The sequence below is a fragment of the Algoriphagus sp. PAP.12 genome (assembly GCF_026652115.1).
Lineage (GTDB): Bacteria > Bacteroidota > Bacteroidia > Cytophagales > Cyclobacteriaceae > Algoriphagus.
Genome location: NZ_JAPPSQ010000012.1, coordinates 57,672 through 115,342, shown reverse-complemented (window position 1 = coordinate 115,342; position 57,671 = coordinate 57,672). Strand labels below are relative to the sequence as shown.

Genomic DNA, 57,671 nt, shown 5'->3' with positions numbered 1-57,671 from the left:
AAAACCCTCATTATTTGGCAAATATAGCTGTTTTTAATGCTTTTTTCTTGTTTTAATTCTGTAAATTTTAAGAATGAAGTTTTTTACCATACTCACTTTTTATTCATTGTTTTTAAGTTGGATTCCTTTTTTCTGGGGTTTTTATGCCCATTCCCTGATCAATAGAATGGCTGTCTATTCTTTACCTCCCGAATTAATTAGTTTTTACAAACCTCATATTCAGTTTATTACAGAAAAAGCAGTCAACCCTGACCGGAGGAGGTATGCGATCGAAGGCGAAGCCGAAAAGCATTACATAGATCTGGATCATTATGATGATTCTGTGCGAAATGCCTTACCAATCTATTGGAATGAAGCTGTAGAATTAATTGGAGAAGACAGTTTAAGATTGAATGGTATTGGCCCTTGGTCGGCCTATTTTACTTTTCAGAATTTGACAAAAGCAATGGAAGAGAAAAATGAGGCCGCTATCCTTCGACTTTCGGCGGATTTAGGTCATTAACTGAGAGACCTCAATGTTCCGCTTCATACAACCATGAATTATAATGGTCAATTGACAGGTCAGGAAGGAATTCACGGATTTTGGGAAAGTAGAATTCCTGAAATACAAGCCACTGATTACAGTTTGTGGGTTGGAAAAGCGGAATATGTCAAGAACCCCCAACTCGCTTTTTGGGAAGCTGTTTTTGAAGCACATGCGCTAGTCGACTCGGTATTATTTATCAAAAAGAAATTGACGCAGGAATTTCCAGAGGATCAGAAATACAGCTTCGAGGAAAGGAATAGATTGACGGTCCGGGTTTACTCTCAAGAGTTTTCAGACACTTATTCCAGCAGGCTAAATGGAATGGTGGAAAAACAAATAAAGAAAAGCATCAAAATGATAGCCGACTTTTGGTATACCGCCTGGATAAACGCAGGACAACCCGAGCTTAGCAAGTTAGAAGGAACTGATCCTGAGGAGGAAGACTTCTCCATGAACTAGGAGATCAAGACGAGGAAGCACGATAATCAGTGATCAGTGGCCAAATACCAAAATTAAAAGAACCCATTAGCAGGATATAAATATGGATTACAAGGAATTATTAGCGTTTAAAAAGTGATTCAATCTAGCGATGGAAATATTTCAAGTTTCTAAAAGTTTTCCAAAAGAAGAGAAATTCTCACTCACAGATCAAATCAGGAGGTCAAGTCGCTCTGTTTGTGCCTGTATTGCCGAATCATATAGAAAACGAGCCTATACTGCTCATTTCAAGTCGAAACTTAGTGATGCAGACATGGAAAACAGTGAGACAAGCGTTTGGCTCGATTTCGCATTAGCCTGCGAATATATCTCTAATGAGCAATACCAAACACTTATCAAACAATCTGGGGAGGTAGGGAAATTGATAAATTATATGATACTTAATCCTAAAAAATTTGGATCAAAAAACTGACTCTATCTCCAAAACCCCATGATTTCTATCTCATTTACCTTATCTGATCACTGAGACTGATCACTCAATTTTATTTAAACTTTTACAGCCTATCCTTTATCCTTTTCCAAGATATCTTCTAATCGCTTTGCCTAATCGAGTAAACGTATCCTTAAACACTTCTTCTTTTTCTTCAAGTAAGGTCACACGGAATCCTCTCAAGTCGGAACAGAAAGAGGAAATTGGAACCACACAAATTCTCTCTCCTGCCAATAGATAATAAACAAAACGCTTATCCAAAGGCATATTGGGCTCAGACACCCATCCTTCAACCAAAGTTTGCAATCTAGGATCCTCTACCTCCAATTTTTGATCTGGATTTAAAACCCCCTCATCAAAAACTATGGTGTTATAAAATGCGCCTTGAGTTGGATTGAATTTGATTCCAGGAATGTCACCCAGTATCTCTGCCATCCATTCACTTCTCTTTCCGATGTCGTTATTGGCCTTCTCTCTGTATTGATGGTAAGCCGGATGACTCATAATAATCGGAATAGCCAACTGAGGCAAAATAGTAGAACAAACCTCAATCATTTTGGCATTTTCCAAGGTTTGACAAAGCTTAGAAAACTCCTTGGACGATTCCCGATTATAAAACTCCATCCAACCACATCTCGCTCCTGGCCAAGGGAACTCTTTGGAAATTCCTTTCAATGAAATTGCGGGTCTATCTCCCAAAACCTCGGCTAGAGGAACAGCTTTAATTCCATTGTAGGTGATATTCTGGTAGATTTCATCCACTACCAAAAGGAGATTGAACTCCTCAGCGATTTTCACAAAGCCTTCCAAAACCTCTCGTGGATACACCATCCCCGTCGGATTATCCGGATTGATGATCAAAATCCCCACGATTGATGGATTGTATTTGACTTTCATGTATAAGTCATCCATATCAGGAAGCCACTGATTATCCGGATCAAGCTTGTATGTAATCGGAGCAGTATTCGCATGCGCTGCTTCTGCAGAACTATGTGTTGAATAGGCTGGTGATGGACCGATAATTCTGGCCGTTGGCACCAAGAATTGATACAGCTTGGCGATCGCGTCTCCTAAGCCATTGAAAAACAAAATATCTTCAGCGGATATTTGAGAACCACCCAATTTATTATTCAAATCAGCAAGAAACCTCCTTGTCTCCAACACACCCTTGGAGTCTGCATATCCATAAGTTTTATCTTCTTTCAGCAGATCAGAAATGATTTCTTTCATCCAATCCGGAACATGGTTATTCTTCTGAATAGGGTCGCCAATATTTTCCCAAGTCATGGAATAGCCCAATGACTCGATTTGACGAGCTTTTTTTACGATGCCACGAATTTCGTAGGACAATTCCTCTGCACCGGGTCTAAGAAGCAGCTGTCGCATAGGTTACTAGGTTTGAAAAATTAAGGTACAAAGAAAGGAAAAAGAGAAGTAAAAAAATGGGGAATCGAGCTTTTCTCAAAAGAACTTTTTCAAAATGAATAGTATCTTCAAAGACTCAATTTAATCCCTTCCCTATTTCGCCTCAAAACATGTTTCGTTCGAGTTTTACATTTTCTATAATTCTTCTCCTCCTTTCCTCTCTAAAATCTGCCGGTCAAAATATCTCAAACTCATCACAATACAACCTTGTACTGATAGTTGCCGATGATCTGGGATATGGAGATTTAGGTTTTACAGGAAGTACTCAGATCAAAACTCCGAATATTGATCAATTAGCTGCAACAGGAGTTATTTTCACCCAAGGCTATGTGTCATCAGCTGTTTGCAGTCCATCCCGAGCTGGCTTGATCACCGGGGTGAATCAGGTGGAGTTTGGGCATGATAATAATCTTGCAGTAAATCAACCAGGCTTTGATCCAGAGTATTTGGGAATGCCTCTTTCACAAAAAACTTTGGCTGATCTGCTGAAGCCATACGGCTATGTCAATGGATTGATCGGCAAATGGCATTTGGGAAAGGAACCACAGTTTCATCCATTGAAAAGAGGCTTTGATGAGTTTTGGGGATATACAGGCGGCGGCCATGACTATTTTGAAGCATTACCTGACGGCAAAGGTTACAAAGAACCTATAGAATCCAATTTCAAAATCCCGGCCCCGCTTACTTACATTACTGATGATGTTGGGAATGAATGTGTCGATTTTATCATTAGACATAAAAGTGAACCCTTCTTCCTTTTTGCTTCTTTCAATGCCCCACATACTCCCATGCAAGCACTTGACGAAGACCTGGCTTTGTTTCAAGATATTCCGGATGAGAAAAGAAGAACCTATGCAGCTATGGTTCACAGGCTAGACCTCAATGTCGGAAAAATCATGAAATCGCTTGAAGTAAATGGAATCAAGGAAAATACCTTGGTAGTATTCATTAGCGACAATGGTGGACCAGCAGACAGCAACGCATCAATTAACGCACCTTATCGAGGTCAAAAAGGAATTTTATTAGAAGGAGGAATTCACGTTCCATTTATCTTAAATCTTCCTGCCAAATACCCAGAAGGTCTAATCTCCAATCAAACTGTTAGTTCTTTGGATGTTGCCCCCACATTTTTGGCATTGGCCAGTCAGGGAAAATCTGAGCTAGAGGGATTTTCAGGAGTGGATTTAAGTCCTTCATTAACTGGATCTAATTCAAATGATCTTGAAAGAGAAATCAAATGGAAATTCACCATAAGCCGAGCAATCAGACTAGGAGACTGGAAATTAGTCAGTGTCCCAGACAGATTACCCATGCTTTATAATTTAAAAAAAGATCCCTCTGAGCTCAATAACTTGGCATTTGAAAATTTAGATATCACTCAAAGCTTATTAAAGAAATTAGGTGACTGGGAAGTGAGCTTACCTCACCCAGTTTTCCTGGAAGGAGCCCAATGGCGAAAACGGCAACTGAGCTTGTATGATGAAACTTATCAACTGACTCAACCTGAAAAAGAGTGAAAAACTCTCATACTCAATGCTATAATTGGGAATTAATATTCAAACCTCGAAATTTTCAAACTATACTCTTATTATCACATCAAACAATAAAAATTAATATTCTAGGGGATTTTTAGCTAAAAAAAACACTGTTTATATAAACATTATTATATTTCAAATACAAAAAAACGGCTTATATTTATTAGGATGATAAATTAGCCCGGCATGAAAACAAACTCAACCCTAGAATTAGCCATTCTAAAGCTAATGAGTACCCTAGTTTTTTTGGCCTTACCTCTACTTTCATTTTCCCAAACTAGAGGAGCTACCTCCAACGTGAATACAGAGCTACTATTTCAGGAGGAGTATAAAAACATTACGTTAGATCCCAACCCCAAAGTAGGCTCCGCAACTCGGGTTGAATTTAAACACACCTTCGCAAATGGAACTAGCCCAAGTATCGGTGCTACAATAGCCAAAGACATACTTGCTCAACAGGGCATCTATATTCCCAATTGGCTAACCCAGCTTACCTCTGGCTTTAGCTTCTTTTGTTCATCCCTAGAACCTACATTCACGGCAAATGCATCTTTGGATGCGGGGGGGTATTATCAGGTCCATTCAATTGGAACATCTGATATAGACCTAAATTATCCAGTAAAGGTATATGTGGAATATCCGCAAGCTAATAGCTTCGCTTGTGGAGAGCCAGTCAGAATCAATACATCTTATGAAATTTTAGATCCTACCAAAACAAATAAATTAAAAGTGAGCCCTCCTTTCGTCAACCAAGAGTTGGGACCACTTGTTGACGACCTTTCATTAAATGCTGCAATAGGAATAGATGCAGATGTCGGATTTGGGGTCACAGTTTATTATCCATGTGTTCCTGATGGAATCTGTTCCTATGAAATCTGTTCTGATAAACTAGAATTTGAGGAATATGCTAGATTCAATTTAAGTCAATCTCTACCCTCACTACCTCCATTAATAAACATCTGTGAAAAAGCTTTTGGCCCCAATGCTACCCAAGCAGATATTCTAGCTTGTAGATGGTCTTCATTAAGTCCACTATTCAATTTAGGCCAAGCAGTTCTTAATGCCTACAATCAACAAAACGGCACCAACTATGCCTTTGCCAGTTTTCCAGATCAAAACACTGTTCAAATCACCCCTCCAGACCTACCTCCGAATGGCCCCACTCTCCCTGAGATAGAGGCTACTTTTAAAAATACTTCTAGTACAGAGCTTAATTCCCAAACTTTGAATGGAGGAAGAAAACTTAAAGTATCTGGGACCAAATATTCTGTTTCAAATATGAATTACGACCTGATTTCCCTATTGGATTATGCAGGATATACGACCTCTTTTAGTCTTGGAAACAACCTAGGTAGCATTGATGCTGGCGATATTTCCCCTACATTAAATATCGATCAGGATATGGATTTTGAGTTTGACCCTAAAATCAACTTATCAATCCAACTTGGACAAGAGATGAACTATACAGTATTCAATACTGATGGGTCTGTTTCTTATTCATCTTTCGGCTCCCAGGTAGATTTAATTGCCGGGCAATATATTGAAGCTCAATTTCCTCAGGCATTAAGCACTCCAGTTCCGGTAAGTGGTCAATCTTTTATTAATGGCAATTTTAAAAGTAAATCAAGTCAAAGCGTCTTTGAAAGCACCAAAATAAGTTTTGGAGAACTCAAAGTTGGATCTCTGATTGATGAAACTTTGATCAAAGAGGAAACCAATCGAGTGAAAATTGCGGAAAACACGCTAATCAACCATACTTTCAATCTCGAAGGAACTAGCTTTTTGGACCTTACCGGCTTTCTTTTAGATCCTGAAAACCCAATCATTGAGGTTTCAGACATCATCACCAAAGACATTGTCAATATTGGAGCTGGTCGAAGACAGGTGGTATATGAAATAAGTCTTCAAAATGGCGGAGATGTTCTTCTCAGCGATATTCAATCAACATTTGATTTGTCTCAAAGCTTTCAGGATGCCTCCAATTTCATTGTCAATTGCATCAGTAGTGAGGAATTGATTGTCAATTCCAATTTTGACGGGAAAGGTGATAAAAACCTTTTGGCTGACGGAAACCAGATCGGGGTTGGGGAGTCTGTATCTATTGAAGTTTTAGTCATAGTCACTCCTGAAATTGCCTCTATTTCTAACACAGGATGTTTTGAGCCTGTCGAATATGATGTAGTTGCAAAGGCCTCAGCATATAGTCCTATCGGAACTTATGTCGAAAATAATTTCAACCAATGCACCCAAGAAATAACCGGACTAGACCTAGTTAACACAGTGGACCTGGGTGCTGAGGTAATAAACTCCTTAAGCGACTTTAGTATTTATGGTTTTGACCATGTATACTTTAGCAAATATTTCCAAGAGTCCCAAGGATCTGTGGGTTCCTCAGGCGATATGATCTTTGAAAATGTTTCATTCCAAGGAGGAACTCCTGTCACTATTGTTGGAGATCTTTATGTTGGAAATGAATTGATTCTTCGTGGCGAATCAAGCGTAGTTTTCGATTATTTGCAACTTGCAAAAGAAGTTGACTCTCAGAAAAAATCTAATCTTCTACCCCTTGGTGCCATCAGCAAAGAATCTGAATGCGTGGTTAGTTTTGAAAGGCCTGAATTAAATTTTCCTAAGGTCAACTCGAAAGAAAAATTCCAACTTAAGAAAGGAGACATACTTGACCTTGCCCCAGGAACCTATCTTTCAATAGATATGCTAGAAAACACGACACTTAATCTGGTCAGTGGGTCTTATTTAATTGATTCATGGAAAATTTCAGGAAAAAATACCATCGTGAATTTTGATGTAAGCACAGGGCCAATCCTAATTCGTGTCAACAAATGGCTCCCTCACTCTGACCAACAATATCTGGCTGGAACGGATGGAGCTCAGAATAGCGTAACTGTTCAATATTCAGGGAATGAACCGATTCATTTCAAAAACAGCTTCTTCCAAGGAAATATCCTCGCTCCTTTTGCATCTGTTGAATTTGGAGAAAACTCTATCTTGGAAGGCTCATTATATGCCGATAAAGTTCAGTTTACGGATGGCTCTATATTTACAGGACAAAAATACCTAGTGCCATTAAATGCAAGTCCTGAATGTCAGCCAAATGATGAAGCTGCCAGAAAATTGAATCAAGAAAATTCTAATCCGGAATCTGAACTCGACAAGAAACCGGAACAAATTAGAATATATCCAAACCCGACATCAAATCTAGTTACCATAGATGGCATAGAGCCTGAGTTACTACCAGCCCAGATTTACATTTATGACAGTAATTTAAGGCTGGTGAAATCGATTACAACAACAGGTTCAGATGTTCAAATTGCATTACAAGAATTAAGTAATGGGCTTTACTTTATTCGAATTGGCAACTTTGGAAGATTACATCGAGTTGTGAAAAATTAAGCTGACCCTATAAATTTTAAATAAGCAAAATGGGCTTACCAGATAGTTGGTAGGTCCATTTTGTTTTTTTGATATTGGAAATCACAAAAAGGATAATCCATACTGGAAGAAAGAAAACTAAAATTATTCTGGCAAAATCTTAAATCAAGCAACCAAGGTACATCTTTTAGTCCCATTTTAGTCAACCTACTATTATTCTTCCCGTTATGGTAATTTATCGCCTTCAAAATTCAATTTTGCAAGAGGACCCAAACTCCTTTTCCATCATCCCAACAAACCATTATTGTGATTCGTACTCTCCTATTTATTGTATTCCTAGCCTTAATTGACTGGTATTCTTACCAGGCATTTAAAACACTTTTCCCAGAGCAAACCCTTGTAAAAATTGCCTTTTGGGCATTTTCAATATTAGTCTACCTCTATGTTGCATACGGCTTTATGACCTTCGACCGAGGTCAAGTCAGCATTCATTTTGGAAGGATGGTTTCATTGATGGTTTTATCACTTGTTCCCAAACTGATTGTACTAGTATTTATGTTTGGGGAAGATATAACTCGGTTTTTCACAGGAGCCTATCAATCCGTAAGTGGAAGCCGAGAAGGTGACTTCCTTCCTGACCGTAGAAAGTTCGTCAGTCAAACAGCCTTGATTCTTTCAGCTATTCCCTTTGTTGGAATTCTTCATGGAGTCCTCATTGGAAAATATCGCTACCGAGTGGTTAAACACACCTTGGAATTCGATGATTTGCCTGAAGAGTTTGATGGATTCACTATTACCCAGATTTCAGACATCCACTCCGGAAGTTTTGATGATAAAAAGAAATTGGAATACGGCGTCGACCTGATCAACCAGCAGGAATCCGATGTAATTCTTTTTACAGGAGACTTGGTAAACAACCATGCCGGGGAAATGGAGCCTTGGGTGGACACATTCAAAAAGCTAAAGGCTCCGATGGGTAAGTATTCCATTCTGGGCAACCACGATTACGGTGACTATATGTCTTGGCCGAATCTAGAAGCTAAAAAAGCCAATCTAAATCGCCTGGCAGATATTCAAAAAGAATTGGGTTTTCAACTCCTACGTAATGAAAACGTCAAACTCCAAAAAGGTGGAGCGAGCATTGATTTGATAGGTGTAGAAAACTGGGGAAAAGGCTTTGCTCAATATGGAGACTTGGGGAAAGCAACAGAAAACTTAACTGAAAAAGGCTTTAAAATCTTGATGAGTCATGATCCATCGCACTTTGATGAGGAGGTGAAAAAATTCGCTCAATTCATTCATTTGACGCTAAGTGGACATACGCATGGAATGCAGTTTGGAATCGAAATCCCCGGATTTATCAAATGGAGTCCTGCCTCATTCCGATACCCAAAATGGGCTGGACTATATGAGGAACTAGGTCGATACCTTCATGTCAACCGAGGTTTTGGATTCTTGGCTTTTCCAGGTCGCGTAGGGATTTGGCCGGAGATTACGGTGCTGGAGTTGAAGAGGAAATAATTCAAAGGGGAGAATCTAATTGTTTTTTTCTATCATCAATCAAAAAAACATCACTTTGCCGAATACCAATCCATTCCATCAGGGTTTAGCAGGCCCTGAATTTCTTTGATTACAGTTAAAGTGTTTGTGTCAATCACCACCAATTTATTTCCTGCACTGACTGCGTAATATGCTCTTGGACGAACTGGATCCATAAAAATCCCCTCTCCACCAGCTCCAACATCAATTCTCTTGATTTCCTTTCTTGTAGATGCATCATACACCCGAAGTTCGTTCCCATTCAACTCGTTAAGGAAAACATACTTTCCATCTCTAGAAAATCGAATCCTGTTATTTAAGCTTCCTTCAAACTCAATGGTTTCAATCAATCTTTTTTCAGGCACATTTATCACTGAAATCTTTTTTTGATTCATATGAAGAACCCAAAATTCATTACCATCTGGAGACAGAGTCATTCCTTCCATTCTGGTATCACCCGGAAAAGAAGTAAATGACAAAGTTGTAGAACCGTTTGAAGAAGTTACTTTATCAATGATAGAAATCAATTGCCCATTAGAACTCGCAGTATAAATGTGTTTTTCATCAGGCGTAACAATCAATAAATGAGATCCCCCGGGCAGTCCTATCACCTCATCAAACTTTTTAGTTATGGGATCATATCGTGAAATCAGCCTACTTCTCTCATGGCCGATATAAAGATGCTTTCCGGCAAAGGTAATCGCGTGGGGCCTTCCGAAAGGACTGATATCAATTGACTCCACTCTTTTCTGAGCCACTGCGTCTACCACTGTTATCCCTGGAAGATTGGAGCCCAAATACACATATCGCCCATCCGTCGCCAATTCATGCAAATTCCCTCCAACTGGAATTCGAGCGACTATCTCTAGAGATTCGGGGTCAATAATTACCAGTCGACCTGCATCTTTTTCTCCTACCAAAAGTGCCTCACTAGGGGTTGCTCCATAACTCTCCACTGGAGAATCTGGGTCTACAGCAGGTGATGGTGTCCTCCTTTCAAATCCTCCTTGATTCCTTACGTTAGCATTTTGAGCAAACCCTTCACTTAATTCGCCCAAAAAAACAAATACCAAGAGAAAAGTCCTTATAAAAATATATCGCATCTATTTTTGAAAGGCATTAATATACTCAATTTCAAAGCCTTCACAAGGACATGACTTACTTTCTTAAGTAAGTCAACTCAAAGGTTGATTCTGATTTTATTCAAAAACTATTCACAAAGCTAAAATCCTCCCATTCTTTCGGACCGGAGGGTTTTAGCCTTGTGATTTTAACTTTCAGAATTTTACTTCAAATTTTTATATCTGATTCTAGATGGGGCCTGATCACCCAGACGCTTCTTCTTGTTCTCTTCGTAATCGGAGAAGTTCCCTTCAAACCAATACACTTGAGAATCTCCCTCAAAAGCAAGGATATGTGTACAGATTCTATCCAAGAACCAACGGTCGTGGGAGATAATCACTGCACAGCCACCGAAGTTTTCCAAGGCCTCTTCCAGCGCTCGAAGTGTATTCACATCCAAGTCGTTGGTAGGTTCATCCAAAAGCAAAAGGTTACCGCCTTCTTTTAGGGTCAAAGCCAAGTGAACCCGATTTCTTTCACCGCCGGAAAGAACTCCTACTTTTTTCTCCTGATCAGATCCAGCAAAGTTGAACTTGGAAACATAGGCTCTGGAATTCACTTCCTTATTACCCAATTTCATCAGCTCATTGCCCTCAGAAATAGTCTGGTAAACCGTCTTATTTGCATCCAACGTATCATGCTCTTGATCCACATAGGCCAGCTTTACTGTCTCGCCCACTTCGAAATTCCCAGAATCAGGTTTTTCCTGACCAGTGATCAATTTGAAGAGGGTCGTTTTACCGGCGCCATTTGGACCAATGATCCCCACAATACCACCTTGAGGAAGTGCAAAACTTAGGTTTTCGAACAATAATTTATCTCCATAAGCTTTGGAAACATTGTTGGCTTCGATCACCTTAGCACCCAATCTCGGTCCCGGTGGGATAAATAATTCCAACTTCGCTTCTTTCTCTTTGGACTCTTCTCCGATTAATTTATCATAGGCGTTCAAACGAGCCTTTCCTTTGGACTGGCGGGCTTTTGGAGACATTCTGATCCACTCCAATTCTCGCTCCAAGGTCTTTTGACGCTTAGATTCTGTTTTCTCTTCCTGCTTCAATCGCTGCTGCTTTTGATCCAACCAAGAAGAATAATTTCCTTTCCAAGGAATACCTTCTCCACGATCCAATTCCAAAATCCAGCCTGCTACATTATCCAAGAAGTATCTATCGTGAGTTACTGCAATGACAGTTCCTTTATAATGTTGTAGGTGCTGCTCCAACCAATGTACAGATTCCGCATCCAAGTGGTTGGTAGGTTCATCCAGAAGCAAGACATCAGGTTCCTGAAGCAATAAGCGACAAAGTGCCACTCTCCTTTTTTCACCCCCTGAAAGATTGCCTACGATGGCATCACTTGGCGGGAGTCTCAAAGCATCCATGGCTTTGTCCAGCATCACGTCTAGCTCCCAAGCATTTGCGGCATCCAGTTTTTCCTGAACTTCTCCCTGACGCTCGATCAGCTTGTTCATGGCATCCATATCATCCATCAATGCAGGATCCATAAACTTTTCGTTGATTTCTTCGAATTCTTTCAGCAAATTAACCGTGTCAGCAACTGCTTCTTCGACGACCTCTTTGACAGTTTTATTTGGATCCAATTGAGGCTCTTGCTCTAGCATTCCGACGGTATATCCCGGAGAGAAGACTACTTCACCAAGGTAATCTTTGTCCATGCCGGCGATGATTCTCAGCAAGGAAGACTTACCGGAACCGTTAAGACCTAGGACACCGATTTTGGCTCCATAAAAAAATGAGAGGTAGATATCTTTAAGAACTTTTTTCTGTGGCGGGTAGACTTTGGAGACACCAGCCATGGAAAAGATGATTTTTTCTGCGCTCATGCGTTGAATTTTTCTTGAAAATTTGCGTTAAAGAGCAAAGATGCAAAAAAAGCCCTTTCTTAGGATAAGTGCTTTTGAATTAATTAATTTGCGGAAAATTGAAAACGACCACCTAACCTACTGTAGAACAATGGAGCATCCGTATGGATACATTAAAGACGATAAAGTTTATTTGAAGGGATTTCTTGGAACAGCAGATAGGGAGATCGGTGAAGTAAAAGAGGACGAAGCCTCTACCCTAGCTTATTTTGAAGGTCGCTTTGAGCAACTGAAAGAAAAAGTAGAAAAGCTCAAGACCGATATCCAGGAGAACCAAAACAAAGGCTCTTTTCTAATGAAATTGATTCACCTTCGCGATTCTCTCTATGAATCAGACGCTTTGGGTGACTTTATCCCTTTGATCGACGAACTGAATCAACAAGAAGAATTCCTCAATGAGATCATTCAGGCAAACCGGACCAAAAATTTGGAGGTTAAGCAGGCCTTGATCCTAGAGGCTGAATCCAAAAAAGATGACACGGACTGGAGAGAAACCACTGAATTTTACAAAGAGCTAAAATTGAGATGGATCAAAACTGGACCAGTCGAAAAGGAAATTCAGGAAGAAATCGAAGCACAATTCAATGATTCTGTGCAGCATTTTTTCGAAAATAGAAGACATTTCTATGAAGGATTGGCTCTTCAGGCTGAAGAAAACATCAAAGTTTATGAAGCGTTGGTGGTTCAGGCTAGAGAAGCACATGACCTTCCTGATGCCAAAATGGCCTTTGAAATCAGTAAAAAAATTCAAAAAGAGTGGAAATCTGCCGGGAAAGTTCCTGCCGAAAAGAGACAACCACTTTGGGATGAATTCTCTCGACTGAACAATAGGATCTTCTCCAGATATAAGAGAACCCTAAATCCCGGCCCTCAAATGCATCCGCGCGAGGTCATGAAGAAAGTAGAGACTCTGACTGACGAAATCAAAAGATTAGCAAGTCAGCCGACTACTCCTATATTAATCAACCGAGCCAAGGAAATTCAGCAAGAGTGGAGAAAATTACCCCCTCGCAAACCGAAAGATGCCAACTTATTGGCCAGATCTTTCCAATTCTTCTCTGACATCGTTTTTGAGAAAGCTTTCTTGGAAAAATTAGTTCATGGGAAATATGCTGATTTTGACGAAAAACCAGAGGCAGAACAGATTCAGATCAAAACAGCTTTGTTGAAGGATTTGCTTCACAGAGATCAAACTGAATATGAGACCGCTCAAGGAAATTCTGATAATTTTCAGACAAGAAGTAGCGACTTTGAAATCATGATGAAGAAAAAACTATTCGGTCTGAAAAGAAAAGTTGACGTAAAAAATTATATTTTGAAGCAACTTTCTTTTAAATAAATCAGTACACGATTACATATTTAAAAAAAAAGATAATTTTGCAACCTTAAAATCCGGAACACCTTAAAATAAACACTATGTACTGGACACTTGAACTAGCATCCTACCTTGAGGACGCTCCCTGGCCAGCAACCAAGGATGAGCTTATTGATTACGGAATCCGATCTGGAGCGCCACTAGAAGTAGTGGAAAATCTTCAGGAATTGGAGGATGACGGAGAGCCCTATGAAACGATTGAAGAGATCTGGCCGGATTATCCGACGAAAGACGACTTCTTCTTCAACGAGGACGAATATTAAATACAAAGCACTGCCCCGATCTCAATCGGGGCTTTCTTTTTTATAAACCCAGCACTTGTCTGAGTCTTGCATACCCGGTCTTACTTACCGGAAGCTTTTCTCCATTTTTCAAAAAGACCAAATAACTATCTCTTTCATAAGACTCAATCCTCGTGATTTGATTCAAATTCAACATATAAGAGCGATGAATTCTTGCAAACTGATCTGGTGATAAAGATTCCTCCAAAGACTTCATGGTCATCTTTTTGAGAAACTGACCAGAATCTGTGTGAATGGCGATATAATCATCTTGGGCTTCAAAATACATCACCTCAGAGACTGGGATGATTTTAATTTCATTCTTTACGCGGACTACTAGCCGATTACTCTTCTCAGCCAAATCCTGAATCCCAGAAGCATCGATCTCTTTCTCTTGAGTGCTTAAAAACCTCTCAATGGCCTGTCTAAACCTATCCTGTGAAAAGGGCTTTAATAAATAATCCACAGCCTGCGCATCGAAAGCTTTCAGCGCATATTGATCAAATGCAGTGGTAAATATGACCGCCGGAGGCTCATCCAATAATTCCAGCAATTCGAATCCAGTGATTTTGGGCATTTGCACATCCAAAAACAATAAATCCGGCTGATGCTTTTGAATGGATTTCATCGCCTGAAAACCATCTTCGCATTGATCTACAATTTCAAACTGTGGAAACTCAGCTAGAAACTCCCTTACAATTCCAGCAGCCAAAGGCTCATCGTCTATAATTATGGTCCTGATCATTTCAATTGTGGAATCTTAAGTTGAACCGTGAAAACACCATTTTCCCCTCCTTTTTTCAACAAATCACTTCTTCCAAAAAGTAAATACAATCGTCTTTCAACTGAACTCAACCCAAATCCTTTTCCTATCGGAGAAGGAACCTCTGGATCATAGGGATTGGTCCCTTTTAGCACCAAGTAGTTATTTTCTTTGACAGCAGTCAGGATGATTTCAACATCGCCAGTCATACCATACAAACCATGTTTGATGGCATTTTCAAGTAAAGGCTGAATTAAAAGTTGGGGCAATTTCATTTTTAACGCTTCATCAGACACTGCAAACTCAACTTGAAGTCTATGACCAAACCTAACTTTCTCAATATCCAGGTACATCTTCAAGTAATCCAGTTCTTCCTCCAACCTGATCCATTCCTGATGATTTTTCCGGATAGTTCCTCGAAGAAAATCAGAAAGCTGTAAAACCATCTCTCTTGCTTTTTGAGGCTGTGAAACAACTAATGCATTGACGGAATTCAAGCTATTAAAAAGAAAGTGAGGTTGCAATTGCTGACGAATTTGAGTCAATTCCGCTTCCTTGGACAGTTCCAAAATATGCAATTCCCGTTTTTGACTTTCCTCCTGTTGCTCCAATTTGGAAACTACTATCGCAAGCAATGTCACCATAATCTCCACGATAGCCAAAATCATCCACCTCAAGTAAAAATGATTTTTTAAAATGGCTTTAAAGCCTACTTCTTCAGAGAAGAGCCATTGTAGCGTGTATCTATGAAATAGAGCTCCAACTAAACTCAATACAACTGGCAAAATCAAAAGAAGCCAAGTATTAGCTCCTTTGGGAATATACGAACTGAAAATCCGATCAAGAATAAACACGCCCCCAATGAAAATCAAAGAATAGATAGCACCATCACTCAAGGCCACCATCCAATCAATCCCATAAAAATGAAGAATGACAGACGTAGCAAGGAGCCAGATAATTCCGGCTCCTTGAATGATGAAATTCGCTTTGGTTGGGGTAGAAAAGGCCTTAGAAAACAAAACGTTTGCTTTTAGCTAGGAAGGTCGTTAAAATGATTTGATTTCCAAACCTCCGAACAGGATTGTTCCTTTCAAAACTAAAACCTTATCCGGATCGACTTCCGCCTGACGATAAATTCGCTTATCCTCAATTCCTGCCGCGATATTGGTCACTTCAGTTCTGACATCCCAATGAGGTGGCACCACCAATTTCATTCCTCCAAAGATCACATCGACCTGAACAGTCACCACACCATTCAAATCTGCCTGACTCAAATCCAAATCAACACCTCCCATGAAAGCAGTTAACTTTCCACCCTGAAAATTCTTTGATAGGATTCTTTTGCTTACCCCACTTAGGATCGCATCAATATTTACACTGTCAGAGTAAGAGATTCCAGAAACTCCACTCATTCCAGCAGAGCTTTTCGAGTAATTCGTTTCGGACTCGACTTTAGCATCCTCCACGTTTTCAGAGGAAAATTTAGATTCTGTACTAGATTGGAATGTTTTCTTCCTCATTTGCTCCTGTACATTGTCAATCACGCGTTTTTCCTTTTGCTTTTGGGTCACTAGATAAATACCCAATAAAATCAAGCCTACAGGGAAAACATAGCGTTCTATTCCAAAGTCAAACCCAAATTCTCGTTCGGCCAGGAAATAAAGTCCAAAACCCAACATCATAGCCCCAAAGAAAGATTGGAACTGATGTTTGATCAAAACGACGATACCTACCCCTACCAAAATCATTGGCCAGGACAATACCCAATCTGGGAAATAAAAACCCAGCTTTCTCAATAAAATAAGAACGCCAACACCGATAATAATAAACCCGAAGACGATACCACCGTCGTTACTGGATCTTGGATTAGAATACTTTCCCATTGCTTTGTCGATTAATGATACCCAAATGTATCATTGAGGCACTATTACGAGAATCACATTTCGACTAGGTAATCAAAAAGTCGGTAAAACCACCGAAAAAGTCGGTGAAAATTCATCAAAAAATTTGACCGACTTTACTTTTTCAAGCTTAAGAGATACTCAGCGTAATCCATGTCCTCTGGAGTGGTAATTTTGATATTCTCTGGATTTCCAGGAATCAAACTGACTTGCCAACCCTGATGCTCATAGACAGTTGCATCATCTGTGAATTGAGGAATTTCAGTTACCTGAAAAGCCTTTCTGATTTTCTCTAATTGAAAAGTCTGAGGGGTTTGAACCAATCGGAAATATTGTCTCTCTTGATAAAAAGACTTTCCATCATCAGTCAGTTTTCGAATAGAGTCTTTTAAAGAAACCACTGCAATTCCACTCCCCGATCTTTCTGCTTCCTCAAAACTTGACTCAATCACTGATGACTTTACAAAAGGCCTTACTCCATCGTGAATAGCAACTAACCCCACTTGAAAAGGAATTGCATTCAATCCATTTTTTACTGATTGAAATCTGGAATTTCCGCCTGAAACAACTTGATGAGGAATTTTAAATTCAAAAGTCTCAACCAATTCATTCCAATAGTCGAAATCGAGTTCTGGAATCACCAAAATCAACTCAATCTGAGGATCTACTTTGAAAAACACCTCCAAAGTATGCATCAAGATAGGCTTCCCGCCAATTGGTAAATATTGTTTGGAAATCGGCCCACCCATTCGAGTTCCCTTTCCTCCGGCCACTAAAACTGCAGCTTTTCTCATGGATTGAATTTTTGACAAAAGTATCCCTTAAGTACTACTGTCCGATTACGTATGAATTATCAAAAAGTGAAAATACAAAAAAAGCTCCCTTTCGGGAGCTTCTAAATATTAAAGGATCAACATCGCATCCCCGTAGGAGAAGAATCGATATTTCTCTTTGATTGCCTCTTTATATGCTTTCATGATCAGATCATAACCTCCAAAAGCTGCTGCTGTCATCAACAAAGTTGACTCAGGCAAGTGGAAGTTGGTGATCAAGGCATTTGCAATTTTGAATTCGTAAGGAGGAATGATGAATTTATCTGTCCATCCGCTGGAAGCTTTTAATCTTCCATTTGCAGTCACAGAGGATTCAATGGTTTTCAAAGAAGTAGTACCGACCGCTACCACTCTCTTTTTATTATCCAAGGCTTCATTCACCAAATCAACAGTTCCTTCAGGAATATCATAATTCTCAGAATCCATTTTATGCTTGGTCAAATCTTCAACGTCAACCTGACGGAAGGTACCCAAACCTACGTGCAAAGTAATTGGAGTCACTTCGACACCTTGAAGTTCTAGTCTTTTCAACAAATGAGGAGTGAAGTGTAAACCAGCAGTAGGAGCAGCAACAGCACCTACATTCTTTGCAAAAACTGTTTGATATCTATCTCTGTCTTCTGGCTCGATCTTACGCTCGATGATTTCTTTCAAAAGAGGAGTTTCTCCCAAACTGTCTATAGTCTTATGGAACTCTTCTTCAGTTCCATCAAACAAGAAACGGATAGTTCTTCCTCTAGAAGTGGTATTATCAATAACTTCAGCTACCAAATCAGAATCACCGAAATACAATTTATTCCCAACTCTGATTTTTCTCGCTGGATCTACTAATACATCCCAAAGTCTCAATTCAGGGTTCAATTCACGAAGAAGGAATACTTCGATTTCTGCACCTGTTTTTTCCTTGTTCCCGTAAAGTCTCGCTGGGAAAACCTTGGTATCATTTGTTACAAAAACATCACCTTCGCCGAAGTAATCAATGATGTCTTTGAATGATCTATGTTCGATCTCACCGGTTTTCCTGTGAACCACCATTAGGCGGGATTCATCACGATTTTCAGTCGGATATAATGCAACAAGTTTCTTTGGTACGTCAAATTTGAAATCAGATAATTTCATAGAGAAGCTTTAGATGTCTGAGCTTGATTTGTTTGATTTAGAATTACTCTAAAAAATGCAAAGATAATAACATAATGTCCAAAAACCTCTATCTTGATGAATTGTTTTAACCAACTATTATAAAAGCATGTTGTTTTTGCAACTTACTTGGGAAAGTTTTCGATTCGCAGCGAATGCTCTGAGCTCCAATCTCACTCGGACGATATTGTCCCTTCTGGGTGTAACAGTGGGGATTTTTGCCATTATTGCTGTTTTTACACTCGTGGATTCCCTCGAAAATAACATTAAATCCTCTTTTTCTTTCTTAGGAACAAATGTGATGCGGGTTGACCGTTTTCCATTTGCATCAGGACCTCAGGATTATCCTTGGTGGAAATATTTCAGAAGGCCACCTGGAACAATGGCGGAATATAAATTCATGCAGGAAAGATTAAAATCTGCGGAAGCTGTTACCATTTCGGCCTCTGCAACCGCAACCGCTCAGGCTGGGAGTAACGCATTTCAAGGAATGCAATTAACCGGAGTGGCTTACACCTATCAAGATGTGTACGAAGTTGCTCTTGAAGAGGGAAGATATTTCTCCGAAATGGAGATCAACGCTTCCAGAAACTTGGCAATCATTGGTAAAACAATTGCAAATACCTTATATCCAAATCAGCCCATCATTGGAAAAGAAATCAAAATCAAAGGGATGAAATATGTCGTGATCGGCGTGTTTGAAGAGGAAGGTGAAGGACTATTTGATTTACCATCCAAAGATGAGGCCTGCCTGATTCCTTATGGATCTTTCACCAAGATGTTTTATACTGGAAGAAATGGAATCGAGCCTACTATCGCTGCCAAAGGAAAAGAAGATGATATAGGCCTTGTCGCATTGGAAAATGAGATGATGGGAATCATGCGTGCAAAACGAGGCTTGAAGCCTACTGAAGAAGACAATTTCTCTTTAAACAAAACTGAATTTATCCAAAATGCTATCGGGTCCATCTTTGATGTGATCTCAGCTGCCGGTTGGGTAATCGGTGGATTCTCCATTCTGGTTGGGGGATTTGGTATCGCCAACATCATGTTTGTTTCTGTGAGAGAAAGAACCAACATCATTGGAATCCAGAAATCTCTTGGTGCTAGAAACTATTTTATCTTATTCCAATTCTTGTTCGAAGCGGTATTCTTGAGTTTAATTGGAGGAGGAACTGGAATCCTACTCGTTTACTTCCTGAGCTTTATGCAGCTCGGAAGTTTAGAGCTGGTTCTTTCTTTTAAAAACATCATGCTGGGGCTAGGCGTATCTTCCATAATCGGAGTGGTATCCGGGATCATACCAGCAACTTTAGCGGCAAGACTTGATCCAGTTGAAGCCATAAGAACGGCTTAATAACGTCTTCAAAAAATAAAAAAGGGCTACTCAATGAGTAGCCTTTCCACTTTAGAACTTTATCAATTTTAATCTTTAATTTCTGCAGAAGGATCTGCTGCCATTAAACCAGAAGCGGCTTTGATTTTCACTTCAAGTTCCTCCATCAATTCAGGATTATCCAAAATCAAATTTTTAACAGAATCTCGTCCTTGACCTAGCTTCTCACCATTGTAAGAGAACCAAGATCCCGCCTTCTTAATGATGTCAAACTCAACTCCCAAGTCAATAATCTCACCGACTTTGGAAATACCCTGACCATACATAATATCAAACTCAACCACTTTGAATGGAGGTGCTACTTTGTTTTTCACCACCTTCACTCTAGTTCTGTTTCCTAAAATGCTATCCGCACTCTCTTTAATTTGACCGATTCTACGGATATCCAAACGAACGGAAGCATAAAACTTCAAAGCATTACCACCGGTAGTAGTTTCTGGGTTCCCAAACATAACACCGATTTTCTCACGAAGCTGGTTGATGAAAATACAAGCACAACCTGTTTTATTGATTGCTCCAGTCAATTTTCTCAAAGCCTGAGACATCAATCTTGCTTGAAGTCCCATTTTGCTTTCACCCATTTCACCCTCCAATTCACCTTTCGGTACCAAAGCCGCTACGGAGTCAATGACGATAATATCAATCGCACCAGAGCGGATTAAATGCTCAGCAATTTCTAATGCTTGTTCACCATTGTCTGGCTGGGAGATCAATAGGTTTTCAGTATCGATTCCCAATTTTTCTGCATACACCTTATCGAATGCGTGTTCAGCATCGATAAAAGCAGCCAAGCCACCAGCCTTCTGAGCCTCGGCGATACAGTGCATGGTCAATGTCGTTTTACCGGATGATTCAGGTCCGTAAATCTCAATCACTCTTCCTCTAGGTATCCCCCCTACTCCCAATGCCATATCCAAGCCCAAGGAACCTGTAGAAATTGCCGGTATATCCTGAACTTTATTATCGCTCAGCTTCATGACCGTTCCTTTTCCGTAGGTTTTTTCCAGCTTATCAATTGTTAATTGGAGAGCCTTCAGTTTTTCTGCGTTATTACTCATATTTATAAATTTATTAGAATCAGATATTGAAGTTAAAGATTGCAAAGCCCTTTACCAAAGACTTTAGATTTATTGATTTCGAGAGGCAAATTCGTATTTTTAACCACTATTCGGCACGCTTTTTCGTACATATCAGTAAAATACCCAGATTTTGTCAGGTATTGTCAAAAAAACTTATGAATAGCCCAAAATTACTCACCCTAATTCTATTTTTATTCCTCTCAGGAACTGTTTTTGGACAGGTGCCTCAGGGCGAACCATTTACTTTTGGGGAAGAGTTGAATTTTGAGGTGAGTTATGGCTGGTTCAACCTTGCAGATGCCAAAATGCAAGTTGCCAAAAGACCTCATAAAGAAAATGACAAATCGCATTATCAGATCGATGTATTCGGTAAAACCAAGGGCGCAGCTACGATTTTCGGAAAAGTGAATGACAATTGGGGGACCATTTTAGACATGGATACCAAGTACCCTATTCAATCCTATCGCCATATCGAAGAAGGGAATTATAGAAAACATGAGAAGGTCCATTTTGACCAAAAGAATTATGTGGCTTTGATGCAGGTTTTTGACAAAGAAAATAGAAATCTGAAAGAAGAAAAGGAGTTTGAACTACCTGGACAAGTACAAGATATTGTTAGTGGATTTTATTACTTGAGAACCCTTGACTTGAAGGATATGAAGAAAGGAGATCAAATAATCATCCGCGGATTCTTCGATAAAGAAATATATAACATAAAGTTAATCTACGAGGGCTCTGAAAAGCTGGATACAGAAATCGGCGAGAAAGACACTTACATTTTTTCACCCCAAATTCCAAAAAACAAACTCTTCAGGGGTGATTACCCAGTGAAAGTCTGGGTCACAAAGGATCAAAACAAAATCCCGGTTAAAATTAAGGCCAACTTATTCTTGGGCTCTTTGAATTTAGATCTGAAGTCAGCAAAGGGACTTAGATACAATTAAGAAACATAGGATAATAATTTCTTAACACTAGCAGCCAAAAAGTTTACTTTTCCATACAATCTACATTAAATCGCCCCTATAGCTTCCATTATATTTGGCTGCTATCTTCAAATATTCCTTAATTTTACTCAACTATTAAGACAAACTCCATGGGCGACAAACAGAAAATCAAGGTCTTGGTCGTAGATGACGAGCCGGACATTGTTGAGATTCTCAAGTACAACCTCCAGAAAGAAGGATATGAAGTAGCGACAGCTGAGGATGGGATCAAAGCAGTAAAAACTGCTACTAAATTCCAGCCAGATGTCATTCTTTTAGACATCATGATGCCAAATCAAGATGGCGTCGAGACCTGTCTTCAAATTCGTCAAATCCCTGAATTGAAAAACACCTTCATCATATTCTTGACCGCAAGGATGGAAGAATATTCTGAAGTGGCTGCATTTGATGTGGGGGCTGACGACTATATCACCAAACCTATTAAGCCAAGAGCTTTGATGAGTAGAATTGCTGCCTTGTTTAGACGTGAGTCTAAAAAAGAACAAGAGCAATCTCAAATCAAGATTCGTGATTTGGTTATCGACCGAGGAAGCTACACAATTGAGCAATCCGGAAAAACGATCACCTTGCCTAAGAAGGAATTTGAATTATTGTATTTCCTAGCCAAAAACCCTAATATGGTATTCAGTAGAGATGAGCTTCTTCAGAATATCTGGGGATCTGATGTATTTGTATTGGCCAGAACGGTCGATGTGCACATCAGAAAAGTGCGGGAAAAAATCGGAGATGACTACATCACTACTGTAAAAGGTGTAGGATATAAATTCGATTTAGGCTCCTAAAAATGCTTGCAACCTCAAGAGGTATTTCATTAGTATTGGCACTTGCCATATCAGCTTTGGTGGCTGCATTCCTTTCTTTGATGGATGACGCCACCACTTTGCTTATATTGGTTGCAGGTGCTTTATCTTTTTCCGCCTCCTATTTATTAATAAACATTACACTAGAGTTTCTGGTGTTTCGTGAAATCGGCAACATCTACTCATTATTAGAAAAGATCCAGAAAAAGGACCTTTCCGAAATCGCTAACAAAAGTTCCAAGTCTTCCATCTCTCCTTTGAGAAAGATAAATTCTGTCATCAACTCATACGCATTAGCTAGACAGAAAGAAATCGACACACTTCAGAAAAACGCAGAATTCAGAAGGGAATTTATCGCAGACATTTCCCATGAGTTGAAAACTCCAATTTTCGCGACTCAGGGCTATATCCATACACTTCTAGACGGAGCAATGGATGACAAGCAGGTGAGAATGAAATTCCTGAAGCGTGCCGCAAAAAGCCTAGATTCATTGGACATCCTGGTTCAGGACCTTTTGACCTTAAACCAAATGGAGAGCGGGGTGATCAAATTTCACTTTTCGGATTTCGATCTAAAGGAAATAATCGAAGAAGTGATCGATGAATTGGAGCATAAAGCTTCCAAAAGAAAGGTCAAGATCAATTTCAAATTCGATTCTGAGAAGTCCTATATCACTCATGCAGATAGGCAGAAGATTTACCGAGTTTGCCAAAACCTAATCTTCAATGCTGTCAAGTACAACCATGATGAGGGAGAAGTTAAGATCAATCTAAAGGCTCAGAAAAACCATATTCAGGTAGAAATCAAAGACGATGGCCAGGGAATTCCTCCGGAGGATTTGAAAAGGATTTTTGAAAGATTCTACCGCGTTGAAAAAAGTCGAAACAAAAAAGAAGGTGGAACCGGTCTGGGTTTAGCAATTGTAAAACACATTCTGGAAGGCCATAAAAGCAAGATCTCCGTTAGCTCTACAGTTGGCAAAGGGTCTATTTTCAGCTTTTCATTGCCATTGTCAAAGACCGCAAATCAGGAAGAAAATCCTAAAACTGAACCTGCAAACTCGAAATAATTCAAGGACATTTTTTTACTCCTTAAATTTCACCTAATTTTGCACCCTCTTTGAAGAGGCAGGAGAATCCATGAAGAAAGTAGATTTTCAGAAACTTATACTGTTTGAAAACGAGGATTACCTGGTGATCAACAAGCCGCCCTACCTATCGAGCTTAGACGATCGGCATGAGGCGCAGAACATTTTGGACCTTGCTAAGGATCACACAGCAGATGCCCAGCTGTGTCATCGCTTGGACAAGGAGACATCCGGATGTCTGGTGATCGCCAAGAATCCAGAGGCCTACCGGCACTTGGCCATCCAGTTTGAAAACCGGAAAGTCAGCAAAATCTATCATGCTGTAGTCGAAGGAATTAAGGAATACGATCAATTGATGGTAGACCGCAATCTCGTCGCATCAGCTAAAGGAGTCGCCAAAGTCAGCAAAGATGGCAAGCCTGCTCAGACAATCTTCAATACCTTGAAGACTTACAGAGCACATTCTTTGATCGAATGTAAGCCAATTACAGGCAGATTGCATCAGATCAGAGTTCACTTAGCCTATTTGCAGTCTCCTATATGTGGAGATGAACTTTATGGTGGACGTTCTTTATACCTTTCTTCACTCAAGCGCCGCTTCAACCTTAAGAAGGACACGGAGGAGTTACCGATTATGCAACGCGTTTCATTGCATGCATTTACGATTGGATTTGAGGGACTGGACGGAAAACAAATTACTGTCAACGCTCCTTATCCAAAAGACTTTCAGGTCTTGGTACATCAGTTAGAAAAAACTAACTGATAATCAGACCCGAAAAGCAGCAGGAAATTCGGTGTTTTGAGGCTAAACCTATGAAAATCAGGATTAGCCTTGGAAATATTTTGCATAGAAAATAAAATACTTCTATCTTTGTGTCCCTTTTTGGGGGTCGAATATATTTAACAAGCTAAAAATTAAACAGTTACACAGTGGATACTTTAAGCTATAAGACCGTATCGGCTAACAACTCAACTGTAGATAAGCAATGGGTGATTGTGGATGCCCAGGCAGAAGTGTTGGGTAGAATAGCCAGTGAGGTAGCGAAAATCTTAAGGGGGAAAAATAAGCCTAGCTTTACTCCTCACGTAGATTGTGGTGACAACGTCATCGTAATCAACGCAGACAAAGTCAGATTGACTGGTGACAAGTGGGACTCAAAAGTATATGTACGTCACACTGGTTATCCTGGTGGTCAGCGAATCACTACTCCTAAATTGTTGAAAGAGAAATCTTCTGCGATTTTGGTAGAGAAAGCTGTCAGAGGCATGCTGCCTAAAAACAGATTAGGAAGAAAATTGTACGGTAACCTGTACGTGTATGAAGGATCTGAGCATCCTCATGAAGCACAGCAGCCTAAAACCATCACTCTTTAATCGACTTAATTCATGGAAATGATCAACAAAATCGGTAGAAGAAAGACCTCTGTAGCCAGAATTTACATGGCTCCAGGAAAAGGAAACATTACCGTAAACAAACAAGCACTAGAAGTTTACTTCCCATTTGATCTACACCAGATCGTCGTGAAGCAACCATTGACCCTAGTAGGTCAAGATGGTAACTACGACATCCAGATCAATGTAGATGGTGGTGGTATCAAAGGACAAGCTGAGGCAGCTCGTATGGCTATCTCAAGAGCTTTGTGTGAATTTGACGAGGAACACAGAGGTCCATTGAAGAAAGAAGGTTTCTTGACTCGTGACCCTAGAATGGTAGAACGTAAGAAGCCAGGACGTAGAAAAGCAAGAAGAAGATTCCAGTTCTCCAAGCGTTAATTGGCTATTTTCTCTCAACAATAGAAAACAAACAGATTCATGTCAAAAATCGAATACAAAGACTTACTGGATGCTGGTGTTCACTTCGGACACTTAACGAGAAAGTGGGATCCCAGAATGGCTCCATATATCTTCATGGAGAAGAACGGAATCCATATTATCGACCTAAACAAAACGCTTGCCTGCCTCGACGAAGCATCCGCTGCAGTTAAGCAAATCGTACGCTCCGGCAAAAAAGTAATGTTCGTTGCTACAAAAAAACAGGCTAAAGACCTAGTAGCAGCAGAAGCTCAACGTCTAAACATGCCTTACGTAACCGAAAGATGGTTGGGTGGTATGTTGACCAACTTTGCAACAATCCGCAAATCCTTGAAGAAAATGTCTGGCCTTGACAAGATGATGAAGGAAGACTCTTTCAAGAACATGGCAAAGAAAGAGCGTTTGATGATCTCTCGTCAAAAAGACAAAATGGAAACAGTATTGGGCGGTATCGCTGACCTAAGCAGACTTCCTGCAGCTCTTTTCATCGTGGACATCAAAAGAGAACACATTGCAATTGCCGAAGCACAAAAGCTTGGTATCCCTGTTTTCGCATTGGTAGATACAAACTCCAACCCTAACGAGGTGGATTTCCCAGTACCTGCTAATGATGATGCATTCAAATCAGTAAACTTGCTAGTTAAAGCTTTCGGTGCAGCTATCGAAGAAGGTCTTTCTGAGCGTAAGAAAGACAAAGAAGATGCTAAACTTTCTGAAGAGGAAGAAGCAAAAAGAGCTGTAGATACAACTGAGGACAAAAAGTAAGGTCCCAATTGATTTGATATAAATTAAAAAAAATTGAACATCTGGCTCAGGTCGATGTTCAATTTTTTGTTTTTGCCTGATCATTGATTTTTCAACAGCAGCAAAAACACCACTAAGCAGCTTTGCTTAGTAAAACTCCTAAGAAAAATATAATCGTTTAATCTATAAACAGATCCTAACAATGGCAATTACTGCACAAGAAGTAAACAAACTGAGACAAATGACCGGTGCCGGTATGATGGACTGCAAAAAAGCTTTGACTGAAGCCGAAGGCGATTTCGACAAAGCTGTGGACATCCTTAGAAAAAAAGGTCAAAAAGTATCCGCATCCAGAGCTGATAGAGAGACTAAAGAAGGTGTTGTAGTTACAGCTGTTTCTGAAAACGGTGCAAAAGGAACTATTCTTTCTTTGACTTGTGAAACTGACTTCGTAGCTAAAAACGAAGAGTTCGGAGCTTTCGCAACGACTCTTTTGAACTTGGCAGTGGAAAAAGGTGCTGCTTCAGTTGAAGAAATCATGGCAATTCCTTTCGAAAACATCACTGTAGCTGAGAAAATCGTAGAAATGACCGGTAAAATCGGTGAGAAAATCGAAATCTCCCATTATGAGGTTGTTTCTGCTGAAGCTGTTGTTCCTTATATCCACTCCAATGGTAAATTGGGTGTATTGGTAGGCTTGACTAACATCGGTGGAGATGTAGAAGAAGCTGGAAAAGATGTAGCTATGCAAATCGCTGCTATGAACCCAGTTGCTTTGGACAAAGACGGCGTGGATGCTTCTACTGTAGAGAGAGAAATTGAAGTAGGTAAAGAGCAGGCTAGAGCTGAAGGAAAACCAGAAGAAATGTTGGAAAAAATTGCAATGGGTAAACTGAACAAGTTCTACAAAGAGAACACTTTGTTGAGCCAGCAATTTGTAAAAGACAGCAGCAAAACTATCGCTCAATACCTTGACGGTGTTAGCAAAGGGATGACTGTTTCTGCATTCAAAAGAATCTCTATCGGATAATCGTACCGATCGAATTTATATCAAAACCCTTCTGGAGCAATCTGGAAGGGTTTTTTCTTTTACATTATTTAAGACATAAATTTTCTTCCAACCTTTTATTTTAATTAATTTTTAAACTTGTCGTTCAAATAATTTTTCTAGTTTTCTTTTTCACTAAATCTCTCTTTTAAAAGTGCCATGAAAAAACTTTTTATTCCCCTTATCCTTTTTTTAAGCTTTTTTTCAAATATCAGCGTTGCATCTGATTCATTGAAAATCCAAAAGACTCAACGATTTCAGGTTGGTTTCAGATACTTCAATGTCAACAACGATTTTGTAGATCAATCCAATCGCGGAGTGGGTGTATATGGCTCCTACGCTTTTCCACTGATCAAAAAATATGGGATCGAAGGAATAGTCGAATTGGGAACTGACTGGCTAACGGGCGAAGGGCATATCCCTAAATCAGAATGGTATGGTTCCCATATTTGGGCAGGAGCAGGAGTTCAAAAAAGAGTATCCATTTTTGCGGACAATGATTTTACATTTGGATTGGGAATCCGTGCTTTTGGAATATCAAAAGCAGACTCATGGTCCTATGACCCTAATACAGGAGAAAGGCAATATTCTTATATCGATCAACTTAGAAAACTTCATGGTATGCGAATAGGATATAAATTTAATAAGGAACCAATGCAGGTAAATTTAGCTCTCGAGAAGGATCGAACCTATACCATGTCCTCAATTGGATTAACATATCTATTTTAAAAGGAGGAACCAAATCAAACAAAAAAGGTCACCGTTTCCAGTGACCTTTCTTCATACTCAAAGGAGCATTTAAGAAATACTCTCTATTGTCTATAGTCTTATGTCTTACTTATGGCTCCAAAGCAGCTACACCTGGAAGAACTTTTCCTTCCATATGCTCTAGTAATGCTCCACCACCGGTAGAAACGAATGAAACTTGCTCACCAAAGCCAAATTTGTTTACTGCAGCAGCAGAGTCTCCTCCACCGATCAAAGAGTAAGCGCCTCCTTTAGTAGCTTCGGCCACAGCCTCAGCAACTGCTTTCGTACCTTTATCAAAAGAATCCATTTCAAAAACTCCCATTGGACCATTCCAAAGGATCGTCTTGGACTTCAAGATAGTTTCAGCAAAAAGCTCTCTGGTCTTTGGTCCAATATCCAAGCCCATCCAGCCATCAGGAATTTCACCTTTATTCGCCAAACCTTGCTCAGCGTCGTTAGCAAATGCTTTGGAAATTACGGTATCCAAAGGCAAAATTAAGTTTACACCTTTTGCTTTAGCTTTTTCCATCAACTCTAGTACGAAATCCAATTTATCAGCCTCCAGCAAAGAATCACCGATGGTTCCACCCTGAGCCTTTGCAAAAGTATAGGACATACCTCCTCCGATTATTAGATTATCTACTTTATCGAGTAACTTTTCAATGATTAAAATTTTATCAGAGATCTTCGCACCCCCCATGATAGCAGTGTATGGTCTAGCAGGGTCACCCAATACTTTATCCGCATTTCTCAATTCGGAAAGCATCAAATAACCACATACTTTATCCGTGAAAAACTGTGCTATTACTGCCGTAGAAGCGTGCGCTCTATGTGCGGTACCAAAAGCATCATTTACATAGATATCTCCTAAAGAAGCCAATTTTTTGGCGAATTCAGCATCTCCTTTTTCCTCTTCCTTGTAGAATCTTAGATTTTCCAAAAGCAATACTTCACCTGGCTCTAAACCTAGTGCCAATTCTTTGGCTTCAGATCCAATGCAGTCTTGCGCAAATTTCACAGGACGCTCCAAAGCTTTTTCCAATTCAACAACAATATGCCTCAAAGAGAATTTATCTTCAGGACCACTTTTCGGTCTTCCCAAGTGAGACATCAGAATCGCAGAACCTCCATCAGCTAAAATTTTATTGATAGTAGGCAAAGCCGCTTGTATTCTGGTATCGTCAGTCACATGAAAATGCTCATCCAAAGGAACATTGAAATCCACACGGATTAACGCCTTTTTTCCTTTGAAACTGAGGTTATCTACATTTTTGATTCTAGGATTCATAAAATAGGATAGGATTGTTATTCAAAATAGGCCTGAATTTATCAAAGTTTTAGGCAAAAACCGTATTCTCAAATGATCAATTTGTGAAGATCAGCTTAAGCCTTGACAGAAGCCCTCTGCAAACGGTCATTCATGGCTTTCCCCAAGCCTTCATTTGGCATCCATTCGGCCAAAATCACATCCAGTTCTAATTCGTCTAAAGAACGCATTGCAGAAAATAAATTCGCAGCTGCTTCTTTAAGATCTCTTCTTGCACTTAGCTGGATTTGATCCGACTCAGGTATTTCAGTAAAAATTTCACTCAAAGTCAAGGCCCCCACTTTTTTTCCTTTATCTAAAAATTGAGGCAATAGACTAATGACATCTCCAACTACAAAAGGTTTTCGAGGGGCATAATGGCTTTCAAGGAGCCCCGGAGCACTTGGATTACTACTGCTATGGGTTTTGACCTTGACAGGCCCTACAAAAGCCTCAATCTCTCGGACATCCAAGCCACCTAAGCGGTAAACAATAACTTTCCCTTCCTCAATACCGACTATGGTACTTTCTAAGCCAACTTGGCAAGGGCCACCATCCAAAACATAAGGAATTTGATCTCCTAGCTGCTTATTGACATGCTCCGCACTGGTAGGACTGATGTAGCCAAAAGGGTTTGCACTAGGTGCCGCTAGAGGAAAATCCAGTGTTTTTAGCAGTTCCAAAGTCAAAGGATGAGAAGGAATCCTTACCGCCACACGATCCAAGCCTGAAGTTACGATATCAGGGATGATAGACTTTCTAGGCAAAAGTAGAGTCAAAGGACCTGGCCAAAACTTTTCAGCCAATAGAGTCAAAGCCTCTGGAATTTCCGCCACCCACTGATTGATTTTGTCAACCGAATCAGTATGAATAATCAGAGGATCAAAAGAAGGTCGGTTTTTTGCCTCAAAAATGGAAGCTGCAGCACCTGGATTTAGCGCATTGGCCGCCAAACCATAGACAGTCTCCGTAGGTATGGCTACCAATTCACCCTTTTCCAAAAGGACTTTAGCTTTGGCAATATCTTGACCTATTTCAGCCATTATTCGCAGAAATCCTCAATCCAGGATTTAGCCTCAGTATAACCTAATGAAAGTGCCATTTTCAAATCTGCACAACCTGCTTCTTTTTCTTGCTCTCCCAAAGCACTCATACGTGTCACTCCTAACAAATAATACGCAGCGGCATTTCTACCATCCAAATTCACAGCGTTTGTCAAAGACTCCATTGCACCCAATGGATCATTATTTCCTACTTGAGCTTTTCCTTTATTGAAATAAACCAAAGCCTGATTGGGATTTACTTGAAGAGCAGCATCAAAGTCCAAAATAGCATCTTCATACTCTTCCATTCCAAGTAAAGCAAGTCCTCGGTTGTAATAAATATCCGTTTGAGCAGGATCAAGTCCATTGGCCATATTGTAATCAGAAACGGCCTCTTTGAAATTCCCAAGCTCCAAATTAGCATTTGCTCGGTTGAACCAAGGTTTGTAAACCGAAGAATCAGCTTCTACCGCAAGAGTGAAAACGGGGATTGCTTCTTGAAATTTCTCTTGTTGAAAAAGTGCCACTCCCTTTGCATTCAGGGCTGTTGCATTAGCTGGATTTTGCTCCAAAGCTCTATCAAAATAACCGATAGCTTCATTCCAAGCTTGAGAATCCATCTTCTCAATTCCAGCTTTCATCAACTCCTCTTCACTTGGGCTACAGGAAAACAAAACCAGGGCTACTAGAGCCAAACTCAATAAATTTCTCACGTGTCTGCTAATTTTGGGGCAAAGATAGGGAATCAAGCCTGTTTTTCAGGATGATTTAGCAATTTCGCCTTGTAAAGTTCTGGAACCGGAGTTGGCTTCATGGTTTTCATATCAACAGAAACCATTGTACAGATACATTGCGCGAAAATGAGATCATTTTCAGATTCTGAATTTCCAACTAGATATTGCTCCAGAACAAAAGAAGTATTACCCACTCTGGTACATTTCACCAATGCTCTCACTTGATCTTCCAGATGAATAGGCCGGAAATAATCTATTTCCACTCGAGCCACTACAGCACCAATCTTCATAATATCCCATTGGCATCTTTTGTATAAAAATTCAGCTCTCGAGTGCTCGAAATAATTGAAATAAATTCCATTGTTAACATGTAGATACCCGTCAATATCCGAAAAACGAATCTGAATAGGTGTAGAGAAATCAAAGGAATCTAAGGAAACGGAATGATTCATTAGAATTAAAGCAGGATTTCGGATTTGGAGGTTTTTTCCAACATTCTCAAAATGGAAGGGTTGTAACCAATCATATCCACTACTGAGTCAAATGTGAACCAAGCCAATGAAATGCTTTCATTGCTCATGACTAATTGATCATTCAATTCTGCCTCGATCAAAAACCTCACATCGTAATGGAAATGCTCAGGCACATGCGGTCTTTCTGGGATGATATGCTTATCCAAATCAAAAATACTGGACTCAACCAATCTGAGATTGCTCAAGCCGCTTTCCTCCTGGGCCTCCTTCAAAGCAACGGCTATCAAATCTTCATCTCCATCAGCATGACCTCCCAATTGTAGCCATCTCCCCAATTTTTTATGCAAGGTCAAAAGAGTATGCGTCCGAGCCGGATTGACAATCCAGGATGAGGCAGTAAAATGTCCTGCCAGTCTTTCCCTTTTGTATGCCAAAGGATCCTCTGTCAAGTTGATAAAATCTTGAATGAATCCCGCTTCTTCCTCATAAGGTGTGCGGTATTTCTGTAGCTGGGCTTTTAGTGTAAGTCTGTCCATCAGGCTATGTTGAATAATCGGTCAAGCAATTGATCGAATGGTTTCGCATTTTGGAACAATCTATCTGAATAAACTGTCGCCAAGAATTTTAGATAGCTGGGTTGATTGTCAATCGTAATCTTTTCGAGACTGATATTCCCGTACAACTGAGAAATCAGCTCATTTTCGGTGGGTTTTTGAAGAGGTGGTTTGAAGTAGAATTTCTCTGTCACCTTAACCTGCTGGTTAATTTCTTCCAGTTTTCTATCCAAACTGATCTGCTTGTATCCCAAATCTATAACACGTTGGGAAAAAGCCAAGAAAAGATTGGAAAAAGATTTTGAATCTAATGGCTCATCGTAGGTGATAGCGAAGCCATTTGCATAGCGAGATTCGAATAAATGAGTTTGAGGCTTACCGGCAATCCCTGCTTTTTTTAGATGGATATTTTTGAAAATCAAAGCCATCAATTCATCTGCCTCTTCTGTTTCCAACCACGTATTAAGTTCTTCCCATTCCTGATCTTTGATGGTGAAGTTCTCTTTATGATTCACAGGGGCAGACTCACTGCCTTTGAAAATCTTTCCAAATAAATCCTCAAGAAAACCTCCCATTATCTTTTCAATTTTAAATACCCTAATGGGTCGCTAGATACTATCTCTTGGTCAAGCAAATTCCTAAGAACTTCTAAAAACCTATCAGATTTCCCAAGCCTGAGTTGATCCAAGAGTTTATCCTTTGTTAACCCCTCCATGGATTCCAAAGTTTCCAAAATTCTATTTTTCAAAACTTCATCTGCAAGTTCAGGGTCTTTATTTTTCTTCTCATTCACGCACCAATCGCAAATACCACATTGTTCGTCGGTCTTTTCTCCAAAATACTCCTGAATAAACTGAGTACGACAAATAACATTTTGATGTGCATAGGCAACCATACTTTTTGCCTTATCCATCGTCAAATTTCTCCTTTCCTCGATTCTTTTGAAGTTCAAAGGCAATTTGCCTGCATCATATCTTGGAGTCAAAAAAGTAATCTGTGGCTTATCTTTCCTCTTCTCATAATCCACAATTTCCATTTGGGCCATTCTTTCCAGACTTTTGATCAACTTGTATTCCGGCATCTCCAAGGCTTTGGCCAGTTTAAATTCATTAATCTTCAAATATTCTGAGAACAAATTTCCTCCATATGTCCGGAGGAGAATTTTGATAATGGGATCCAAAGCAGCCTGGGCAATCTGCACTTCATACAATTGCTGGGAAGAAACCAAAAAATGGAGCTTGGATGGACTGTAATAGCTTTCACTCAAGCCAATAAAACCTTCCTCTTCTAAAACCTTTAGAGCGAAGAATGTTTCCAAAACACCCAAATCGTATGTCTTGGCAAATTCTCCCCACTCAAAATCAAAACTGCTGAGCATATTACTACCGACAGCAATCCGGAAATAGTTAGCGAGGCACTGGTATACTTTTCTGACAAAATCTATCGGCGGATAAACCAAAGCAGCCCTTCCCAATAAATTCTCAAAGTCTGCTTCATTGCTCAAAATCACAGCAAAAGCTTTCTTACCATCTCTCCCAGCTCTTCCTGCTTCTTGGTAATAATTCTCTAGGTTTTCCGGCAAGTCCGAATGGACGACAACTCTCACATCTGGTTTGTCTATCCCCATTCCAAAAGCATTGGTACTGACCATCACCCGGATCTGATTTTTCATCCAGGCGTCCTGAAGGTTATTCCTGTCACTCATGCTCAATCCGGCATGATAGGCTCCTGCCTGAATTCCTAATTGGTTTAATGCTTTTGCTATTTGATGTGTTGCTTGCCTATTTCTCACATACCAAATGGCGGTCCCGGAAATCCTCTGCAAAATCTCTCTCCCCTTTTCTAACTTATTTTCTACCAACCTGACACTATAGCTCAAATTTTCTCTAGCAAAACTTTGACGAAAAACGATCCTGCTTTTCATCTCCAATCGCGTCAATACCTCTTCTTCAACCTGAGGAGTTGCAGATGCTGTCAAGGCCACGAGATTAACTTTCGGATGATATTTCCTGATTTCAGCAATTTCTAAATAGGGAGGTCGAAAATCATGTCCCCACTGTGAAATGCAATGAGCTTCATCAACTGCAATCAAATTTAAGTTCATCTGCTTAAACCTCTCCAAGAAAAGATCAGACTTAAGTCTTTCAGGCGAAACAAAAAGGAACTTGTAATCTCCATGGACACAATTGTCCAAAGTAGTGTCGATTTCCCTATAACTCATTCCGGAAAAGACAGCGGTAGCCAAAATCCCCTTTTTGCGAAGCTGATCCACCTGATCTTTCATCAATGCAATGAGAGGACTGACAACCAAACAAATTCCTTCCCTGGCCAGGCCTGGAACCTGATAGCAAAGAGATTTACCTCCACCTGTGGGCATGAGTGCGAGCGTGTCTTTTCCTTCCAGAACAGAATCAATCACTTGCTTTTGGACAGGGCGAAAATCATCCCAGCCAAATACTTCCTTCAATATGGAATAAGCTCTAGCCTCCACTTACCAATTTGGGCTTTTCTTTTCTAAAAATGAGGATATTCCTTTGATACAATCATCATGAGAACGGGCTTTTGCATTCAACTCCGCAGCTAAAGCCAGTTTTTCTTCGCGCTCCTTTTTGCCAATCATTCGAAGTAAACGCTTGGTTTCAGACATTGAGTTCCCAGAATTTTGAGAAGCCAATTTCAAAGCGAAGTCTTCAACAGATTTATCTAAAAAATCAGAAGGAACAACTGATGTTATCAATCCCAACTCTGCCGCTTTGGAAGCAGTAATCATTTCACCAGAAAGCAATAATTCCTGAGTTTTAGATCCGCCTATTTGCTCTTGTAAAAAGACCGAAACCAAAGCTGGAATAAAGCCAATTCTAACTTCAGTGTAGCCAAAAAGCGCTTCAGGGACCGAAAATGCAAAATCACAAACAGTCACCAAACCGCATCCACCAGCCAATGCATGCCCCTGAATCTGAGCGATGACTACTTTCGGAAAATTATAGATCAGGTTAAATAGCTTCAAAAGCCTTTTACTATCCTCCAGATTTTCTTCATATGAAAAAGTCTGTAAAGATTGCAAATAAGCAAGATCTGCCCCTGCACAAAAAGCTTTCCCCAAGGCCTTGAATAGAATGATTTTCACAGAGTCATCCTTTTCCATTTCTTCAAATGCCAATGTCAGGTCCTCAACTAAATCAGGTCCGAGGGCATTTCTTTTCTCAGGACGGTTAAGAGTAATCGTTCCGATTCTATTTGATATTTGAGAAATTACTAGCTGACTCATGGATTAGGGATTGCTTACAAGAATTAAGTTAATTGGAGAATCAAGGATTGCCAAAAAGCTGACTAAAAAAGAATTTTTAATGCAGAATTTGAATCCATCAGATCTTTCGGTTCTGCATCCTCCCACTTCCCATTTTCAAAAATCTGAATTCGGCTTCCAGTTGACACCTGAAGGACAGAATCCTGGTACAGGATCCAACCAATCTCTGGGAAAACCAACTGATTAGACTCTTTTGACAAAGCAATCAAGCAATTTAGATGAGTTCCCCAGTTATTATTGATCCTGTTAGGGTTTATCTTATAATCTATGTCTCCTGGTCTGATTCCTTGATTCCAAGATTTCAGTCTTGACCCATCCCAGAAATCCACTGCATATCCATTTTGACTTTGGTAGATTATCGCTTGAGGCTGCCCCCTTTTTATAGATCTATAAACTCCAATCATGAACCAACCCGATAAAATGAATGCTCCCAAATAGACCAAATTCTTTTTTGGAAAGTATTCCCAAGCCGCCCAAATCAATAGCATCCCCCAAACCAAAATCATTGTTTCCGGTTCAATTGACAAATCTTCGGCTTTTCCAAATGGAAGCTTTTGGACAAATTTCAAAAGCCATAACTCTAGCCTTATTAAAATATTGACTAAGCAACCCAGAATAAAGCCAACTCCTGGCATCCATCCCAAAATCAGGAATGGAATCCCAATCTGCATAATCACAAATGTCAATGGAATCACAAAAATATTGGCCAAAAGGAACCAAGGAGGAAAAGAATGAAAGTAAAAAACCGTCAGTGGGAATGTGGTCAGTTGAGCAGCTATCGACACAGAGACAATCTGCCAAAAATAGTCGCAGACTTTATTTGGAGGCAACCACCACCTTAATATCAAAGGATACAAAAGAACTATCCCCGACACAGCCAAATAGGAAAGTTGAAATCCTACTTCTCCAATGACCGAAGGATCAATAACGATCATCAGCATCGCCGAAAATGCCAAAATATTGAAAATAGAAGGCTTTCTCTCCTGCATTTGACCAAAAGTGATTAGGAAAACATAACAGAAGCTCTTATTACGGAAGGAGAAAAGCCAGTCAACGCAGCATATCCCCAGATGAAACAAACCATTCCAAGCAGATAGATTCTTAAAGCTTTTCCTTTTAGTGAAAATGGCTTTGCAAGAAAAAAAATAAGGTCACCAAAATCCCTACATGGAGACCTGAAACAGCCAAAATATGCATTACTCCTGAGTCCCTAAAAACAGATTTTGTATCTCTTCCCAAATAATCTTTTTGCCCAAGCAAAATAGCTATAGCAACATCCTGAACGTCAGGATCGGGAACGTATCTTCTAATCTGGTTGATCAAACTGATTCTAACTCTTTGAAACCAGGAACCATTACTTCCTTGCCCAACCTTCAAAAAAAACAATTCCTTCTTCATTTAGGAATTGAGTAAAGTTTATCCCACTTTTTTGCAGATAGGATTTATAATCAAATTCTTGCGGATTTTGAGGACCTTTCACTTCAGTAGGCTGTTTATCCACCCCTATAATTCACCCCATTTCTAACCCCTTTTCAATTTGGTGATATACTATCACTATCACTTTCCCTTTTCTAGGTACCCATTGAGCCTTTTCCAATTCAAAAAACACTTCCAAAATATTCTGCTTTGAATTTGGCTTCGGTAAATCATCCTGGGAGACTTTGGCTATAAAAGAATTTGAAATCGGAATAATTCCCTCTTTCCCTTGAAATGAAGATCCCCACAAAACACACCAAAAAGCAACAATTGTTAATAGGCCAGAAAGGTGGCGAAACCCAGAGTTTTCTTCCTTAAAACCCAGAAAAAATAAATCAGCCAAATACTTACTTAATGGAAAAGTGCAACTTACTGTGGGATATAAATGACTTTTTCTATCCAAATCCCCATCAAGAAAAAGAAGAGATACCTTAAAAACGGAAAATCAGTAAATCTCATAAAAAATCAATTAGACTTTAAGTTAAAAAAAATAAAGACAAAAAAATAGCCCCAAGTAGGGGCTAATAATATTACTCAGAATCACAAATCAGAATCTATAACCTAAGCTAAATCCGCCATTTACTTCAATTCTACTAAATCTTTCTGCAACTTCGTTGCTAAATCCTCTTGTAACACTTGCATAAGGACCGAAAGCAAAATGATCTGAAATCTCCCATTTGTATCCACCTCCAGCACCAAACATAAAGGCATTCATATTGGTGGTTTCAACAACTCCATCTTTAGTCTCTTCAAAATCTCCAAATCTAAGTTTGACAAGTGGATAAATATAAAATCTCCCTGAAGGACCGGTAGTAGTTTTTCCATCTCCGAAATAGAAATTCATCGAAGCCTGAACGGAATTGGTCTTGTATTTCTTTCCATTATTTTCATTGTTGAAGCCAAATCTATCATTGATCAACAATTGCAGATCCAAGGAATGATCATCAGACAAATATCGCTCATACCCAAATTCGATCGATCCCAATGCAATCGCATTCAAGAAATTGAGCTTAACTTCATTGCTAAAATTCCCAACATAGGAATTCCCACTGCTGCTAGAAATCACCTCCTGAGCCTTGCTAGAAAATGTAGCTGCTCCGACAATTAAAAGAGTGAATAATAGTTTTTTCATAATTTAAAATTCTAGTTGGTCAAAAATACTCAAAACTTAGGCCAGTTCCATTCGATAGTGCTGGATATTACATTCTTCAAATTGATCTCCTACTTTTTGGAAACCAAATTTCTCGTACAAAGGTACAGCCAGAATTTGGGCATTTAAATATTTCATTTTACCATGTGCCTCTGGATGGACCATAATATCTCTCAATACGGAGGTTAATAAAGCCTGGCCGACTCCTTTCCCTCTAGCTTCTGAAAGAACTGCAAACCTTTCCAGTTTAATCCCTTCAGTTGTGAATCTCCATCTCGCTGCCCCAACAGGTTTTCCATTTGCAGAAGCCAGAAAATGGAACGATACATCCTCAAACTGGTCGTATTCTTTATCAGCAGGAACATTTTGTTCTTCTACAAAAACTTTTGCTCTGATCTTAAAAACAATCTCTTTGGCGGTTTTACCTAGGGCCTTTTCTACTAGTAGACTCATACTTCTGTTGATCTTTTTCCTCCTGGTTCTTTTCGTACGCCTCAATGATAGCTTTCACCAATTTATGTCGAATTACATCTTTTCCGCTCAGATTAACGATCCCTATCCCTTTGACATCTTTCAAAATCCGAAGAGCCTCAGAGAGACCTGATTTTTGTCTCACAGGTAAATCAACTTGAGTTTGATCTCCTGTGATGATCACTTTGGAATTTGGTCCCATACGTGTCAAAAACATCTTAATCTGCTCGGAAGTGGTATTTTGAGCCTCATCTAGCAAAACAAAAGCATCATGTAATGTCCTACCTCGCATATAAGCCAATGGAGCAATTTCAATGACTCTAGTCTCCTGATAATACTTCAACTTTTCCGGCGGAACCATATCCTGAAGTGCATCATAAATCGGCCTCAAATACGGATCTAGCTTCTCTTGCAAATCTCCCGGCAAAAAGCCTAGATTTTCTCCGGCTTCCACTGCAGGTCTTGTAATGATGATTCGCTTAACCTCACGATTTTTCAGAGCACGAACTGCCAAGGCAACGGCGATATAAGTTTTTCCAGTACCTGCAGGCCCGAGCGCAAAAACTAAATCGTTTTTCATTGCCGACTCAACCAACTTCCTCTGATTTGGAGATTTTGGTTTGATGACCAATCCTTTGTTACCAAAGACGATTACTTGATCGCGATTAGCTTCCTCAAAAGGAACTCCCTCTACATCCAGATAATCTTTAACATTTTCAGGCGTAAGATGCCCAAATCGATCCATATGTTCCAACAACAAATTGAGAACATTGTTTACGCGAAGAATTTCGGGCGCACTACCTTGAATCCGGATTTCATTTCCCCTGGAAATTATTTTTGATTGTGGAAATGCCTGCGCCAATTGACGTATATTTTCATTAGCCGTTCCAAGGAACTCCGCCAAAGGCACATTTTCCAGTGTAATTACTTTTTCTACCAAACTTTTTCTTTGATTAAATCTGCTTGAATGGGTACGGATAAAATTTATATTTTTGTCCAAAGCCCTCAAAACAAAAGTACATAATTTTAATTGACTTGCTTCTATGGCATTGGTGACATTCCTCTCAGATTTTGGGGATAAAGATTACTACGTACCTGCGGTGAAAGCCAAAATGTTGGCCATCAATCCGCAATTGAACATCATCGACATTTCTCATAACATTGAGACATTCGATCTAGCACATGCTGCTTTTATACTGAGGGCAACTTTTAGGGATTTTCCCAAGGGAACCGTGCATTTGGTAGCCATGAATACTACCGGAAACATGACTCAAGGCTACATTGGTGTAAAACTCGAGGAACATATTTTCATCGGACCAAACAATGGGATTCTAAGTCTTTTGGCTGATCAAGACCCAGGAATACTTGTTCAGTTTGCTGACATTCATTTGAAGGACACTTCTTTTCCTGCAAAAGATATCTTAGCTCCAATCGCTGCAAAAGTAGCTTCAGGAGCCGCTATCCATGATTTCGGTGGTCCATTGACTAACTTCAGGAAATTGATGCCGCGAAACCCGAAGGCAACCCGTGAGCAAATCATTGGTCATGTGATGCGTGTCGATCGCTATGGAAATCTAATCACCAATATTCGCAAAGAAGTTTTCGACCAGTTGAATCCCGGAAGATTTTCAATTGAATTTGGCAGAGAAAGTCTAGATCGCTTAAACTCTGGTTGTGATCAGGTAGAACCGGGAGATTGCTTTGCATATTTTAATAGCCTAGGCCTACTTGAGATTGGGATCAACCATGGACATGGAGGCAATTTGCTAGGGTTGAAATTCGAAAGCGTGGTTTACATCAACTTCAACCCATAAGAGATGCTGATTCGAATCGTTCGTATGACTTTTCATGAGGACAAGGTTGAAGCCTTTCTGAAAAACTTCGATTTGAATAAGGAAAAAATCAGAAATTTCCCCGGATGTCATCATTTGGAGCTTTGGCAAGATGAAAATCAAAAAAATATTTTCATGACTTACTCTTATTGGGATTCCGAAAAATCACTGAATCAATATCGTGATTCTGAGCTTTTTAAATCCGTCTGGAGCTATACCAAAACCCTGTTTTCGGAAAAACCTCAGGCATTTTCTTCAAAAAAAATTGAGGAAGTTTAGCCGGAGTATTGGACAATAAAAAAAATGTTTTCATATTTGCATCCCGTTCGGGAAGGAACGGGATCAGGGAATCAAAAAAACCTGATTGAAATGCCCAGGTGGCGGAATTGGTAGACGCGTTGGTCTCAAACACCAATGCCTTCGGGCGTGCCGGTTCGACTCCGGCCCTGGGTACAAAGGCTCACATTTCTGTGAGCCTTTTTTCGTTTATACCCCATCAAAAAAGCCTCTCCAAAATTGAAGAGGCCCAATGCTAAATTTATTTTTTCATCCCGTAAAATAAGCTTCCAACTCAGTCATCATTGCCGCTTTGTCATGCATATCTCGGATTACTTTCCCTTTTTCCAATAAGACAATTCTATCGCAAATCTCAGTCACATGGTTTAGGTCATGAGAGGAAATCAAAAAGGTGATTCTGGAATCTTCTTTTTCCTTTAGAATCAATTTCTTCAATCGAATCTGTGAACTTGGATCCAGATTTTCGAAAGGCTCATCCAGCAGAACAACTTCCGGCTTCCCCATCAGAGCCGCAGCGATCCCAACCTTTTTCAGATTTCCTTTAGAAAGATCTCTGATGTATTTCTTTTTTCCTCTGACTTCATCATTAAACAACTCAGTGAATTTGGATAAATGAGCCTCTAAATCAGCTTCAGTCATTCCGTATATTTTTCGTAAAGTCTGAAAATATTCATCTGGTGTCAGATACGCCAATAGCATATGTTCATCCAGATAAGCACCTGTTATTTTCTTCCATTCTTCACCTTTGGTCACTTCCATGCCATCTATCGATACGGATCCACCTGTCGGCCTCACCAAATCCAAAATCATTCTGAAAAGTGTAGTTTTACCGGCGCCATTGTTTCCGACTAAACCAAAGCATTCCGTTGCGGGAATATCCAAGGATTCAACATCCAGTACCACCGCTTCTTTATATTGTTTTTTAAGGTCTTTAATCTGAATCATAATTCTTGTCTAAAAGAGGATGAGATCTCGTATTTGTTACTGTAAACTCGATTGATGTTAATTCGGCTCAGAACTTTGAAGCTCAAAATCCCGATAATCCCACACACGAATAGGGCAATCAAGCCTGCATAGTCGCTAACCAATAGTGAGAAAGGTAGATAAACCAAATAAGGCAAACCCATCATAGGTAAAATCATCAGCCATTGAGCTGCCCCTACGCCTTCGTAATTGAACATGGCACCTTTATTCAAATCCATTGGTTTTGGCTTCCAAAGGGCTAGATAAATAATCGCATGCACCAAAACACCGATATTGAAAATGAAGGTAGCGAAATGAATTATCAAAAATTCCCAGCCAAAGTAGACATAAGGCACAGAAGCCAAGAAACTCAAACAGGAAATGGAAATAAATAGTAAATATTTCCCTTTCACCAACTCTTCAACCCCACCTTTTTTCATTAGGTAATAATCAAAATTCTGAGAGTTCCAGCTTAGGAACAATTGCCCATACTGAATCATAAAGATTCCAGTGATAAACACTCCCACAAATATGAAAATTGGAGAAATACCATCTTCGGATTGGTACGCTGGGTTGGTATAGAAAATCAAACCATAAAGCAAAAAGAAGATGGAGAGCATGATATAGGTCCGGCTCTTTTTATGTCTGATAATCAACTTCCACTCGACATTGGCCATTTCTCCAGCATTTCCAAACCTTGAGAAAAACCCAATGGATTGATCTGTAAATCTGACATTCTCCTCCTCAGACAAATCTTCCAGATAGGCATTGGACAAATAATAAGAAAAGCAGAGATAATAACTCCCAACCAATCCAATAGCGAGAACAATCAAAGGAATCAAGCTGGTCATCGCAAAATCAAAGACTGGCTTCATAATTTCACCCAGGTTATACCAGCCCATATAACTAGCTCCTGAGCCCAAAACAAGCACCGCCACTACGATCACCAAACCGATGGTAGAATCTTCGAACTTTTGCTTAAACCACAGCATAAACCAATGAAGAATCCAGCTAGTCAATACAATGGAGCCAATCCAGCCTAACAAGCCCATGCTTCCATACTCAGGCAATACTACTTGTACTCCGGAAGGAAGGAAAAGCAACAAAGCAATAATGCTCATAGGCGAGAAAAAGGATCTAATCAGTAGCATATGCATGATTTTCCTTTTCCCAATTGGTAAATGTAAAAGGCTCTCCAAATCCACCACCGGAAGCTGCTGGATGAAATAGCGATACATAAACTCAAAGAAAAAGAAGTAAATCAGGTAGCTATTTAGAACCGACAGGGTATCCTCAGTACCGGTTATCTCCTGAATTATTCTTGGGAGAAACACCCCTGCTAAAACCACATAGGAAAGCAAGAGCAAAATGACTAATCCTAAAACAATATTCGTAATTAAGCTTTTGGCAAAAGAGGTAGATCGAATACTTTTTAGAAATTGCAGTCGAATTAATTCGAAAAACATATAGTTGGCATTAAAAACTCGTAAACAGTCTCAGGCTAAATAAAGCAAGAAATCGCCTTACTAAAAAGTTACCTATGCATAAATCTGCACAAGAAACCTCATTTTTTGATGTTGTTGAAGCCAGAAGATCTGTTCGGATATTCGACCAGGAGGAAGCTTTTGATCATGATATTGTCGAAAAAGCGATCCAAGCAGCTATTCTTTCACCCAATAGCTCAAATCTTCAGCTATATCAATTTATCCGCGTTCCTAAGACTTCTTTACTCAAAGACCAACTGGCTCAGCTCTGCATGCGGCAAAAAGCGGCTACAACCGCCCGAGAACTAGTGGTTGTAATCACAAGAAGGGATCTGTGGAAATCTAGAGCAGAGGCAAACTATGAGTTCATCCTAAACTCCAGACAGAATCAATCTGAGAAAAAAGTCAAACAAGTTGGGAATTACTACAAAAACCTGATCCCAAAACTTTTCGGAAAATACCCAGGATGGACTTTGATCAAGAAAACCATCGCTTGGTGGGTAGGTCTCCGCAGACCCATGGTGAGAGAGGTTAGTGAAACGGATGTTAGAATTTCCGTTCACAAAAGTGCGGCTTTAGCATCCATGACATTTATGCTTTCCATGAAAGCTTCAGGCTACGACACCTGCCCTATGGAAGGTTTCGACTCAAAACGTGTAAAAAAGCTCTTAAACCTACCTGCTGCTTCAGAGATCTGTATGATTATTGGCTGTGGCAAAGGGACACCCGAAGGAATCTATGGGCCGCGTTTTCGAGTTCCTTTTGAAGAGTTGGTTATAGAGAAATGAGGCTAAGAATCGGTAGAATGATAAAAATCCATCATCCCGAGTAAAGCTAAGCGATCTAAAAGATTACTTCACTCCATTCGTAATGATGGATCCCCTTTGGATAATTCTTATAAAAGAAATTAAGGATTCAACCTTGCCAAAACCTCTTTGGCTTCATGCCATTGCAATCTTGGTCCAAATTGACTTACAATTTTTGAGGAAGCCATGGAAGCAAGTTTTCCACTGGAAGCATAAGAATGCCCATTGGTAATTCCAAATAAGAAGGCTCCAGCAAACATATCTCCTGCCCCATTGGAATCGATAGCAGTTGTCGGATAAGGCTCAATATCGATAAATGTATCTCCATCAAAGATCATCGCTCCATTCTTCCCTTGAGTGATCACAAAATGCTTCGCAATTTTTTTCATTTTTTCACGCGCATCCATGACATTATCTGTTCCAGTATATAGCATCGCTTCCTCCTCATTGGAGAATAGCAAATCCACACTAGCTCCGATCACATCATCAAAGTTTTCTTTGAAATACTTCACCATGGCTGGATCAGAGAAAGTCAAGGCCACTTTGGTTCCCGCTTCTTCCGCAACTTTCTTGGCATGAACCATCGCTTCTTTTCCGTTTGGAGAAGTTACTAGATATCCTTCGATGAAAAGGTATTTGGAATCCTTGATCGCAGAGTCATGAATGTCTTTTGTAGAAAAGTTCTGAGTGATCCCTAAGAAGGTATTCATGGTTCTTTCAGAATCATCCGTTACCATTACAAGGCACTTTCCTGTCACACCAGACTCTAATGTAGATTCAGTCAGAGCGATATCTACACCAGAATCGATCAGATCCTTCAGGTAAAAATGTCCCAATTCATCATTTGCAACTCGGAAATTATAGAAGGACTTACCTCCAAACTGACTTACGGCAACAATGGAATTGGCAGCTGAACCACCGGCTTGCTTTTTAGCCTCCTTGGTATTGATCACTTCCATCAGGGAGTTTTGGCGATCTTCATCTACCAAAGTCATCAGACCTTTTTCGACACCATTGTCAGCAAAAAACTGATCAGTCACCTGAAACTCCATATCTACCAAGGCATTTCCTATGCCCGTCACGTCGTATTTTTTCATTTTATATTCTGTATTGGAAAATTTTAAAATTGAAACATTGGGAAATTGAACTTAGAAGTTGGAAAGTTGAAAGGTGGCAATGTTCGAAAGTTTGGTTCTATTTCACCATTCGTCAATCGCAATTCTCAAATCGTCAATCGAAAATCCGATGTCTTTCAAACGGCTTGCTTCGATCGAATAAATAGCGATAAGTATGATGAGTCTTGTAGATTTCTGCCAAAAGCTGCTCACAAACACGCATCATCTTAGGATTGAAATCCCCAATCCAGTTCATTTCAATGGTCTTGTATGGGAATGAAGGCTTACCACTCATTTTATCATAAGAGATAATCATGGCACTTTCAACACCTTTTCCTTGATGATCTGGCACTACACCAAATACCAAACCCAACATCTTATTTGGTGGAGAAAAAGTCTTGTACCACAAGAATTTCAATTTCCCGATCAAATCCATTTTACCATTGACATGCTTGAAAATCTGGTTGATCTCAGGGATCTGGATAAAGAAGCCTACTGGATCTTCCTTGTGAAAAGCGAAATAAATCAATCGTTCATCGATGATAGGCTTCATTTTTCCAAACATCATTTTCGCCTCTTTCAAAGACAATGATTTCCCCATGTGTCTAGCCCAAGCCTTATTATAGACTGTCATGAAATATTCAGGAGCCTTTTCCGTCAATTCTTTTCCTTTGATATATCTGAAAGAATAATCCGGGTCAGTCATGATCTGGTTGGCTCTTTTGATCATCTTATCATCAAAGCCCAGATTCTGGACAGGCCTCATATAAGTATATTGCTTGAAGTAGATCTGAAAACCGTAGTCCTCAAAAAACTGCTGGTAGTAACTAAAGTTCCAAGGCATATTGTAATTCGGCTCAGAAAAACCATCAACCAGCAATCCCCACCATTTATCTCTCTCTCCAAAGTTGATCGGACCATCCATGGCTTCCATCCCTTCTGATTCCAGCCATTCTTTGGCTATATCAAACAACATAAAGGCTGCCTTCTGATCATTGATACATTCAAAGAACCCCACACCTCCAGTAGGCTGCTTTTCCTTCATTTTAGGATTGATGAAAGCGGCAATTCTCCCAATGGTTTCACCTTTGTCATTCTGAAGCAACCATCGCTTTGCTTTGGCTCCATTTCTAAAAAGCTTATTGGTTTCGGGGTGAAAAAGCCCTTCAATATCTGCGTCCAAAGGTCTGATCCAGTTCTTTTCATTTTTGTAAAGACGGACAGCCATCTGGATAAATTCCTTTTCCTGAGCAGGACTGCTAACTTCTACTAAGTTCATTGGGGAGATTTTAGTCGGCTAAAATACAGCTTACTTAGCAAAGGGCAAAAATGTATACTATTTGGGGGTTTGATCAAAATTAAAAAAACACTTCCTTTAACTGGGTTGCTCAGCTTTCTTCCCTATTACTGATTTTAAACCGGATATATCATACTAGACCACAATCTTAAACTGATTAATTTGTACCAATTCGATAGTGGTTAAATGGATAGAATTTTTCGTAGGCAGCCCCTAAAGAATCATTGTTACTGCTTGGGCTAATTCGATAGAAGTTTTGTGTATCTCCACCATTCCCATCATATCCAGAATCAGAAGTGTCACTATAATCTATCCGGTCAATCACCTCTCCATCAAAACTGTAAAATTCCCAAATACCAATTCTCTCAATTCCTAACAGTTTCCCTGAAGAGGCCAGTCGATTTGAGTTAGGAAAATAAAAAGACCAATTACCATTAATTCCTCCTTTGGAAATCCTCCCCTTTGCCTTGATAAAACCCTGCTCATCAAAAAATATTCGCTGGCCATTCCCATTTTTCAAAATCTCCTCATTTTTTAACTTATCAGCATTCCAAATTTCGATAACTGTCATCAGTTTTCCTTCCTTGTAAGTTTCAATTTGAACCTGATTTCCTTCCCCATCATTTACTACCCATTCACCCTCTTTGAGGCCATTTTCATAATTCCCTTTTCGATAATATTCTGGCAATATTTCTACAATCTCAAGCCATTCCCCAGCACGAAATCCATTTTCATAAATTCCTTGAAATTTGGTTTTTCTATCCAGATTAAAACTCAGCCAAGAACCTGTGGGAACTCCATTATTGAAATGACCACTCTCTCTTATTTCCCCATCAGGAAAGAAAGCTCCATACAATCCATCTGGCTCGCCTTTGGAATATGATAATTTGACCTCCGCTTTTCCATCGGGATAAAAATAAGTTGCGGCGCCATCTGCAAGACCTTCTTTATATTTTATAGAGGATTTAATCTGGCCCTCTTCATTATATTCCTGCCATTCTCCAACCTTTTTCCCATTAGCGTATGTACCAATGAATTTTTTCTCACCATTTTCAAAAAACTCTTTAAAATCATCGTTTAACTCACCATTCTGGAGAAAAGCAAGAGTTTTAATTGATCCACTTGGGTAATTTTCTTGAAATAGCCCATTAGGCAAATCTTCTGAAAAATTGATGATGTAAACAGGCAGATCCTGATTATAAAACATTTTAAAAGTTTGAGAATCCAACTCTTCAAAAGTGGATTGATTTGAATTGTCAGGTTCTATTTTTGAATAAACTTTCCATTCCCCGGATTTCTTTCCTGACACGATATTACCAACTCCAACCAGATCTGAATTTCCAAAATAATAATAGGCAGGCTCGATTTCAGGATTCAAAAACAAGCTTATTAGCAAAGAAAAAACAAAAACAACCATAGAAAAGAAAGTTTAAGGAGAAACAATATAATTGATTACGACAACTTATTTAAAAAGTTTATACCACTACTAATCAATCATTTACAACACCTTGCCTTCACCCTCAATCTTATCTCCAATTAATTACCCGTGGTACTACATCCGGAGAAACAGAATAACCGCAAATTAAAAAAGCTACTTCCAGAGAAGTAGCTTATATTTTCAAGACTTTACTCTACTACCGAGCCATACAAATCAAACTCTGTTGCCTCGGTGATTTTTACATTTACAAAATCACCAATTCGGCAATAATCTATGGTGGCATCAATCAAAACTTCATTATCCACTTCCACAGAGTCGTATTCTGTTCGGCCTACGAAATGACCACCTTCTTTTTTATCAATCAGAACTTTGAAGGTCTTTCCAACTTTATCCTGGTTCAAATCATAAGAGATTTGCTCCTGAATTTCCATCAAGGTATTGGCTCGCTCTTGCTTCACTTCCTGAGGAATAGAATCCTCCATGGTGAAAGCGTGCGTATTTTCCTCATGGGAATAGGTAAAGACTCCCAATCTCTCAAATTTCATTCGCTCCACAAAGTCCACCATTTCTTGGTATTCCTTTTCGCCCTCTCCTGGGTGTCCGGCTATCAAGGTAGTACGTATAGCAATATCAGGAAGAATATCACGGATACTATGGATCAGGTCTTCTTGCTTTTGTCTGGTGGTACCACGACGCATGGCTTTCAAAACATCCGTTGAACCGTGCTGTAAAGGGATATCCAGATAGTTACAGATGTTATCTCGCTCTTTCATCACCTCAATCACATCCATCGGGAAACCGGTTGGGTAAGCATAATGCAAACGGATCCAATCGATGCCATTGACATCAGAAAGTCTACGCATCAACTCAGCCAAGTTTCTCTTTTTATAAATATCCAACCCATAATAGGTTGAATCCTGCGCAATCAACAAAAGCTCTTTGGTTCCTTGGGCGGCTTTATGCTCTGCTTCTTTTACCAACTCTTCAATTGGTCTGGAAATATGTCCACCTCTCATCAAAGGAATAGCGCAGAAAGAGCAGGGACGGTCACAACCCTCGGAAATCTTCATGTAAGCATAGTGAGAAGAGTGCGTCAATAATCTTTCTCCTACCAATTCATGCTTGTAATCTGCCTTGAATTTTTTCAAGATTGCCGGCAAATCACGGGTTCCAAAAAAGGCATCCACTTGAGGGATTTCTTTTTCTAAATCGTCTTTATAGCGCTGAGAAAGACAACCGGTCACATACACCTTATCAACCAAACCTTGCTCTTTGGCATCTACATATTGCAAAATGGTATCGATGGATTCCTGCTTTGCATTATCTATAAAACCGCAAGTATTGATAATAATGATATTGTTGTCATCGGTATTGGACTCATGGCTGGCGTTGATTCCATTTCCTTTCAACTGGGTCAAAAGCACTTCAGAATCCACCAAGTTTTTGGAGCATCCCATAGTTATGATATTGACCTTATCTTTTTTTAATGTTCTCGCTTTCACTGCTATTTGTCGATTTGAGAGTGCAAAGGTACGGAAAATAGAGTTGGAAAGTGAAAAAGTTGAAAGGTTGAAAAGTTCACTTCATAAAATGCCTGGAGATTTATTTAAGCCGAGTTTCCCAAAGAAATAAGCCATAAGCTGGCGCGGCAGGTATTTTTTCCCAATCTGAATCTGGATTGGAAAGCCTATTTTGAATTTCCTCCAAGCTCCATTCTCCAGCACCGACATACCAGATCGCCCGCATCATCTTCCGAACCTGATGATGCAAAAAACCCTCTCCCTCGACTTCAAAGCAATAGATTTTATCCTGAAAAAAATCTATACCCAATCCCTTTTCAAGCCGGATATCAGCAAAATTTATTGTTCGGGTAAAATTTGATTTTGTATCCGATGGTGTACAAAAAGCCTTAAAATCATAGCTTCCTTCAAATGCTTTGGCGGCCAGATTCATTTGATCCAATCTCAAATCCTTGAAAACAGGAACTACAAAGGAGGATGAAAAGGCATGATCAGCCTTACGCGCAAAGAAATATAGATAGGTTTTCTTTTGAATTTCCTGAATCAAATTGAAAGATCTATCCACCTGTTTTACCCCGTGGATCAAAATCTCTCCTCCTAAATTCTCATTTAATGTGGGAATCAGTTCTTGCCAATCAACCTCAACTTTTAAGAAAATCTGGAAATAACCCTGCTTACAACTAACCCCTGAATCGGTTCTACTTCCTCCGATTATGGTAAAATCCTCATGCCCCAAAACATACCGTAAAACTCGTTCAATCTTACCTTGAATAGTAGGTTGCCCTTTCTGGATTGCCCAGCCTTTGTAACGGGCACCGAAATAGGAAATAGTAAAAAGGTAGGAAATAGGTCTTAGCTGCAATTCTCTAGAATATTAAAATTACCACAATCATCAATCCTTGGAGAGTTGATTTGGGTTGACTAACTTGTTACAAACCCAAAAATACTGTTATGAAAGCATTTCTAAGCATCTTGTTGATTTTTACTGCTGTTTCCAGCTTTGGCCAAACCGCTCCTTCCAAAGAAATTCAAATCAAAATGGCTTTACTAGCCGCACCCGAGGATCAACGGGAAAATGCCACAGTTTATGGATATGATCCCACTGGAGACATCATTCTATTGCGCCAAGGATCAAACCAAACAGTTTGCTTAGGTGATGACCCGAACCGCGAAGGCCTTAGTGTTGCAAGCTATCATATTTCAGCTCAGCCATTTATGACCAGAGGATGGGAACTCAAAAAAGAGGGAAAATCTTTTCAGGAAATCTTTGATATCAGGGAAGCAGAATCCAAAGCCGGAAAACTTCAATTGCCTGATCAAGGAAGCGTATTAAATGCTTTGACTGCAGATGAAGCTGATGTGAATTGGGCTATAGGAGAGGCCAACAATACCTATACCCGATCTGTGATTTATATTCCTTGGGCTACAGCTGAGAGCACTGGACTTCCTTTGAGTCCTGCCGGACCGGGATTGCCTTGGATTATGAATCCAGGAACACACCGTGCACATATCATGATCAACCCTGCGAGGAACTAAGTCATGAAACGGGGTAGAAATTTTGTAGGTGTAATAGCATTAGGTTTTCTTTTAGCTACTGCTTGTACCAAACCCACCGTTATCACTGTTCCAGATTCTCCCTACCCAATCAGTATTGACAAATTCACAACGGACACACTTACCTCAGGATTGGTAATTCCTTTTGGAATTGGAATTCTAGGTAAAGACGACTATTTAGTTTCAGACAGAATCGGTAAAATTTTCAGATTTAAAAACTCAAGTCTTAAAGAAATTATAGGGGCTCCCGAGGTTTTGACTTTTGATGATCCGGGCCTTCCGATGATCATTCATGGAGGACTGATGGACCTAAGTTTACATCCCAAATACCCTGAAGTCTCCTGGGTTTATATTGCCTATTTCGCTCCGGACTCGAAAGCAAAAGTTGCCCGGTTTCAACTTATTGATAATGAAGTAAGATTGATGGAAGTCATATTTTCATCGAGTACTGAGGGTTATTATGGAAATGGAATGAGGATAGTTTGGCAAAATGACACACATTTCTTTTTAAACATTGGATCATCTGACTATACGACTTTGGCTAATCCGATCCTTGTTCCCCAAGATCTTAATGAAGACTGGGGTAAAATCCATAGGCTAAATCAAGATGGGTCTATTCCAAGTGACAACCCAATAATTGATGTAAAAAAAGGTGTTAGCTCGATTTATAGTTATGGACATCGAGATGTGCAAGGACTTGTCTTTGACAAGGAAACTCAAACTCTTTATGGAATAGAGCATGGACCGAAAGGAGGAGACGAATTAAATATTATTACTCCGGGGAGGAATTACGGTTGGCCAATATTTACTTATGGAATACATTATGATGGGCAAAAAATTTCTAGTGTTTCAGAAGACTCAGCTAAAGAAATTTCAATCTTACCTGAACATTTTTGGACTGTACCAACCAATGATGGAGGGCAGGCAATTGCTCCTTCATCAGCAATTTTGGTTGAAAAAAGTAATTTTCCGGAATGGAACGGTCATTTTCTTATTCCTTCATTAGCCTTTCGAAGACTCCTAAAATATAACCCCAAAACCGAGGAAACATATGGGCTTTATTTGGAAGGAAGGATTCGAAATTTAGTCCAAGAAGAAGATGGGAATATTCTTCTTTTGGTAGAAAGAAACAATCTGAACACAGAAAACGGAATGCTTGTCAGAGTCAGAAAACCTTGAAAACAAAAATCCACCTCCGAACGAGGTGGATTTTTTTTTAGTAATTGAAATTCGAGATTAAAAATCTCGAATAGCTAGTCTTTTCGGTTTATTTACCCCAAAATCTTCGCAGCCAACCAATCGCCGACTTCTGAAGTTTTGTAAGCTTTCCCACCTTCAGCAATATCTTCTGTCACCACTCCTTCAGCTAGAGAAAGATTCACTACATCTGAAATCGCTTTGGCTTCTTCTTTCATGTCGAATGCATATTCAAACATCATAGCAGCCGAAAGAACCGTTGCCAAAGGATTAGCAATATCTTTTCCAGCAGCCTGAGGATAAGATCCATGAATCGGCTCAAACAATTTCACATTTGAACCCAAAGAAGCTGAAGGCATCAAGCCCATAGAACCTGAAATCACAGATGCCTCGTCAGTCAAAATATCACCAAACAGGTTTTCAGTAATCAATACATCATATGCTTTTGGCCATTGAATCAATCGCATTGCTACAGCATCAACGAATTCGTATTCCACTTTTACATCTGGATATTCAGCTGCCAATTCCTGAACAGTTTCTCTCCACAATCTGGAAGTTGCCATCACGTTGGCCTTGTCCACGCAAGTCAAAACTTTTCTTCTTTTTTGTGCAGCCTCAAAGCCCATTCTCGCCAAACGAGTGATCTCTTCTTTACTGTACACATTGGTATCAAATGCTTTGGTACCTTGCTCATTTCTTCCTCTTGGCTCACCGAAATAAACACCACCAGTCAATTCTCTGAAGAAAACGAAATCTACACCTTCCACTCTATCCAATTTCAATGGAGACTTATGCACCAAAGAAGGAAAAGTAAAAGTAGGTCTAACATTGGCGAACAAACCTAATTTCTGACGCATTCTCAACAATCCCTGCTCCGGACGAACCTTCGCTTTAGGATCATTATCATACTTAGGATCTCCAATTGCTCCGAATAGTACCGCATCAGCCGCAGCACAAATTTCGTGAGTCGCATCTGGATAAGGATCACCGGTAGCATCGATTGCCGCAGCACCAACTACTCCTTCTTTGAAACTGATTTCATGACCAAATTTCTGTCCAACAGCTTTTACAACTTTGACTGCCTGAGCAATCACTTCTGGACCGATGCCATCACCCGGCAACAGTGCGATATTCATTTCCATAGTAAGTGGATTCTTCTTTTTCTGGATTATAATTAATTGATTCGATGATATTGAGCATTTTTTCGGTAGCCATCATCGCAGCCACCGTTTGATCGGCATCCAGGCCTTTCGTTTTGAATATTTTGCCATAATCCCAAGTAATCACCGTCTCCACAAAGGCGTCGGTTTTTCCTCCCGGGGGAATGGACACATGATAATCTGTCAATTTTGGCAGCTCCCTTCCCAACGTTTTATAGATCTTTTTCAGAGCTTTCATGAAAGAATCATACTGACCGTCTCCGGTAGCGATTTCATCATAGAAATTCCCATGAATTTTCATTCTCAGCTGAACAGTCGGCTTTAAGCCCTTGGAATGGGTCATGTGATAGCCCTCAATGCTGATATGCTTGGAGATGGAATTGTTTTGCAGCACATCAGAAATGATATAAGGCAAATCTTCGGTAGTCACCCGTTCCTTTTTATCCCCTAATTCAATGATTCGCTGAGTTACTCGGGCCAGTTCATCTTTCTCCAATGAAATGCCCAGCTCCTCCAAATTCTTCAAAATATTAGCCTTGCCAGAAGTTTTCCCCAGAGCATATTTTCTCTGACGACCAAATCTCTCTGGCATCAGGTCATTGAAATACAGGTTCTTTTTATTGTCTCCGTCAGCGTGAATTCCTGCAGTCTGCGTGAATACATTTTCACCAACTACCGGTTTGTTTGCTGGAATATGTTGTCCTGAAAACTGCTCTACTAATTTGGATACGCGGAAGATTTTTTGTTCCTGAACTCCAATCTCCAAGTCTGTAAAATCCTTGATTACGGCAATCACTGATTCCAAAGGTGCATTTCCGGCACGTTCTCCCAAACCATTGATCGTGGTATGAAGTCCAGATGCGCCATGAAGCAATGCTTCCATGACATTGGCTACTGATAGATCGTAATCATTGTGTGCGTGGAAATCGAAATGGGCGGTTGGGAATTTTTCCCGAATTAAATCAAAAAACTCCCTCACCTCATCAGGAGAAAGCAATCCCAGTGTATCAGGAAGCATAATCCGAACAACAGGTTGCTTGGTCAAAAACTCAATCAAACTCAAGGTATAATCTATTGAGTTTCTCATGCCATTGGACCAATCTTCCAGATAGACATTAACCGCTACGCCATTCTCTCTGGCATAGTTGATTGATTTTTCAATATCTGAGAAATGCTGGTCGGGAGTTTTTTTCAATTGATGAACCAAATGATTCAAAGAACCTTTGGTCAACAAATTCATTACTTTGGCTCCTGCTGAAAGTATCCAATCCACAGAAGCAGGCGTATCTACAAAGCCCAATACCTCCACACGATCCAAATACCCCTTTTGGGCAGCCCATTGGGTAATTTTCTGAACACCTTCCAATTCTCCGTCAGAAACTCTTGCAGAAGCAACTTCAATCCGATCAATTTTCAATTCATCGAGCAGGAGCTTTGCTATTTGGAGTTTTTCTGAAGGCAGAAAGGAAACTCCTGAGGTCTGTTCACCATCCCTCAGGGTTGTATCCATTATTTCTATTTTGCGATTAGCCGTCATTCTAATTCGAATTGGGTTCGGATCGCCTAACGATCAGCAGCAAATGCATCGATTTCGGTAGACATGTTCAACAAATAGTCGATGTCATCAAAACCGTTCTGCATGTTACTTTTCTTGTACTCGTTGATATCGAAAGATTCAAATTCACCAGTTGACAAAAGAGTGATCTTTTGCTCAGGCAAATTGACTTCGATCTCAGTGCTTGGGTCTGCTTCGATAGCAGCCAAAAGTTTATCTGCAAATTCAGGAGAAACTGTAACTGGAAGCACTCCAATATTCAAGCAGTTATTCTTGAAGATATCTGCAAAGAAACTGGAAACTACACATCTGAATCCATAATCATAGATTGCCCAAACAGCGTGCTCACGGCTAGAGCCAGAACCGAAGTTTTTGCCGGCAACCAAGATTTTCCCACTGTAAGTAGGGTCGTTAAGAACAAAGTCCTTTTTAGGATTTCCTTCTACGTCATATCTCCAGTCACGGAACAAGTTATCACCAAATCCGGCTCTTTCTGTTGCTTTCAAGAAACGAGCAGGGATGATTTGATCAGTATCCACATTCTCTGTAGGCAATGGAACTGCTGTGCTGGTCAATACTGTAAATTTATCGTAAGCCATTTTTTCTACTTTTTAATTTTCAAAAACCTCTCTAGGATCAGTGATTTTACCTGTTACAGCGACTGCTGCAACAGTCAGAGGAGATGCCAGCATGGTTCTCGCTCCCGGTCCTTGACGACCTTCGAAGTTTCTGTTAGAGGTAGAAACTGCATACTTCCCAGAAGGAATCTTATCATCGTTCATTGCCAAGCAAGCAGAACAACCAGGCTGACGCAATTCAAAACCTGCTTCTTCCAAGATTTTCACCAAACCTTCTTCATGAGCTTGTTTTTCTACTTCTCTAGATCCTGGTACGATCCAAGCCGTGATATTGTCTGCTTTTTTATGTCCTTTTACAAATTCAGCAACTGCACGGATATCTTCGATTCGACCATTGGTACAAGACCCTACGAACACATAGTCTACTTGCTTACCTTTCACAGGCTCACCTGGCTCGAAGCCCATGTAGTTCAAAGATTTCAAATAAGAAGTTTTGTTGGATCCTTCCATACCTTCAGTTGAAGGAATGTTACCTACCACTTTGATTCCCATGCCCGGATTGGTACCATAGGTAATCATCGGCTCGATATCAGCAGCGTCGAAGTTATATTCCTTGTCGAAAGTAGCTCCTTCGTCTGTTTTCAAAGTCTTCCAATATGCTACCGCTTTGTCCCACTCTTCCCCTTGAGGTGCATATTGCTTTCCTTTCAAGTAGTTGAATGTAGTTTCATCTGGAGCAATCAAACCTCCACGTGCACCCATTTCGATGGACATGTTACAAATGGTCATTCTCGCTTCCATAGATAGGCTTTGGATCGCAGATCCTGCATATTCCACAAAATATCCCGTCGCTCCTGCTGCAGAAATTTTAGAAATGATATACAAGATGATATCCTTAGATGTCACTCCTTTGCCTAACTCTCCGTCAACAGAAATTCTCATTTTCTTAGGCTTGGACTGCATGATACACTGCGTAGCCAAAACCATTTCTACCTCAGAAGTACCGATACCAAAAGCAATTGCTCCGAAAGCCCCGTGAGTAGAAGTGTGAGAGTCACCACAAACGATGGTCATTCCCGGTTGGGTCACACCCAGCTCAGGTCCGATCACGTGAACAATACCATGGTGGGCAGTACCCAAATCATGCAATTCAATCCCGTACTTTTTACAGTTTTCACGAAGCTTTTCAACTTGCATGCGGGATAATTTGTCCTTGATAGTTTGGTCCTGATCTACCGTAGGCACGTTGTGATCAGGAGTAGCGATGGTACGATGAGGATATTTCACACCGATACCTCTATTTTCCAAGTTAAGGAATGCTACAGGAGAGGTCACTTCATGGATAAAATGCTTATCGATGAAGAAAACATCTGGGCCAGCTGGTACTGATTTGACCACGTGGGAATCCCAGATTTTATCAAATAAAGTTGTCTTTTCCATAATTAGGCAGTCGCGTATTCTTTGACTGGTATTTTGTTCAATGCATCTACAAATGCTTGGGCTGAAGCCAAAACGATATCTTGGTTGGAAGCAAATCCATAGTAAGGCTTGTCGGATTTGATCAATCTCATGTGAACTTTTGCCACATCGTCAGAACCATGGGTAATCGCTTGGATCAGAAATTCTTCCAAATCAACTTGAGGCTTCACGATTTGCTCGATAGACTTCAAAACAGCATCCACAGGACCTACTCCAGTAGAAGAAGCTGAATAGGAATCATTTCCGATTTTCAAGGATACTTCCGCTTTGATTTCACCATTGGAAGAATATGAAATATTTTCCAATTCAATAAAATTGGATTCATCCATATACTTACCTACCAATTCAAGTAAGTCTTTTCTTCCGATATCTCTTTTTGAATCAGCCAAAACCAAGAATGCTTCATAAACTTGTCTTAACTCTTCTCCTTCGAGCTCAACACCCAAAGCATCCAAGTGGTGCTTCAAGGCAGCTCTTCCAGAACGAGCTGTCAATACAATTGAAGATTCTTCAACACCCACTTC

General features: G+C 39.9%; 56 protein-coding genes, 1 tRNA gene and 1 pseudogene (1 of these 58 only partly in view). 24 read left to right on the top strand and 34 right to left on the bottom strand.

Features of this window, described 5'->3' with window-relative positions:
* The first annotated feature begins 73 nt into the window (after window positions 1-73).
* From O0V13_RS21670 to O0V13_RS14880, 3 genes are all read left to right on the top strand, one after another.
* Window positions 74-502, top strand: a complete 429-nt coding sequence (locus tag O0V13_RS21670; protein ID WP_326492734.1) for a hypothetical protein — start codon at window positions 74-76, stop codon at window positions 500-502.
* A gap of 33 nt (window positions 503-535) precedes the next feature.
* Entirely contained in the window at window positions 536-985 is a 450-nt protein-coding gene (locus O0V13_RS21665) for a hypothetical protein (RefSeq protein ID WP_326492733.1), read from the top strand.
* Between the two features lie 130 nt (window positions 986-1,115).
* Window positions 1,116-1,436, top strand: a complete 321-nt coding sequence (locus O0V13_RS14880; RefSeq protein ID WP_268035757.1) for a four helix bundle protein — start codon at window positions 1,116-1,118, stop codon at window positions 1,434-1,436.
* Window positions 1,437-1,532: 96 nt separating this feature from the next.
* Here O0V13_RS14880 and O0V13_RS14875 read toward each other — a convergent pair whose 3' ends face one another.
* Window positions 1,533-2,840: a pyridoxal phosphate-dependent aminotransferase gene (locus tag O0V13_RS14875; protein ID WP_268035756.1), complete on the bottom strand. Its 1,308-nt coding sequence runs from the start codon at window positions 2,838-2,840 to the stop codon at window positions 1,533-1,535.
* A 149-nt stretch (window positions 2,841-2,989) separates the two neighbouring features.
* Here O0V13_RS14875 and O0V13_RS14870 point away from each other — a divergent pair, with 149 nt between their 5' ends.
* The 3 genes from O0V13_RS14870 to O0V13_RS14860 all read left to right on the top strand — a co-directional run bounded on the left by O0V13_RS14870 (window position 2,990) and on the right by O0V13_RS14860 (window position 9,325).
* Window positions 2,990-4,396, top strand: coding sequence for a sulfatase-like hydrolase/transferase (locus tag O0V13_RS14870; protein ID WP_268035755.1), 1,407 nt, complete (start codon window positions 2,990-2,992; stop codon window positions 4,394-4,396).
* A gap of 246 nt (window positions 4,397-4,642) precedes the next feature.
* The gene (locus tag O0V13_RS14865) at window positions 4,643-7,825 is read left to right on the top strand and encodes a T9SS type A sorting domain-containing protein (RefSeq protein WP_268035754.1); all 3,183 of its coding nucleotides are present in this window, start codon (window positions 4,643-4,645) and stop codon (window positions 7,823-7,825) included.
* 285 nt (window positions 7,826-8,110) lie between these two features.
* Complete coding sequence (locus O0V13_RS14860; RefSeq protein WP_268035753.1) at window positions 8,111-9,325, top strand: metallophosphoesterase; 1,215 nt, start codon at window positions 8,111-8,113, stop codon at window positions 9,323-9,325.
* Between the two features lie 50 nt (window positions 9,326-9,375).
* On the opposite strand, the gene O0V13_RS14855 is transcribed toward O0V13_RS14860, so the two are convergent.
* On the bottom strand, window positions 9,376-10,446 hold the full coding sequence (locus O0V13_RS14855) for a YncE family protein (RefSeq protein ID WP_268035752.1): 1,071 nt from the start codon (window positions 10,444-10,446) through the stop codon (window positions 9,376-9,378).
* A gap of 182 nt (window positions 10,447-10,628) precedes the next feature.
* Window positions 10,629-12,308, bottom strand: a complete 1,680-nt coding sequence (ettA, locus tag O0V13_RS14850) for an energy-dependent translational throttle protein EttA (protein WP_073573265.1) — start codon at window positions 12,306-12,308, stop codon at window positions 10,629-10,631.
* Between the two features lie 130 nt (window positions 12,309-12,438).
* On the opposite strand from ettA, the gene O0V13_RS14845 reads away from it, so the two are divergent.
* Window positions 12,439-13,686: a DUF349 domain-containing protein gene (locus tag O0V13_RS14845; protein WP_268035751.1), complete on the top strand. Its 1,248-nt coding sequence runs from the start codon at window positions 12,439-12,441 to the stop codon at window positions 13,684-13,686.
* A 77-nt stretch (window positions 13,687-13,763) separates the two neighbouring features.
* The gene (locus O0V13_RS14840) at window positions 13,764-13,985 is read left to right on the top strand and encodes a DUF2795 domain-containing protein (protein ID WP_008202749.1); all 222 of its coding nucleotides are present in this window, start codon (window positions 13,764-13,766) and stop codon (window positions 13,983-13,985) included.
* 40 nt (window positions 13,986-14,025) lie between these two features.
* On the opposite strand, the gene O0V13_RS14835 is transcribed toward O0V13_RS14840, so the two are convergent.
* From O0V13_RS14835 to queA, 5 genes are all read right to left on the bottom strand, one after another.
* Window positions 14,026-14,748 (bottom strand): LytR/AlgR family response regulator transcription factor, encoded by a 723-nt coding sequence (locus O0V13_RS14835; RefSeq protein WP_268035750.1) that lies wholly within the window; start codon window positions 14,746-14,748, stop codon window positions 14,026-14,028.
* Window positions 14,745-15,785: a sensor histidine kinase gene (locus O0V13_RS14830; protein WP_268035749.1), complete on the bottom strand. Its 1,041-nt coding sequence runs from the start codon at window positions 15,783-15,785 to the stop codon at window positions 14,745-14,747. The genes O0V13_RS14835 and O0V13_RS14830 overlap by 4 nt, the downstream gene beginning before the upstream one ends.
* A gap of 27 nt (window positions 15,786-15,812) precedes the next feature.
* Window positions 15,813-16,649 carry a LiaF transmembrane domain-containing protein gene (locus O0V13_RS14825; RefSeq protein WP_268035748.1) on the bottom strand — a complete coding sequence of 279 codons (837 nt, stop codon included), beginning with the start codon at window positions 16,647-16,649 and terminating at the stop codon, window positions 15,813-15,815.
* Window positions 16,650-16,783: 134 nt separating this feature from the next.
* A complete protein-coding gene (locus O0V13_RS14820; RefSeq protein ID WP_268035747.1) occupies window positions 16,784-17,461 on the bottom strand; it encodes a 2-C-methyl-D-erythritol 4-phosphate cytidylyltransferase in 678 nt (225 codons plus the stop codon).
* Window positions 17,462-17,569: 108 nt separating this feature from the next.
* Window positions 17,570-18,619 (bottom strand): tRNA preQ1(34) S-adenosylmethionine ribosyltransferase-isomerase QueA, encoded by a 1,050-nt coding sequence (gene queA, locus O0V13_RS14815; protein WP_268035746.1) that lies wholly within the window; start codon window positions 18,617-18,619, stop codon window positions 17,570-17,572.
* Window positions 18,620-18,746: 127 nt separating this feature from the next.
* Here queA and O0V13_RS14810 point away from each other — a divergent pair, with 127 nt between their 5' ends.
* The gene (locus O0V13_RS14810) at window positions 18,747-19,994 is read left to right on the top strand and encodes an ABC transporter permease (RefSeq protein ID WP_268035745.1); all 1,248 of its coding nucleotides are present in this window, start codon (window positions 18,747-18,749) and stop codon (window positions 19,992-19,994) included.
* A 68-nt stretch (window positions 19,995-20,062) separates the two neighbouring features.
* Here O0V13_RS14810 and recA read toward each other — a convergent pair whose 3' ends face one another.
* Window positions 20,063-21,091: a recombinase RecA gene (gene recA, locus O0V13_RS14805; protein ID WP_268035744.1), complete on the bottom strand. Its 1,029-nt coding sequence runs from the start codon at window positions 21,089-21,091 to the stop codon at window positions 20,063-20,065.
* Between the two features lie 176 nt (window positions 21,092-21,267).
* Here recA and O0V13_RS14800 point away from each other — a divergent pair, with 176 nt between their 5' ends.
* From O0V13_RS14800 to O0V13_RS14760, 9 genes are all read left to right on the top strand, one after another.
* Window positions 21,268-22,056 (top strand): DUF3108 domain-containing protein, encoded by a 789-nt coding sequence (locus tag O0V13_RS14800; RefSeq protein WP_268035743.1) that lies wholly within the window; start codon window positions 21,268-21,270, stop codon window positions 22,054-22,056.
* Window positions 22,057-22,205: 149 nt separating this feature from the next.
* Window positions 22,206-22,898, top strand: coding sequence for a response regulator transcription factor (locus O0V13_RS14795; protein ID WP_073573256.1), 693 nt, complete (start codon window positions 22,206-22,208; stop codon window positions 22,896-22,898).
* Window positions 22,899-22,900: 2 nt separating this feature from the next.
* Window positions 22,901-23,986 (top strand): sensor histidine kinase, encoded by a 1,086-nt coding sequence (locus O0V13_RS14790; protein WP_268035742.1) that lies wholly within the window; start codon window positions 22,901-22,903, stop codon window positions 23,984-23,986.
* A 70-nt stretch (window positions 23,987-24,056) separates the two neighbouring features.
* Window positions 24,057-24,767, top strand: coding sequence for an RluA family pseudouridine synthase (locus O0V13_RS14785; RefSeq protein ID WP_268035741.1), 711 nt, complete (start codon window positions 24,057-24,059; stop codon window positions 24,765-24,767).
* Window positions 24,768-24,934: 167 nt separating this feature from the next.
* A complete protein-coding gene (rplM, locus tag O0V13_RS14780) occupies window positions 24,935-25,378 on the top strand; it encodes a 50S ribosomal protein L13 (protein WP_268035740.1) in 444 nt (147 codons plus the stop codon).
* A gap of 12 nt (window positions 25,379-25,390) precedes the next feature.
* A complete protein-coding gene (gene rpsI, locus O0V13_RS14775) occupies window positions 25,391-25,777 on the top strand; it encodes a 30S ribosomal protein S9 (protein ID WP_268035739.1) in 387 nt (128 codons plus the stop codon).
* Window positions 25,778-25,816: 39 nt separating this feature from the next.
* Complete coding sequence (rpsB, locus tag O0V13_RS14770) at window positions 25,817-26,581, top strand: 30S ribosomal protein S2 (RefSeq protein ID WP_268035738.1); 765 nt, start codon at window positions 25,817-25,819, stop codon at window positions 26,579-26,581.
* 181 nt (window positions 26,582-26,762) lie between these two features.
* The gene (gene tsf / locus O0V13_RS14765; RefSeq protein WP_268035736.1) at window positions 26,763-27,590 is read left to right on the top strand and encodes a translation elongation factor Ts; all 828 of its coding nucleotides are present in this window, start codon (window positions 26,763-26,765) and stop codon (window positions 27,588-27,590) included.
* A gap of 177 nt (window positions 27,591-27,767) precedes the next feature.
* The gene (locus O0V13_RS14760; protein WP_268035735.1) at window positions 27,768-28,337 is read left to right on the top strand and encodes a hypothetical protein; all 570 of its coding nucleotides are present in this window, start codon (window positions 27,768-27,770) and stop codon (window positions 28,335-28,337) included.
* A 109-nt stretch (window positions 28,338-28,446) separates the two neighbouring features.
* On the opposite strand, the gene O0V13_RS14755 is transcribed toward O0V13_RS14760, so the two are convergent.
* The 13 genes and pseudogenes from O0V13_RS14755 to O0V13_RS14700 all read right to left on the bottom strand — a co-directional run bounded on the left by O0V13_RS14755 (window position 28,447) and on the right by O0V13_RS14700 (window position 39,812).
* Window positions 28,447-29,646 (bottom strand): phosphoglycerate kinase, encoded by a 1,200-nt coding sequence (locus O0V13_RS14755; RefSeq protein ID WP_268035734.1) that lies wholly within the window; start codon window positions 29,644-29,646, stop codon window positions 28,447-28,449.
* A gap of 95 nt (window positions 29,647-29,741) precedes the next feature.
* Complete coding sequence (locus tag O0V13_RS14750; RefSeq protein WP_268035733.1) at window positions 29,742-30,707, bottom strand: L-threonylcarbamoyladenylate synthase; 966 nt, start codon at window positions 30,705-30,707, stop codon at window positions 29,742-29,744.
* Entirely contained in the window at window positions 30,707-31,420 is a 714-nt protein-coding gene (locus tag O0V13_RS14745) for a tetratricopeptide repeat protein (RefSeq protein WP_442780930.1), read from the bottom strand. The genes O0V13_RS14750 and O0V13_RS14745 overlap by 1 nt, the downstream gene beginning before the upstream one ends.
* Before the next feature lie 32 nt (window positions 31,421-31,452).
* Window positions 31,453-31,893 (bottom strand): acyl-CoA thioesterase, encoded by a 441-nt coding sequence (locus O0V13_RS14740; RefSeq protein ID WP_268035732.1) that lies wholly within the window; start codon window positions 31,891-31,893, stop codon window positions 31,453-31,455.
* A gap of 5 nt (window positions 31,894-31,898) precedes the next feature.
* Window positions 31,899-32,450, bottom strand: coding sequence for an NUDIX hydrolase (locus O0V13_RS14735; RefSeq protein WP_268035731.1), 552 nt, complete (start codon window positions 32,448-32,450; stop codon window positions 31,899-31,901).
* The gene (locus O0V13_RS14730) at window positions 32,450-33,043 is read right to left on the bottom strand and encodes a hypothetical protein (RefSeq protein ID WP_268035730.1); all 594 of its coding nucleotides are present in this window, start codon (window positions 33,041-33,043) and stop codon (window positions 32,450-32,452) included. Before O0V13_RS14730 ends, O0V13_RS14735 begins: the two co-directional genes overlap by 1 nt.
* On the bottom strand, window positions 33,043-34,959 hold the full coding sequence (locus O0V13_RS14725; protein ID WP_268035729.1) for a RecQ family ATP-dependent DNA helicase: 1,917 nt from the start codon (window positions 34,957-34,959) through the stop codon (window positions 33,043-33,045). Before O0V13_RS14725 ends, O0V13_RS14730 begins: the two co-directional genes overlap by 1 nt.
* Window positions 34,960-35,736, bottom strand: a complete 777-nt coding sequence (locus O0V13_RS14720; protein WP_268035728.1) for an enoyl-CoA hydratase/isomerase family protein — start codon at window positions 35,734-35,736, stop codon at window positions 34,960-34,962.
* A 62-nt stretch (window positions 35,737-35,798) separates the two neighbouring features.
* Window positions 35,799-37,173: pseudogene (locus O0V13_RS14715) on the bottom strand (ComEC/Rec2 family competence protein).
* Complete coding sequence (locus O0V13_RS21720) at window positions 37,130-37,255, bottom strand: hypothetical protein (protein WP_442780931.1); 126 nt, start codon at window positions 37,253-37,255, stop codon at window positions 37,130-37,132. The pseudogene O0V13_RS14715 and the gene O0V13_RS21720 overlap by 44 nt, the downstream one beginning before the upstream one ends.
* A gap of 543 nt (window positions 37,256-37,798) precedes the next feature.
* Complete coding sequence (locus O0V13_RS14710) at window positions 37,799-38,383, bottom strand: DUF3575 domain-containing protein (RefSeq protein WP_268035727.1); 585 nt, start codon at window positions 38,381-38,383, stop codon at window positions 37,799-37,801.
* 36 nt (window positions 38,384-38,419) lie between these two features.
* The gene (locus O0V13_RS14705) at window positions 38,420-38,854 is read right to left on the bottom strand and encodes a GNAT family N-acetyltransferase (protein ID WP_268035726.1); all 435 of its coding nucleotides are present in this window, start codon (window positions 38,852-38,854) and stop codon (window positions 38,420-38,422) included.
* Complete coding sequence (locus tag O0V13_RS14700; protein ID WP_268035725.1) at window positions 38,823-39,812, bottom strand: PhoH family protein; 990 nt, start codon at window positions 39,810-39,812, stop codon at window positions 38,823-38,825. Before O0V13_RS14700 ends, O0V13_RS14705 begins: the two co-directional genes overlap by 32 nt.
* Window positions 39,813-39,915: 103 nt before the next feature.
* Here O0V13_RS14700 and O0V13_RS14695 point away from each other — a divergent pair, with 103 nt between their 5' ends.
* The 3 genes from O0V13_RS14695 to O0V13_RS14685 all read left to right on the top strand — a co-directional run bounded on the left by O0V13_RS14695 (window position 39,916) and on the right by O0V13_RS14685 (window position 41,157).
* Window positions 39,916-40,686 (top strand): SAM hydrolase/SAM-dependent halogenase family protein, encoded by a 771-nt coding sequence (locus O0V13_RS14695; RefSeq protein WP_268035724.1) that lies wholly within the window; start codon window positions 39,916-39,918, stop codon window positions 40,684-40,686.
* 3 nt (window positions 40,687-40,689) lie between these two features.
* Window positions 40,690-40,983 (top strand): putative quinol monooxygenase, encoded by a 294-nt coding sequence (locus O0V13_RS14690; RefSeq protein WP_268035723.1) that lies wholly within the window; start codon window positions 40,690-40,692, stop codon window positions 40,981-40,983.
* A 92-nt stretch (window positions 40,984-41,075) separates the two neighbouring features.
* Window positions 41,076-41,157, top strand: a tRNA-Leu gene (locus O0V13_RS14685).
* Between the two features lie 93 nt (window positions 41,158-41,250).
* On the opposite strand, the gene O0V13_RS14680 is transcribed toward O0V13_RS14685, so the two are convergent.
* Window positions 41,251-41,946, bottom strand: a complete 696-nt coding sequence (locus O0V13_RS14680) for an ABC transporter ATP-binding protein (RefSeq protein WP_268035722.1) — start codon at window positions 41,944-41,946, stop codon at window positions 41,251-41,253.
* Entirely contained in the window at window positions 41,943-43,430 is a 1,488-nt protein-coding gene (locus O0V13_RS14675) for a DUF5687 family protein (protein ID WP_268035721.1), read from the bottom strand. The genes O0V13_RS14680 and O0V13_RS14675 overlap by 4 nt, the downstream gene beginning before the upstream one ends.
* Window positions 43,431-43,504: 74 nt before the next feature.
* Here O0V13_RS14675 and O0V13_RS14670 point away from each other — a divergent pair, with 74 nt between their 5' ends.
* Window positions 43,505-44,236 (top strand): nitroreductase family protein, encoded by a 732-nt coding sequence (locus tag O0V13_RS14670; RefSeq protein ID WP_268035720.1) that lies wholly within the window; start codon window positions 43,505-43,507, stop codon window positions 44,234-44,236.
* A 119-nt stretch (window positions 44,237-44,355) separates the two neighbouring features.
* Here the strand turns inward: O0V13_RS14670 and O0V13_RS14665 are convergent, their stop codons facing one another.
* The 5 genes from O0V13_RS14665 to truA all read right to left on the bottom strand — a co-directional run bounded on the left by O0V13_RS14665 (window position 44,356) and on the right by truA (window position 50,486).
* A complete protein-coding gene (locus O0V13_RS14665; RefSeq protein ID WP_268035719.1) occupies window positions 44,356-45,351 on the bottom strand; it encodes an adenosine kinase in 996 nt (331 codons plus the stop codon).
* A 133-nt stretch (window positions 45,352-45,484) separates the two neighbouring features.
* Window positions 45,485-46,648, bottom strand: coding sequence for a hypothetical protein (locus O0V13_RS14660; protein ID WP_268035718.1), 1,164 nt, complete (start codon window positions 46,646-46,648; stop codon window positions 45,485-45,487).
* Between the two features lie 175 nt (window positions 46,649-46,823).
* Window positions 46,824-48,083 (bottom strand): toxin-antitoxin system YwqK family antitoxin, encoded by a 1,260-nt coding sequence (locus O0V13_RS14655; protein ID WP_268035717.1) that lies wholly within the window; start codon window positions 48,081-48,083, stop codon window positions 46,824-46,826.
* A gap of 209 nt (window positions 48,084-48,292) precedes the next feature.
* On the bottom strand, window positions 48,293-49,606 hold the full coding sequence (gene rimO, locus O0V13_RS14650; RefSeq protein ID WP_268035716.1) for a 30S ribosomal protein S12 methylthiotransferase RimO: 1,314 nt from the start codon (window positions 49,604-49,606) through the stop codon (window positions 48,293-48,295).
* Between the two features lie 100 nt (window positions 49,607-49,706).
* On the bottom strand, window positions 49,707-50,486 hold the full coding sequence (gene truA / locus O0V13_RS14645) for a tRNA pseudouridine(38-40) synthase TruA (protein WP_268035715.1): 780 nt from the start codon (window positions 50,484-50,486) through the stop codon (window positions 49,707-49,709).
* 89 nt (window positions 50,487-50,575) lie between these two features.
* On the opposite strand from truA, the gene O0V13_RS14640 reads away from it, so the two are divergent.
* The gene (locus O0V13_RS14640) at window positions 50,576-51,160 is read left to right on the top strand and encodes a hypothetical protein (RefSeq protein WP_268035714.1); all 585 of its coding nucleotides are present in this window, start codon (window positions 50,576-50,578) and stop codon (window positions 51,158-51,160) included.
* Between the two features lie 3 nt (window positions 51,161-51,163).
* Window positions 51,164-52,357, top strand: a complete 1,194-nt coding sequence (locus tag O0V13_RS14635) for a PQQ-dependent sugar dehydrogenase (protein WP_268035713.1) — start codon at window positions 51,164-51,166, stop codon at window positions 52,355-52,357.
* A gap of 92 nt (window positions 52,358-52,449) precedes the next feature.
* Here the strand turns inward: O0V13_RS14635 and leuB are convergent, their stop codons facing one another.
* The 5 genes in view from leuB to O0V13_RS14610 are tightly spaced (at most 26 nt apart) and all read right to left on the bottom strand, a layout consistent with a single transcriptional unit that may run on beyond the window.
* The gene (gene leuB / locus O0V13_RS14630; protein WP_268035712.1) at window positions 52,450-53,517 is read right to left on the bottom strand and encodes a 3-isopropylmalate dehydrogenase; all 1,068 of its coding nucleotides are present in this window, start codon (window positions 53,515-53,517) and stop codon (window positions 52,450-52,452) included.
* Window positions 53,486-55,072 carry an alpha-isopropylmalate synthase regulatory domain-containing protein gene (locus O0V13_RS14625; protein WP_268035711.1) on the bottom strand — a complete coding sequence of 529 codons (1,587 nt, stop codon included), beginning with the start codon at window positions 55,070-55,072 and terminating at the stop codon, window positions 53,486-53,488. The genes leuB and O0V13_RS14625 overlap by 32 nt, the downstream gene beginning before the upstream one ends.
* Before the next feature lie 26 nt (window positions 55,073-55,098).
* A complete protein-coding gene (gene leuD, locus O0V13_RS14620; RefSeq protein ID WP_268035710.1) occupies window positions 55,099-55,689 on the bottom strand; it encodes a 3-isopropylmalate dehydratase small subunit in 591 nt (196 codons plus the stop codon).
* 12 nt (window positions 55,690-55,701) lie between these two features.
* A complete protein-coding gene (gene leuC / locus O0V13_RS14615) occupies window positions 55,702-57,108 on the bottom strand; it encodes a 3-isopropylmalate dehydratase large subunit (RefSeq protein ID WP_268035709.1) in 1,407 nt (468 codons plus the stop codon).
* Between the two features lie 2 nt (window positions 57,109-57,110).
* A protein-coding gene (locus O0V13_RS14610) for a 2-isopropylmalate synthase (RefSeq protein WP_268035708.1) crosses the window boundary here: on the bottom strand, window positions 57,111-57,671 show its 3' end. The gene runs 948 nt beyond the window's last position; the window shows 561 of its 1,509 coding nt (coding positions 949-1,509); its start codon lies beyond the right edge, outside the window; it ends in the stop codon at window positions 57,111-57,113.

What these genes read in the sequence shown, in the direction of transcription:
- O0V13_RS14875 (WP_268035756.1), bottom strand. Translation starts at nt 2,840, where the DNA reads ATGCGACAGCTGCTTCTTAGACCCGGTGCAGAGGAATTGTCCTACGAA.
- O0V13_RS14835 (WP_268035750.1), bottom strand. Translation starts at nt 14,748, where the DNA reads ATGATCAGGACCATAATTATAGACGATGAGCCTTTGGCTGCTGGAATT.
- rpsB (WP_268035738.1), top strand. Translation starts at nt 25,817, where the DNA reads ATGTCAAAAATCGAATACAAAGACTTACTGGATGCTGGTGTTCACTTC.
- O0V13_RS14760 (WP_268035735.1), top strand. Translation starts at nt 27,768, where the DNA reads ATGAAAAAACTTTTTATTCCCCTTATCCTTTTTTTAAGCTTTTTTTCA.
- O0V13_RS14670 (WP_268035720.1), top strand. Translation starts at nt 43,505, where the DNA reads ATGCATAAATCTGCACAAGAAACCTCATTTTTTGATGTTGTTGAAGCC.
- queA (WP_268035746.1), bottom strand. Translation starts at nt 18,619, where the DNA reads ATGAAATTATCTGATTTCAAATTTGACGTACCAAAGAAACTTGTTGCA.
- O0V13_RS14720 (WP_268035728.1), bottom strand. Translation starts at nt 35,736, where the DNA reads ATGAGTCAGCTAGTAATTTCTCAAATATCAAATAGAATCGGAACGATT.
- O0V13_RS14810 (WP_268035745.1), top strand. Translation starts at nt 18,747, where the DNA reads ATGTTGTTTTTGCAACTTACTTGGGAAAGTTTTCGATTCGCAGCGAAT.
- O0V13_RS14790 (WP_268035742.1), top strand. Translation starts at nt 22,901, where the DNA reads ATGCTTGCAACCTCAAGAGGTATTTCATTAGTATTGGCACTTGCCATA.
- O0V13_RS14640 (WP_268035714.1), top strand. Translation starts at nt 50,576, where the DNA reads ATGAAAGCATTTCTAAGCATCTTGTTGATTTTTACTGCTGTTTCCAGC.
- O0V13_RS14845 (WP_268035751.1), top strand. Translation starts at nt 12,439, where the DNA reads ATGGAGCATCCGTATGGATACATTAAAGACGATAAAGTTTATTTGAAG.
- O0V13_RS14820 (WP_268035747.1), bottom strand. Translation starts at nt 17,461, where the DNA reads ATGAGAAAAGCTGCAGTTTTAGTGGCCGGAGGAAAGGGAACTCGAATG.
- recA (WP_268035744.1), bottom strand. Translation starts at nt 21,091, where the DNA reads ATGAGTAATAACGCAGAAAAACTGAAGGCTCTCCAATTAACAATTGAT.
- leuD (WP_268035710.1), bottom strand. Translation starts at nt 55,689, where the DNA reads ATGGCTTACGATAAATTTACAGTATTGACCAGCACAGCAGTTCCATTG.
- O0V13_RS14665 (WP_268035719.1), bottom strand. Translation starts at nt 45,351, where the DNA reads ATGAAAAAATACGACGTGACGGGCATAGGAAATGCCTTGGTAGATATG.
- O0V13_RS14675 (WP_268035721.1), bottom strand. Translation starts at nt 43,430, where the DNA reads ATGTTTTTCGAATTAATTCGACTGCAATTTCTAAAAAGTATTCGATCT.
- O0V13_RS21670 (WP_326492734.1), top strand. Translation starts at nt 74, where the DNA reads ATGAAGTTTTTTACCATACTCACTTTTTATTCATTGTTTTTAAGTTGG.
- leuB (WP_268035712.1), bottom strand. Translation starts at nt 53,517, where the DNA reads ATGGAAATGAATATCGCACTGTTGCCGGGTGATGGCATCGGTCCAGAA.
- O0V13_RS14660 (WP_268035718.1), bottom strand. Translation starts at nt 46,648, where the DNA reads ATGAACTTAGTAGAAGTTAGCAGTCCTGCTCAGGAAAAGGAATTTATC.
- O0V13_RS14795 (WP_073573256.1), top strand. Translation starts at nt 22,206, where the DNA reads ATGGGCGACAAACAGAAAATCAAGGTCTTGGTCGTAGATGACGAGCCG.
- O0V13_RS14740 (WP_268035732.1), bottom strand. Translation starts at nt 31,893, where the DNA reads ATGAATCATTCCGTTTCCTTAGATTCCTTTGATTTCTCTACACCTATT.
- O0V13_RS14865 (WP_268035754.1), top strand. Translation starts at nt 4,643, where the DNA reads ATGAGTACCCTAGTTTTTTTGGCCTTACCTCTACTTTCATTTTCCCAA.
- O0V13_RS14730 (WP_268035730.1), bottom strand. Translation starts at nt 33,043, where the DNA reads ATGGGAGGTTTTCTTGAGGATTTATTTGGAAAGATTTTCAAAGGCAGT.
- O0V13_RS14710 (WP_268035727.1), bottom strand. Translation starts at nt 38,383, where the DNA reads ATGAAAAAACTATTATTCACTCTTTTAATTGTCGGAGCAGCTACATTT.
- O0V13_RS14870 (WP_268035755.1), top strand. Translation starts at nt 2,990, where the DNA reads ATGTTTCGTTCGAGTTTTACATTTTCTATAATTCTTCTCCTCCTTTCC.
- O0V13_RS21665 (WP_326492733.1), top strand. Translation starts at nt 536, where the DNA reads ATGAATTATAATGGTCAATTGACAGGTCAGGAAGGAATTCACGGATTT.
- O0V13_RS14825 (WP_268035748.1), bottom strand. Translation starts at nt 16,649, where the DNA reads ATGGGAAAGTATTCTAATCCAAGATCCAGTAACGACGGTGGTATCGTC.
- O0V13_RS14755 (WP_268035734.1), bottom strand. Translation starts at nt 29,646, where the DNA reads ATGAATCCTAGAATCAAAAATGTAGATAACCTCAGTTTCAAAGGAAAA.
- O0V13_RS14785 (WP_268035741.1), top strand. Translation starts at nt 24,057, where the DNA reads ATGAAGAAAGTAGATTTTCAGAAACTTATACTGTTTGAAAACGAGGAT.
- O0V13_RS14705 (WP_268035726.1), bottom strand. Translation starts at nt 38,854, where the DNA reads ATGAGTCTACTAGTAGAAAAGGCCCTAGGTAAAACCGCCAAAGAGATT.
- rpsI (WP_268035739.1), top strand. Translation starts at nt 25,391, where the DNA reads ATGGAAATGATCAACAAAATCGGTAGAAGAAAGACCTCTGTAGCCAGA.
- O0V13_RS14680 (WP_268035722.1), bottom strand. Translation starts at nt 41,946, where the DNA reads ATGATTCAGATTAAAGACCTTAAAAAACAATATAAAGAAGCGGTGGTA.
- O0V13_RS14690 (WP_268035723.1), top strand. Translation starts at nt 40,690, where the DNA reads ATGCTGATTCGAATCGTTCGTATGACTTTTCATGAGGACAAGGTTGAA.
- leuC (WP_268035709.1), bottom strand. Translation starts at nt 57,108, where the DNA reads ATGGAAAAGACAACTTTATTTGATAAAATCTGGGATTCCCACGTGGTC.
- tsf (WP_268035736.1), top strand. Translation starts at nt 26,763, where the DNA reads ATGGCAATTACTGCACAAGAAGTAAACAAACTGAGACAAATGACCGGT.
- O0V13_RS14880 (WP_268035757.1), top strand. Translation starts at nt 1,116, where the DNA reads ATGGAAATATTTCAAGTTTCTAAAAGTTTTCCAAAAGAAGAGAAATTC.
- O0V13_RS14625 (WP_268035711.1), bottom strand. Translation starts at nt 55,072, where the DNA reads ATGACGGCTAATCGCAAAATAGAAATAATGGATACAACCCTGAGGGAT.
- ettA (WP_073573265.1), bottom strand. Translation starts at nt 12,308, where the DNA reads ATGAGCGCAGAAAAAATCATCTTTTCCATGGCTGGTGTCTCCAAAGTC.
- O0V13_RS14735 (WP_268035731.1), bottom strand. Translation starts at nt 32,450, where the DNA reads ATGGACAGACTTACACTAAAAGCCCAGCTACAGAAATACCGCACACCT.
- O0V13_RS14840 (WP_008202749.1), top strand. Translation starts at nt 13,764, where the DNA reads ATGTACTGGACACTTGAACTAGCATCCTACCTTGAGGACGCTCCCTGG.
- O0V13_RS14695 (WP_268035724.1), top strand. Translation starts at nt 39,916, where the DNA reads ATGGCATTGGTGACATTCCTCTCAGATTTTGGGGATAAAGATTACTAC.
- O0V13_RS14855 (WP_268035752.1), bottom strand. Translation starts at nt 10,446, where the DNA reads ATGCGATATATTTTTATAAGGACTTTTCTCTTGGTATTTGTTTTTTTG.
- O0V13_RS14800 (WP_268035743.1), top strand. Translation starts at nt 21,268, where the DNA reads ATGAATAGCCCAAAATTACTCACCCTAATTCTATTTTTATTCCTCTCA.
- O0V13_RS14655 (WP_268035717.1), bottom strand. Translation starts at nt 48,083, where the DNA reads ATGGTTGTTTTTGTTTTTTCTTTGCTAATAAGCTTGTTTTTGAATCCT.
- O0V13_RS14750 (WP_268035733.1), bottom strand. Translation starts at nt 30,707, where the DNA reads ATGGCTGAAATAGGTCAAGATATTGCCAAAGCTAAAGTCCTTTTGGAA.
- O0V13_RS14635 (WP_268035713.1), top strand. Translation starts at nt 51,164, where the DNA reads ATGAAACGGGGTAGAAATTTTGTAGGTGTAATAGCATTAGGTTTTCTT.